General features: G+C 62.5%; 54 protein-coding genes and 1 tRNA gene (2 of these 55 only partly in view). 41 read left to right on the forward strand and 14 right to left on the reverse strand.

The window, feature by feature from the left end; genetic code table 11:
* The 4 genes from GGD90_RS12510 to grpE form a co-directional block, all read right to left on the reverse strand.
* Positions 1-656, reverse strand: the 5' portion of a protein-coding gene (locus GGD90_RS12510) for an ABC transporter substrate-binding protein (RefSeq protein WP_228273768.1). Its footprint begins 499 nt before the window's first position; only the first 656 of its 1,155 coding nucleotides appear in the window; its start codon is at positions 654-656; its stop codon lies beyond the left edge, outside the window.
* Between the two features lie 149 nt (positions 657-805).
* Entirely contained in the window at positions 806-1,936 is a 1,131-nt protein-coding gene (gene dnaJ / locus GGD90_RS12515; RefSeq protein ID WP_153117254.1) for a molecular chaperone DnaJ, read from the reverse strand.
* A gap of 62 nt (positions 1,937-1,998) precedes the next feature.
* On the reverse strand, positions 1,999-3,918 hold the full coding sequence (gene dnaK / locus GGD90_RS12520) for a molecular chaperone DnaK (protein ID WP_153117253.1): 1,920 nt from the start codon (positions 3,916-3,918) through the stop codon (positions 1,999-2,001).
* 76 nt (positions 3,919-3,994) lie between these two features.
* Positions 3,995-4,540 (reverse strand): nucleotide exchange factor GrpE, encoded by a 546-nt coding sequence (gene grpE / locus GGD90_RS12525; RefSeq protein WP_153117252.1) that lies wholly within the window; start codon positions 4,538-4,540, stop codon positions 3,995-3,997.
* 307 nt (positions 4,541-4,847) lie between these two features.
* On the opposite strand from grpE, the gene GGD90_RS12530 reads away from it, so the two are divergent.
* Entirely contained in the window at positions 4,848-6,197 is a 1,350-nt protein-coding gene (locus GGD90_RS12530; protein ID WP_153117251.1) for a protein kinase domain-containing protein, read from the forward strand.
* Positions 6,198-6,295: 98 nt separating this feature from the next.
* Here the strand turns inward: GGD90_RS12530 and GGD90_RS12535 are convergent, their stop codons facing one another.
* The 5 genes from GGD90_RS12535 to hrcA all read right to left on the reverse strand — a co-directional run bounded on the left by GGD90_RS12535 (position 6,296) and on the right by hrcA (position 11,787).
* Positions 6,296-7,906: a methyl-accepting chemotaxis protein gene (locus tag GGD90_RS12535; protein ID WP_153117250.1), complete on the reverse strand. Its 1,611-nt coding sequence runs from the start codon at positions 7,904-7,906 to the stop codon at positions 6,296-6,298.
* Between the two features lie 68 nt (positions 7,907-7,974).
* On the reverse strand, positions 7,975-9,078 hold the full coding sequence (locus GGD90_RS12540) for a VCBS repeat-containing protein (protein ID WP_153117249.1): 1,104 nt from the start codon (positions 9,076-9,078) through the stop codon (positions 7,975-7,977).
* Between the two features lie 76 nt (positions 9,079-9,154).
* Positions 9,155-9,592 carry a thioredoxin TrxC gene (gene trxC / locus GGD90_RS12545; protein ID WP_153117248.1) on the reverse strand — a complete coding sequence of 146 codons (438 nt, stop codon included), beginning with the start codon at positions 9,590-9,592 and terminating at the stop codon, positions 9,155-9,157.
* Positions 9,593-9,655: 63 nt separating this feature from the next.
* Positions 9,656-10,759: a ferrochelatase gene (hemH, locus tag GGD90_RS12550; RefSeq protein WP_153117247.1), complete on the reverse strand. Its 1,104-nt coding sequence runs from the start codon at positions 10,757-10,759 to the stop codon at positions 9,656-9,658.
* On the reverse strand, positions 10,759-11,787 hold the full coding sequence (gene hrcA / locus GGD90_RS12555; RefSeq protein ID WP_153117246.1) for a heat-inducible transcriptional repressor HrcA: 1,029 nt from the start codon (positions 11,785-11,787) through the stop codon (positions 10,759-10,761). Before hrcA ends, hemH begins: the two co-directional genes overlap by 1 nt.
* 70 nt (positions 11,788-11,857) lie before the next feature.
* On the opposite strand from hrcA, the gene GGD90_RS12560 reads away from it, so the two are divergent.
* The 3 genes from GGD90_RS12560 (at position 11,858) to GGD90_RS12570 (ending at position 15,143) form a co-directional block, all read left to right on the forward strand.
* A complete protein-coding gene (locus GGD90_RS12560; RefSeq protein ID WP_153117245.1) occupies positions 11,858-12,778 on the forward strand; it encodes an NAD kinase in 921 nt (306 codons plus the stop codon).
* Between the two features lie 16 nt (positions 12,779-12,794).
* The gene (gene recN / locus GGD90_RS12565) at positions 12,795-14,489 is read left to right on the forward strand and encodes a DNA repair protein RecN (RefSeq protein ID WP_153117244.1); all 1,695 of its coding nucleotides are present in this window, start codon (positions 12,795-12,797) and stop codon (positions 14,487-14,489) included.
* Positions 14,490-14,588: 99 nt separating this feature from the next.
* Positions 14,589-15,143 (forward strand): putative metalloprotease CJM1_0395 family protein, encoded by a 555-nt coding sequence (locus tag GGD90_RS12570; protein ID WP_153117243.1) that lies wholly within the window; start codon positions 14,589-14,591, stop codon positions 15,141-15,143.
* A gap of 111 nt (positions 15,144-15,254) precedes the next feature.
* Here GGD90_RS12570 and GGD90_RS12575 read toward each other — a convergent pair whose 3' ends face one another.
* Both GGD90_RS12575 and fur read right to left on the reverse strand, forming a co-directional pair.
* Positions 15,255-15,818 carry a TMEM165/GDT1 family protein gene (locus GGD90_RS12575; protein WP_153117242.1) on the reverse strand — a complete coding sequence of 188 codons (564 nt, stop codon included), beginning with the start codon at positions 15,816-15,818 and terminating at the stop codon, positions 15,255-15,257.
* 140 nt (positions 15,819-15,958) lie between these two features.
* Positions 15,959-16,435 carry a ferric iron uptake transcriptional regulator gene (gene fur / locus GGD90_RS12580; RefSeq protein WP_153117241.1) on the reverse strand — a complete coding sequence of 159 codons (477 nt, stop codon included), beginning with the start codon at positions 16,433-16,435 and terminating at the stop codon, positions 15,959-15,961.
* Between the two features lie 255 nt (positions 16,436-16,690).
* Here fur and GGD90_RS12585 point away from each other — a divergent pair, with 255 nt between their 5' ends.
* From GGD90_RS12585 to GGD90_RS12610, 6 genes are all read left to right on the forward strand, one after another.
* The gene (locus tag GGD90_RS12585) at positions 16,691-17,167 is read left to right on the forward strand and encodes an outer membrane protein assembly factor BamE (protein WP_153117240.1); all 477 of its coding nucleotides are present in this window, start codon (positions 16,691-16,693) and stop codon (positions 17,165-17,167) included.
* Position 17,168: 1 nt separating this feature from the next.
* Positions 17,169-17,975 carry a 4-hydroxy-tetrahydrodipicolinate reductase gene (gene dapB, locus GGD90_RS12590; RefSeq protein ID WP_153117239.1) on the forward strand — a complete coding sequence of 269 codons (807 nt, stop codon included), beginning with the start codon at positions 17,169-17,171 and terminating at the stop codon, positions 17,973-17,975.
* Positions 17,976-18,243: 268 nt separating this feature from the next.
* Positions 18,244-19,431, forward strand: a complete 1,188-nt coding sequence (gene carA / locus GGD90_RS12595) for a glutamine-hydrolyzing carbamoyl-phosphate synthase small subunit (RefSeq protein WP_228273766.1) — start codon at positions 18,244-18,246, stop codon at positions 19,429-19,431.
* Positions 19,424-22,630, forward strand: a complete 3,207-nt coding sequence (carB, locus tag GGD90_RS12600; RefSeq protein ID WP_153117238.1) for a carbamoyl-phosphate synthase large subunit — start codon at positions 19,424-19,426, stop codon at positions 22,628-22,630. The genes carA and carB overlap by 8 nt, the downstream gene beginning before the upstream one ends.
* 69 nt (positions 22,631-22,699) lie before the next feature.
* Positions 22,700-23,176 carry a transcription elongation factor GreA gene (greA, locus tag GGD90_RS12605; protein ID WP_153117237.1) on the forward strand — a complete coding sequence of 159 codons (477 nt, stop codon included), beginning with the start codon at positions 22,700-22,702 and terminating at the stop codon, positions 23,174-23,176.
* Positions 23,177-23,184: 8 nt separating this feature from the next.
* The gene (locus GGD90_RS12610) at positions 23,185-23,658 is read left to right on the forward strand and encodes a DUF4149 domain-containing protein (protein ID WP_153117236.1); all 474 of its coding nucleotides are present in this window, start codon (positions 23,185-23,187) and stop codon (positions 23,656-23,658) included.
* Positions 23,659-23,735: 77 nt separating this feature from the next.
* On the opposite strand, the gene GGD90_RS12615 is transcribed toward GGD90_RS12610, so the two are convergent.
* Positions 23,736-24,107, reverse strand: coding sequence for a YhbY family RNA-binding protein (locus GGD90_RS12615; RefSeq protein WP_221227762.1), 372 nt, complete (start codon positions 24,105-24,107; stop codon positions 23,736-23,738).
* A 49-nt stretch (positions 24,108-24,156) separates the two neighbouring features.
* On the opposite strand from GGD90_RS12615, the gene GGD90_RS12620 reads away from it, so the two are divergent.
* From GGD90_RS12620 to GGD90_RS12745, 26 genes are all read left to right on the forward strand, one after another.
* Positions 24,157-24,777, forward strand: a complete 621-nt coding sequence (locus GGD90_RS12620; RefSeq protein WP_153117235.1) for an RlmE family RNA methyltransferase — start codon at positions 24,157-24,159, stop codon at positions 24,775-24,777.
* Positions 24,778-24,909: 132 nt separating this feature from the next.
* Entirely contained in the window at positions 24,910-26,793 is a 1,884-nt protein-coding gene (ftsH, locus tag GGD90_RS12625; protein WP_153117234.1) for an ATP-dependent zinc metalloprotease FtsH, read from the forward strand.
* A gap of 89 nt (positions 26,794-26,882) precedes the next feature.
* Positions 26,883-27,704: a dihydropteroate synthase gene (gene folP, locus GGD90_RS12630; protein ID WP_153117233.1), complete on the forward strand. Its 822-nt coding sequence runs from the start codon at positions 26,883-26,885 to the stop codon at positions 27,702-27,704.
* Between the two features lie 233 nt (positions 27,705-27,937).
* Positions 27,938-29,317, forward strand: coding sequence for a phosphoglucosamine mutase (glmM, locus tag GGD90_RS12635; protein ID WP_153117232.1), 1,380 nt, complete (start codon positions 27,938-27,940; stop codon positions 29,315-29,317).
* Between the two features lie 61 nt (positions 29,318-29,378).
* Positions 29,379-30,377, forward strand: coding sequence for a PstS family phosphate ABC transporter substrate-binding protein (locus GGD90_RS12640; RefSeq protein WP_153117231.1), 999 nt, complete (start codon positions 29,379-29,381; stop codon positions 30,375-30,377).
* Between the two features lie 87 nt (positions 30,378-30,464).
* On the forward strand, positions 30,465-31,415 hold the full coding sequence (gene pstC, locus GGD90_RS12645; RefSeq protein WP_338111857.1) for a phosphate ABC transporter permease subunit PstC: 951 nt from the start codon (positions 30,465-30,467) through the stop codon (positions 31,413-31,415).
* Position 31,416: 1 nt separating this feature from the next.
* Complete coding sequence (gene pstA / locus GGD90_RS12650; RefSeq protein ID WP_153117230.1) at positions 31,417-32,340, forward strand: phosphate ABC transporter permease PstA; 924 nt, start codon at positions 31,417-31,419, stop codon at positions 32,338-32,340.
* 27 nt (positions 32,341-32,367) lie between these two features.
* Positions 32,368-33,159: a phosphate ABC transporter ATP-binding protein PstB gene (pstB, locus tag GGD90_RS12655; protein WP_153117229.1), complete on the forward strand. Its 792-nt coding sequence runs from the start codon at positions 32,368-32,370 to the stop codon at positions 33,157-33,159.
* Between the two features lie 107 nt (positions 33,160-33,266).
* Positions 33,267-34,022 carry a triose-phosphate isomerase gene (tpiA, locus tag GGD90_RS12660; protein WP_153117228.1) on the forward strand — a complete coding sequence of 252 codons (756 nt, stop codon included), beginning with the start codon at positions 33,267-33,269 and terminating at the stop codon, positions 34,020-34,022.
* Between the two features lie 9 nt (positions 34,023-34,031).
* Complete coding sequence (gene secG, locus GGD90_RS12665) at positions 34,032-34,421, forward strand: preprotein translocase subunit SecG (RefSeq protein ID WP_153117227.1); 390 nt, start codon at positions 34,032-34,034, stop codon at positions 34,419-34,421.
* A 67-nt stretch (positions 34,422-34,488) separates the two neighbouring features.
* Positions 34,489-34,573, forward strand: a tRNA-Leu gene (locus GGD90_RS12670).
* A 60-nt stretch (positions 34,574-34,633) separates the two neighbouring features.
* Positions 34,634-35,008 (forward strand): NADH-quinone oxidoreductase subunit A, encoded by a 375-nt coding sequence (locus GGD90_RS12675; protein WP_153117226.1) that lies wholly within the window; start codon positions 34,634-34,636, stop codon positions 35,006-35,008.
* 3 nt (positions 35,009-35,011) lie between these two features.
* Positions 35,012-35,488, forward strand: a complete 477-nt coding sequence (locus GGD90_RS12680) for a NuoB/complex I 20 kDa subunit family protein (RefSeq protein WP_153117225.1) — start codon at positions 35,012-35,014, stop codon at positions 35,486-35,488.
* 18 nt (positions 35,489-35,506) lie between these two features.
* Positions 35,507-36,112 (forward strand): NADH-quinone oxidoreductase subunit C, encoded by a 606-nt coding sequence (locus tag GGD90_RS12685; protein ID WP_153117224.1) that lies wholly within the window; start codon positions 35,507-35,509, stop codon positions 36,110-36,112.
* On the forward strand, positions 36,105-37,358 hold the full coding sequence (locus tag GGD90_RS12690) for an NADH-quinone oxidoreductase subunit D (protein WP_153117223.1): 1,254 nt from the start codon (positions 36,105-36,107) through the stop codon (positions 37,356-37,358). The genes GGD90_RS12685 and GGD90_RS12690 overlap by 8 nt, the downstream gene beginning before the upstream one ends.
* A 14-nt stretch (positions 37,359-37,372) precedes the next feature.
* On the forward strand, positions 37,373-37,846 hold the full coding sequence (gene nuoE / locus GGD90_RS12695; protein ID WP_153117222.1) for an NADH-quinone oxidoreductase subunit NuoE: 474 nt from the start codon (positions 37,373-37,375) through the stop codon (positions 37,844-37,846).
* Positions 37,846-39,174 (forward strand): NADH-quinone oxidoreductase subunit NuoF, encoded by a 1,329-nt coding sequence (nuoF, locus tag GGD90_RS12700; protein WP_184415164.1) that lies wholly within the window; start codon positions 37,846-37,848, stop codon positions 39,172-39,174. Before nuoE ends, nuoF begins: the two co-directional genes overlap by 1 nt.
* Positions 39,175-39,186: 12 nt before the next feature.
* The gene (gene nuoG, locus GGD90_RS12705; protein ID WP_153117221.1) at positions 39,187-41,562 is read left to right on the forward strand and encodes an NADH-quinone oxidoreductase subunit NuoG; all 2,376 of its coding nucleotides are present in this window, start codon (positions 39,187-39,189) and stop codon (positions 41,560-41,562) included.
* The gene (gene nuoH, locus GGD90_RS12710; RefSeq protein ID WP_153117220.1) at positions 41,562-42,611 is read left to right on the forward strand and encodes an NADH-quinone oxidoreductase subunit NuoH; all 1,050 of its coding nucleotides are present in this window, start codon (positions 41,562-41,564) and stop codon (positions 42,609-42,611) included. The genes nuoG and nuoH overlap by 1 nt, the downstream gene beginning before the upstream one ends.
* A gap of 10 nt (positions 42,612-42,621) precedes the next feature.
* Entirely contained in the window at positions 42,622-43,110 is a 489-nt protein-coding gene (gene nuoI, locus GGD90_RS12715; protein ID WP_153117219.1) for an NADH-quinone oxidoreductase subunit NuoI, read from the forward strand.
* Between the two features lie 12 nt (positions 43,111-43,122).
* Positions 43,123-43,722: an NADH-quinone oxidoreductase subunit J gene (locus GGD90_RS12720; protein WP_153117218.1), complete on the forward strand. Its 600-nt coding sequence runs from the start codon at positions 43,123-43,125 to the stop codon at positions 43,720-43,722.
* Between the two features lie 109 nt (positions 43,723-43,831).
* Positions 43,832-44,137 (forward strand): NADH-quinone oxidoreductase subunit NuoK, encoded by a 306-nt coding sequence (gene nuoK / locus GGD90_RS12725; protein ID WP_153117217.1) that lies wholly within the window; start codon positions 43,832-43,834, stop codon positions 44,135-44,137.
* A gap of 6 nt (positions 44,138-44,143) precedes the next feature.
* Positions 44,144-46,180, forward strand: a complete 2,037-nt coding sequence (nuoL, locus tag GGD90_RS12730; protein ID WP_153117216.1) for an NADH-quinone oxidoreductase subunit L — start codon at positions 44,144-44,146, stop codon at positions 46,178-46,180.
* A gap of 21 nt (positions 46,181-46,201) precedes the next feature.
* Positions 46,202-47,686, forward strand: coding sequence for an NADH-quinone oxidoreductase subunit M (locus tag GGD90_RS12735; protein WP_153117215.1), 1,485 nt, complete (start codon positions 46,202-46,204; stop codon positions 47,684-47,686).
* Between the two features lie 30 nt (positions 47,687-47,716).
* A complete protein-coding gene (nuoN, locus tag GGD90_RS12740) occupies positions 47,717-49,201 on the forward strand; it encodes an NADH-quinone oxidoreductase subunit NuoN (RefSeq protein WP_153117351.1) in 1,485 nt (494 codons plus the stop codon).
* Between the two features lie 17 nt (positions 49,202-49,218).
* Positions 49,219-49,785: an NUDIX domain-containing protein gene (locus tag GGD90_RS12745; RefSeq protein WP_153117214.1), complete on the forward strand. Its 567-nt coding sequence runs from the start codon at positions 49,219-49,221 to the stop codon at positions 49,783-49,785.
* Positions 49,786-49,848: 63 nt separating this feature from the next.
* Here GGD90_RS12745 and GGD90_RS12750 read toward each other — a convergent pair whose 3' ends face one another.
* Together GGD90_RS12750 and GGD90_RS12755 are read right to left on the reverse strand one after the other, a co-directional pair.
* Entirely contained in the window at positions 49,849-53,034 is a 3,186-nt protein-coding gene (locus GGD90_RS12750) for a bifunctional diguanylate cyclase/phosphodiesterase (protein WP_153117213.1), read from the reverse strand.
* A 312-nt stretch (positions 53,035-53,346) separates the two neighbouring features.
* Positions 53,347-53,634: a high-potential iron-sulfur protein gene (locus tag GGD90_RS12755; protein WP_153117212.1), complete on the reverse strand. Its 288-nt coding sequence runs from the start codon at positions 53,632-53,634 to the stop codon at positions 53,347-53,349.
* 331 nt (positions 53,635-53,965) lie between these two features.
* Between GGD90_RS12755 and GGD90_RS12760 the strand changes: the two genes are divergently transcribed.
* From GGD90_RS12760 to GGD90_RS12780, 5 genes are all read left to right on the forward strand, one after another.
* Positions 53,966-55,030, forward strand: coding sequence for a hypothetical protein (locus tag GGD90_RS12760; RefSeq protein ID WP_153117211.1), 1,065 nt, complete (start codon positions 53,966-53,968; stop codon positions 55,028-55,030).
* Between the two features lie 156 nt (positions 55,031-55,186).
* Positions 55,187-55,879, forward strand: coding sequence for a hypothetical protein (locus tag GGD90_RS12765; protein ID WP_153117210.1), 693 nt, complete (start codon positions 55,187-55,189; stop codon positions 55,877-55,879).
* A 36-nt stretch (positions 55,880-55,915) separates the two neighbouring features.
* Complete coding sequence (locus GGD90_RS12770) at positions 55,916-56,200, forward strand: HPr-rel-A system PqqD family peptide chaperone (protein ID WP_184415166.1); 285 nt, start codon at positions 55,916-55,918, stop codon at positions 56,198-56,200.
* A complete protein-coding gene (locus tag GGD90_RS12775; RefSeq protein ID WP_153117208.1) occupies positions 56,197-57,117 on the forward strand; it encodes an HprK-related kinase A in 921 nt (306 codons plus the stop codon). The genes GGD90_RS12770 and GGD90_RS12775 overlap by 4 nt, the downstream gene beginning before the upstream one ends.
* Positions 57,011-57,263: the 5' portion of a nucleotidyltransferase domain-containing protein gene (locus GGD90_RS12780; protein ID WP_221227765.1), read on the forward strand. Its footprint extends 956 nt past the window's final position; only the first 253 of its 1,209 coding nucleotides appear in the window; its start codon is at positions 57,011-57,013; the stop codon falls past the right edge of the window. Before GGD90_RS12775 ends, GGD90_RS12780 begins: the two co-directional genes overlap by 107 nt.

Here is a 57,263-nt window from a genome sequence, read left to right on the forward strand (position 1 = left end):
ACATCGAGCGAGTTGCGTTCGACCGAGCCCTGCGCTGATGGCGTCAGATTGCGTCTCTTCAGCGCTGCTGTGACGCCGTCGAGCCCCGATTTGCCGAAACCGTCGTTCTGGTAGAACACCGCAATATTGTTCAGGCCGAGCGCGGTCAGATGCTTGACGATGGCTTCGCTTTCGTTGGCGTAGCTGGTGCGCACATTGAACATGTAACGGCTGTTGGTATTTTCCTTCGGCGACTGGCGCAGCGAGTCGGCGCCGGAAATGGTTCCGATCAGCGGCACAGCGGCAGGCCCGAACACTTCGTTCATCGCCGCCGTTGTCGGGCTGCTGCCGTACGAGGCGAGCAGCGCGAAGACCTTCGTCTCGTTGATCAACGTGCGCGTATTGGCGACCGCCCGATCGGTTTCGTAGCCGTCGTCGAGCGCGACCAGTTGCAGCTTGCGTCCGTGAATCCCGCCACTGCTGTTGATCTGCCGGAAGCTGGCCTCGATCACTTCGCGCATTTCCACGCCGTAGGAGCCGTTCGGGCCGGAAAGAGGGGCGGTCATGCCGATGCTGATGCTGTTGTCGCTGACGCCGACCTCAGGCGCGCCGGCAGCGATGGCGTTGCCCAAGCAAAGCATGAGGCTGCTCAGCAGCAGATGGCGGAGCTTCTTCAAGGGCTGTCCTTTACATGCGCGGTCGGGTGAATAAAAAACGGCGGCGCCGTTTTGGCGCCGCCGTGACAATGCCGCTTCAGTTGACGAAAAGCTCACCGAAAGCAGATCTGATTGACGGGTAGGGCCGTTGATACACCGCTCCGCCTTGCTCAACTGGCGGCGAAGAACTCGCGTACCCGGTCCATCCACGACTTGGCGCGCGGGTTGTGGTGGCCCGAATTGGCCCGGCTCGATTCCTCGAGTTCACGCAGCAGTTCCTTCTGGCGCTCGGTCAGATGTACCGGCGTTTCGACGACGACATGGCAGAGCAGATCGCCGTGCGTGTGACTGCGCACGCCCTTGATGCCCTTGCCGCGCAGGCGGAAGACCTTGCCCGACTGCGTCTCGGCCGGGATCTTCAGTTTGGCGACACCGTCGAGCGTCGGGATTTCTATTTCGCCGCCGAGCGCTGCCGTGGTGAAACTGATCGGCATTTCGCAATGCAGATCGTTCTGCTCGCGCTGAAAGACCGAATGCGCCTTCAGATGGATCTGTACGTAGAGGTCGCCGGCAGGGCCACCGTTGATGCCGTGCTCGCCCTCGCCGGAAAGCCGGATGCGATCGCCTTCGTCGACCCCCGCCGGAATCTTCACCGCCAGCGTCTTGTGCTGCTTGACACGGCCGGCGCCCTGGCAATGGCTGCACGGCTCGGGAATGATGCGGCCGGTACCGTGGCACTTGGGGCAGGTCTGCTGGATCGAGAAGAAACCCTGCTGCAGCCGCACCTGGCCGCTGCCCTGACAGGTCGGGCAGGTCTTGGCTTGCGTTCCCGGCTTGGCGCCCGTTCCCTTGCAGGGCTCACAGACTTCCATCGCCGGAATACGGATCTTCGTTTCGGTACCGAAAGCTGCCTGTTCGAGCGAGATTTCGAGGTTGTAGCGCAGATCGGCGCCGCGATAGATGTTCGAACGGCTGCCTCCGCGTCCGCCACCGCCGCCGCCGAATATCTCGTCAAAAATGCCGCCGAAAGCGTCGGAGAAACCGCCCATGCCGGCACCACCCATTCCCGCCTGCGGGTCGACGCCGGCGTGACCGTACTGGTCGTAGGCACCGCGCTTCTGCCCGTCGGAGAGGATTTCGTAGGCTTCCTTGGCCTCCTTGAACTGCTCCTCGGCCTTGGGATTGTCCGGATTGCGATCCGGGTGGTATTTCATGGCCAGCTTGCGGTAGGCCTTCTTGATCTCGTCTTCGCCGGCATCGCGGTTGATGCCGAGAATTTCGTAGTAGTCGCGTTTAGCCATTGGTATTCGGATGAGCGGAGGCGGAGGGCGGAATTATACGTCCCGACCTCCGCCGACCGGTCTTACTTCTTGTCTTTGACTTCGGTGAACTCGGCGTCGACGACATCGCTGTCGTCCTTCTTCGCTTCCCCGCCTGCGGCCTGGGCTTCGCCCGACTCCGCCTGCTGCTTGGCATAGACCTTCTCGCCGAGCTTCTGCGCCGCCGTGGCGAGCGCTTCGCTCTTCGCCTTGAGCGTGTCGAGGTCGCCATTGCGGATCGCGTCTTCGGCGTCCTTGATCGCGGCTTCGATCGCTACCTTTTCGTCTTCGGCGAGTTCGGCGCCGAATTCGCCCAGCGACTTCTTCACCATGTGAATGGTCGCGTCGCACTGGTTGCGCGCGTCGGCGAGTTCGCGCGCCTTGCGGTCGTCTTCGGCGTGCAGTTCGGCATCCTTGACCATGCGCTGGACTTCTTCTTCGGACAGGCCGCTCGATGCCTGGATCTTGATCTTGTTTTCCTTGCCGGTGGCCTTGTCCTTGGCCGAGACGTGCAGGATGCCGTTGGCGTCGATGTCGAACGTCACCTCGATCTGCGGCATGCCGCGCGGTGCCGGCGGGATGTCGGTCAGGTTGAACTGGCCGAGGCTCTTGTTGCCCGAGGCGATTTCACGCTCACCCTGCAGCACGTGGATCGTCACCGCGTTCTGGTTGTCGTCGGCGGTCGAGAAGACCTGGCTGGCCTTGGTCGGGATCGTCGTGTTCTTCTGGATCAGCTTGGTCATGACGCTGCCCAGTGTTTCGATGCCGAGCGACAGCGGCGTCACGTCGAGCAGCAGCACGTCCTTGACCTCGCCCTGCAGCACGCCGCCCTGGATCGCGGCGCCAACGGCGACGGCTTCATCCGGGTTCACGTCCTTGCGCGGATCCTGGCCGAAGAATTCCTTCACCTTGTCCTGCACCTTCGGCATGCGCGTCTGGCCGCCGACAAGGATCACGTCGTCGATGTCGGTGATCTTCAGGCCGGCATCCTTGAGCGCGGTACGGCACGGCGCGATGGTACGTTCGATCAGTTCATCGACCAGCGACTCGAACTTGGCGCGCGTGATCTTCAGCGCCAGATGCTTCGGGCCGGAGGCGTCGGCGGTGATGTAGGGCAGGTTGACTTCGGTCTGCTGACCCGAGGACAGCTCGATCTTTGCCTTTTCTGCGGCTTCCTTCAGGCGCTGCAGCGCGAGCACGTCGTTCTTCAGATTGACGCCGGATTCCTTCTTGAATTCGTCGATGATGTAGTCGATCAGGCGCTGGTCGAAGTCTTCGCCGCCGAGGAATGTGTCGCCGTTGGTGGAGAGCACTTCGAACTGGTGCTCGCCATCGACTTCGGCGATCTCGATGATCGAGACGTCGAAGGTGCCGCCGCCGAGGTCATAGACGGCGATTTTCTTGTCGCCCTGCTTCTTGTCCATGCCGAAGGCGAGCGCGGCCGCCGTCGGCTCGTTGATGATGCGCTTGACTTCGAGGCCGGCAATGCGGCCGGCGTCCTTGGTCGCCTGACGCTGGCTGTCGTTGAAGTAGGCGGGAACGGTGATGACCGCCTCGGTGACTTCCTCGCCGAGGTAGTCTTCGGCGGTCTTCTTCATCTTGCGCAGCACCTCGGCCGATACCTGTTGCGGTGCGGTACGCGTGCCGCGCACTTCGACCCAGGCGTCGTTGTTGTCGGCCTTGACGATCTTGTAGGGCATCAGCGAGATGTCCTTCTGCACTTCCTTTTCGTCGAAGCGGCGGCCGATCAGGCGCTTCACCGCGAACAGCGTGTTCTTCGGGTTGGTGACGGCCTGACGCTTGGCCGGTGCGCCGCAGAGGATTTCGCCGTCGTCGGCGTATGCGACGATCGACGGCGTGGTGCGCGCGCCTTCCGAGTTTTCGATGACCTTCGGCTTGCCGCCTTCCATGATGGCGACGCAGGAGTTGGTGGTGCCGAGGTCGATGCCGATGATCTTGCCCATGTTCAGAATCCTTTCCGTGTATTCGTTATCGGTAGCATTACCGCTGGTAGCGCAGATGAGGCTGCCGGCGTTTATTTCAAGACTTGGCGCGCGAAACGATGACCAGCGCCGGGCGCAGCACGCGCTCGCCGATCAGGTAGCCCTTTTGCAGCACGGTGATCACCGTGTTCGGCTCCTGCTCCGATTCGAGCATGCTGATCGCCTGATGGCGGTGCGGATCGAACTTCTCGCCGACCGGATCGATCGTGGTGAGTCCGGATTTCTCGAAAGCGGCGCTCAGCTGGCGCAAGGTCAGTTCGCTGCCTTCCTTGAGACTTTCGACGCTCGGCGTATCGATGGCGAGCGCGGCTTCGAGGCTGTCGCGAACGGCGAGCAGTTCGCCGGCAAATTTCTCGATCGCATAGCGCGAAGCCTTGGCGATGTCTTCCTGTGCGCGGCGGCGGACGTTCTCGGTCTCGGCCTTGGCGCGCAGCCAGGCATCGTGATGCTCTTCGGCCTTCAGTTCGGCCTGACGGATCGCCTCTTCGAGGTTGGGAGTCGTGTCCGTTGCGGCGGGGCCGGCGGGCGCTGCCGCGTTCTCTTCTGCGGGGGTGTTGGGGTCTTGCGTGTCGCTTGCGTGCATGGTCGGCGGTCTCCAGAAAAACCTTGCCCATATTGGGGTGTTGCGGCGGCTTTCAAGATGGCGGCGCGCAGCTTTTTTTCACGGCTGTTCATCGTTGCCGGAAAGCCTGGTTATTTGCCGCATTGACGCCGGCTCTGCTGATCTACCGGCGGCGCTTCAGTCAGGCGGCATGCGTGCGGCAGTTTGCGGTTAAAATTTCTGCGGACCTTGGCTGCCATAGCCTTTGGTGAGTGCCTGCGCAAAGTTGCGGATCGCTGGCACGCGATGAACGTCTGCGCAGCACGGGTGTCGGGAGTACGGTGTCGGCATGATCGAAAAAATCGGCAGGTACGAAATCATCCGGCCGCTCGGCAAGGGCGCGACGGCGATTGTCTATCTCGCCCGTGATCCCGAGGACGGGCGTGAAGTGGCGATCAAGCTGGTCCGCTTCGGCCAGGAGAATGCGGCGATGTCGCGCCGCCTGCTCAAGCTTTTCCAGACCGAGGATTCAGTCGGCAGGCGCCTCAATCATCCGAACATCGTCAGGATTTACGACGCGGTGATCGAGGCCGAGCAGGCTTATATCGTGATGGAGTTCGTCGACGGGCAAGCGCTCGACAAGTTCTGTTCGATCGACAAGCTGCTGCCGATGTACCGCGTCATCGGCATCATCTTCAAATGCTGCCTGGCGCTTGATCATGCCTTCCGTCAGGGCGTCGTGCATCGCGACATCAAGCCGGCGAACATCCTGATTGACGCCGACGACAATCCGAAGATCACCGATTTTGGTCTGGCACTGAATCTGCAGAAGGATATCGGCAAGGACTCGACCTTCATCATGGGCGTCGGCTCGCCGGCGTACATGTCGCCCGAGCAGATCAAGAACTATCCGCTCAACCAGAAGACCGACCTCTATTCGCTCGGCGTGCTGCTCTTCCAGCTGCTTACCGGGCGTCTACCGTTTCGCGCCAACAACCCGGCAACCTTGGTGTACAAGATCATCAACATGGACGCGCCCTCGGTCTGCGCGCTCAATCCCGGACTGCCGGCGGGACTCGATCCGATCGTGAAAAAGGCGCTGGAAAAGGATCTCTACAACCGCTATCGCAATGGCGCCGAGTTCGCCAAGGATCTGTCGACGGTTCGCTATCAGATGCTCGAGGAGGACGACAGCGAGCGCGATGCCGAGCACTTTGCGCGTCTGCGCGGACTGGCCTTCTTCACCGAATTCGAGGACATCGAGTTGTGGGAGATCCTGCGCATCAGTGTCTGGCGCGAGATTGCCGAGAAGGTGCTGTTGCTCGCCGAGGGCGAAAACGGGCGCCGCTTCGGCGTCATCGTCGACGGCTTTGTCGAGTTGTCGAGTGGCGGCCGCGCCATCGGTCGGCTCGGTGCGGGCGAGGTCGTTGGCGAGGAGAGTCTGCTGGCGCCGGGCGAACCGCTGCGCCACCTGAGCGTGGTGACGCTGGAGCCGACCTTGTTTCTCGACATCAACAGTGCGGCGCTCGAACTCGCTTCCGAAGAGTTGCAGGAGCGTTTCCACAAGGTGCTGCTGGCAAAGTCGCTGGCGCGGCTGCGCAATGCCGAACAGGCGCTGGCCAAACTTGGCCAGCCGGCAGTGCAGGGCCGTAACCCTGCCAGCGAGGCTGGCCTCAGCGCTGCGCTCGAACTGCTCTAGGTCTCTGCGCCGGCGAGCTGCTTGCTCCGCTTGGCAGGCGAGAAAAAGGCGCCGCAGACTCGCGGCGCCCGTTTCTCGGTGACCGGGATGCCTCGCGCCTAGACCTTGAAGCGACCGACGGTCGATTGCAGTCCTTCGGCCAGCGCTTCGAGCGACTGCGCTGCTGCTGCCGTTTTCTCGACCGAAAGGTTGTTTTGCCGCGCCATGTCGGCAATCGACTCGATACCCTCGGCGACCTGTCCGGAGACACGACGCTGCTCCTCGGTTGCCGCGGCGATGGCGTCAAGGCCGCGCCCGACCTCGGCGACCGAGCCGTTGGTGGCACTGATGATTTCGGCGACGCTGTCGACCGTCTTCTGGCTGGAGGCGATGTGCTCGAGGCCGTCGCCGATGGCTCGTCTGACGGCAACCGATTGCGACGACAGCGTTTCGGTGATGCGGTCGATTTCGTTGGCCGACTGTGCCGATTTTTCGGCCAGCTTGCGCACTTCGTCGGCGACAACGGCAAAGCCGCGACCCGCCTCGCCGGCGCGCGCGGCCTCGATCGCTGCATTCAGCGCGAGCAGGTTGGTCTGTTCGGCGATGCCCTTGACCTCCTGCGTCATCTTGTTGATGGCCTCGGTGCTCTGCACGAAATTGCCGACCGAGTCGGCCATCATCGTCACTGCATGCTTGACGTCGCCCATTTCGGCGAGCAGCTGTTTCAGGCTGCGGTCGCCTTCTTCGGCACGGTGCAGGCTTTCCTGCGACTGGTGATTGACGTGGTCGGCGTTTTCGGAAATCGAGGCGATGCTGCTCACCAGATTTTCGACAGCCGTGGCGGCCTGGATCGATTTCTCGCTCTGCTGATGCGAGCCGGATTCGACATCGCGCGAGGCATGCACCAGTTCCTGCGCGCGTGAGGACACCTGTGCCGCCGAATTGCTGACCTGGCGGACGAGTCCGTTGAAGTTCTCCATCATCTCGTTGAAGATCGTCGAGGTCTGCCCGATCTCGTCCTGCCCCTTGACCGGCAGGCGTCGCGTCAGGTCGCCTTCGCCGCGCGCGATATCCTGCAGCCCGTCCTTGAGCGCGTCGAGCGGTTTGGTGACGAAGCTGCGCGTCAGGAAGTAGATGACGAAGAGCAGCAGCAGGCAGACGCCGGCGGCGGCAATGGCGATCTTCAGACGGAAGGCTGCGACCTCCTTGTCGACCGACTCGAGCGAGATCTTCATGCTGACGATGCCAAGCTGCGTTCCTTCGGGAACGAGATGGCACATGATGCAGTTCTTGCCGAGGTAGTTCGACGATGCGCGCACCGGATTGACGATGCGCAGCACATCGCTGTCGCCATCGCGGATGACTTCGGAGTAGGCGATGCCGTCCTTGAGGATGCGCTTTTCGAGTTCGTCGGGTTCGCGGGTGGCTTTGGTGTCGGGACCGAAGCGGTCGATGACGGCCTGGCCGCGGCCGACGAAGATTTCCTTGATCACCGACAGCTGCTTGATCTGGTCGAGGAAGATGTCACGGTCGCCAATGGTGCCGGTGATCATCATGCCGGTCAGTCCGGCCAGCGTCATTTCGTGAATGCTCTTGGAAAAGTCCTCAGCCTGACGGATCGCCGTTTCGCGATTGACCTGGCTTTCCCAGGCAATCATGACGCTCCAGACGACGACGAGCACACACCAGATCGCAGCGGTCAGCCGGACCCATATCTTCCAGTTCTTCATTACCGACGACTCCCTGGGGGCGGTTTTGGAAAGTATGAGGAACGGCGCACGCCCCTCGCCGGGCCCTTTCAGACAGTCAGATCAATTTGCTGGATTGTGCCAGCCTTGCCGTCTTCCCGCAAAAAAACGCTGCTTGAGCGAATCTGGCCGAGCAGTTCGTTGTTGGCATCCTTGAGCGCAAACGGGGTGCTGATCTGGGCGAGGCTGATGGCGCCAACGCCGGCCTCGCGCAGGGTGGAGAGGCGGTCGCCATTGTCGTCACGGCTCCATACCCGCAATTGCTCGTAAGCCACGTCGTTTTCGTCGATCCAGCCGTTGTGGTCGCTGTCTAGCTTTGCCAGTTCGCCGAAACCATTGCCGGTGGTGCCGCCGAACAGTTCGCTGCCGTTGTTGATGCGCCCGTCAGCGTTCCTGTCGAGCGCCAGGAAGCCGCTGCCGGGAGCGACGAAGTTGATGCTTTCGCTCTCGCCGTCGGCGTTCAGATCGAAGGCAAAACGTTGGCTGGACAGTTGTGCCGCGTTGCCGTCGAAGTTGACCACCAGCGGATCCTGGGTGCGCCGCGTATCGCCCATGCGTAGGCTGGTCGTCGAGCTTTCCTGGTAGCTGCGTGACATCGAGAGCGACAGCGAGAACGCGATTTCCTTGCCGTCGGCGGTGCGGACGATGCCGCTGGCCGAGAGCTGGGTCTGCTCGATTTCCGAGTACGTCTCGGTACGATCATAGGCGACGCCCCCGCCGCCGTTTGCCGGCGCGTTGCCGGAGCCTGAACTGCTGCCGCTAGCGGCGGTTGTGGCCGTGGGGCTGCCATCACTGGCGGCATCGGGCGTTGATGTCGTCGTGCCGCGCGACAGATCGCGTGCATCAAACACCCGCGGCTCGCGTCCGGTGAGAAAAACCAGCAGCTGGCGGATCAGGCGCAGATTCGGATCATTCTCTGAGGCGTCCAGCGCGTCTTCGAGGGCGCTGCTGGATTGGGTACTGGCGGCCCTGCCTTGGGCCGATAGTTTTACCGGGTCGTTGGCCGGCGCAGCCGAGGCAGCCGATGCGGCACCTTCGTCGCTGCCCCGCGTTTGGCGCGGGCCCCGCCAGCTGCGCAAGGATTCAGTGATCTCGTGGCGCTGCTCGCTGAAGTGGGTGGACTTCAACTGCAGCGCGGCGCTGGCGATTTTCATGGCGACCTCCGGAAATATGGGCTTTCTTAACCATATTTAACGGCGGCCCCGTCGGCGACTTGAGCCTTCGCTTGCTTCAGTGCTGGTTGCGTGCCCAGCGAACGATGCTGGCGCTATCGAGGGCGCCTGATTGCCGCGCGATCTCCCGACCGTCGCGAAACAGTATCAGCGTCGGAATGCTGCGGATGGCGAAGCGGCCGGCGATCTCCGGCAGCGCCTCGGTGTCGAGTTTGGCCAGACGGAAGTCCGGCTCGAGCTCGGCTGCCGCCGTCGCGAACGCCGGTGCCATGCTGCGGCACGGCGCGCACCAGGGCGCCCAGAAATCGACGAGAACCGGCAATTCGCTACGGCCGATGTGCCGGTCGACGTTGCTGGCGTCCAGATCAAACGGCTTGCCGGCAAACAGCGGCCGATGACAGCCGCCGCAGCTTGGCGCGGCAGCGAGGCGTGCGCGGGGCAGGCGATTGACCGCTGCGCAGTGCGGACAGACGAGATGTAACGAATGTTGCGGCATGGGGCAGCTCCCGACGGTGAGCAGACGTATATCGGGGCGGAGATCAGCGCTGCAAGAGTCAGCCTAGCAAGGCGCGCCGAGTTTGCGCGCGCGCAGCAGGCACTCGACCAGCTCCTTGTTCGGCTCCTCGCCCGAGGTCGGCCAGCCGGCCATGTGCCGGGCAGCGAGTTCGCCGAGTGCGCGAATCCAGTCGTCGCGTTCGTTGAGGCAATGGATGAAGTGGAATTCGCTGCCGCCCGCGGTGAGGAAATCCTCGCGCCCTTCGATGGCGATCTCTTCAAGCGTTTCAAGACAGTCGGAGACGAAGCCCGGACAGATGATGTCCACGCGCTTCACCCCGGCCTGACCAAGGGCCTTCAGCGTGTCGGTCGTATAGGGCTCGAGCCACTTCGAACTGCCGAAGCGCGACTGGAAGCAGACCGCATATTTGTCTTCCGTCAGGCCAAGCGCTTCGGCGAGCAGTCGGCTGGTCTTGTGACACTCGCAGAAAGTCGTGTCGCCGACCTTCAGCGTCGACCGCGGCACACCGTGATAGCTCATCACCAGCCGGTAGTCGTCGTCGGGTTGGCCGTATTTCGCCCAGTGTTCACGCACGCTGGCGGCCAGCGCGGCGATATAGCCGGGATTGTCGGGGTAGCTTCTGACCGTGCGGAATTCGGGTTGGCTGCGGCAGGCCTGCGCCCACGCAAACGCCCGGTCGAAAGCAGTGGCGGTGGTGCTCGCCGAGTACTGCGGATATAGCGGCAGGAGCAGGATGTGGTCGCAGCCTTCGGCTTTCAGGCGTGACAATGCGTCGCCGATCGACGGCTGGCCGTAACGCATGGCGTGTTCGACACGCACGCGATAGCCCGCTTCGTGCAGGAAGCCGCGCAACAGCTTGGTCTGCCGTTCGGTATGCACGCGCAGCGGTGATCCCTCCTCAGTCCAGATCGCCTGATACTTCACCGCCGAGCGCGCTGGCCGGAAGTTGAGGACGAGACCGTTGAGGATCATCAGCCACAGCGGGCGCGAGGTTTCCACGACGCGCGGGTCGGAAAGGAATTCGCGCAGGTACATGCGAACCGCCTTCGTGGTTGGCGCTTCCGGCGTACCGAGATTGATCAGCAGTACGGCAGTCTGCGACGGCGCGTCATGGCGTGCGGGAGGTTCGGTCATGTAACGGGACATCAGGATTGGGCCTGTTGGGTAAGGGCGGATGAAAGCAGCCGGGCGGTGATGTCAACGATCGGAATGACGCGCTCGTAAGCCATGCGCGTCGGACCGATGACACCAACCGAGCCGACAATTCGACCATCCACCTCGTAGGGTGCGGTTACCACGCTGCATTCGTCGAGCGGCGCCAAGCCCGATTCGCCGCCGATGAAAATCTGCACACCGTCGGCGCGGCTGGACAGATCGAGAAGTTGCATCAATGCCGTGCGTTGCTCGAAGAGATCGAACAGTTCGCGCAGGCGCTTCATGTTCGACGTGAATTCCTCGACGTCGAGCAGGTTGCGTTCGCCCGAGAGCACGTACTCGCCGCCCGGTGCCGACAAGGCTTCGTCGCCGGCGGTGAGCGCGGCGGCCATCAGACCCTGCAGATCGCCACGCAGTTGCAGCACCTCGTCCTTGATGCGCTGACGGATGGCGTCGAATTCCTGGCCGGCAAAATACTGGTTGAGGTAGTTGCCGGCAGTGACCAGTTCGGCCTGCGAGTAAGGGCGCTCGGCGCAGATGATGCGGTTCTGCACGTCGCCGTCGGCAGTGACGAGAATGAGCAGGATGCGTGTTTCCGACAGTCCGACGAACTCGATCTGCCGGATGCGCGGCGACATGCGTCGCGGCGCCAGCACGATACCGGCAAAGTGCGTCAGTCCGGAGAGCAGCAGCGAGGCGCTGCTGATCAGCTGTTGCGGCGGCGACGGATGCAGCTTGAACTCGATGGCTTCGATCTTGTGCTGCTCGAGTGGCTGCACGGTGAGCAGGCTGTCGACGAAAAAACGGTAGCCGCGCGGCGTCGGAATGCGCCCGGCCGAGGTGTGCGGGCTGGCGATGAAACCGATGTCTTCAAGGTCGGCCATGACGTTGCGCACCGTCGCCGCCGACAGGTCGAGACCCGAGTACCTGGAAAGCGCACGCGAGCCGACCGGCTGGCCGTCCGCGATGTAGCGTTCGATCAGTGTCTTGAGCAGGGTCCGCGAGCGTTCGTCGAGCATAAGGGCCGAATTCTACAAAAAATGTGCCTGCCGCGGGGCGTGCTTGGGGGTTTGTGGTTTAATTCGCCCCATGAAAGAGAGCCCCGGTTCCGCGTTTTCCGATTCGCCGCCGCCGCGGAAGTTCGCCCTGATCGGGCGTTTTGGAACGCCCGAGATGGCAGGTTTGCTCGCAGCGCTCGCCCGACATCTTGAAGAGCGCGGCGGCAGCGTCCTCATCGAAGCGGCGACCGCCGAGTCGGCCAGCGGTGGGGAGCTTTCCTCCTGGCCGGTACGCGACTTCGCAGCGATCGGCAGCGAGGCCGAGCTTGCCATTGTCCTTGGCGGTGACGGTACCATGCTCAACGCCGCACGTCAGCTTGCGCCCTTTGGCACGCCGCTGGTCGGCGTCAATCAGGGGCGTCTCGGCTTCATGACCGATGTTGCGCGCAACGAGATGACGGCGCGCATCGACGATCTGCTGGCCGGGCGCTTTGTCCCGGAAAACCGCATGCTGCTTGAGGCACAGGTATGGCGTGACGGTGCCGTCATGGCTTCCGGTGTGGCGCTGAACGAGGTGGTCGTCGACAAGGGGGCGATCGGCCGCATGATCGAATTCGCCTTGTATATCAATGGCGAATTCATTTACAACCTGCGTGCTGACGGCCTGATCATCGCCACCCCGACGGGTTCCACCGCCTACTCGCTGTCGGCCAACGGCCCGATCCTGCATCCGCAGGTCGCTGGCATCGCACTGGTGCCGTTGTGTCCGCATGCGCTGACCAACCGGCCGGTGATCATCGGCGACAGCGCCGAACTCACCATCGGCATCACTCAGGCCGCTGCTTCGCGCGCTCACCTGGACGGGCAGCTGACCTTTGATCTGTTGCCCGACGACCGCGTTGTCGTGCGTCGTTCCAGCCACTCGATCCGCTTTCTGCATCCGCCCGGTTACAGCTATTTCGCCATGCTGCGCGAAAAGCTGCACTGGAGCGAACGTCCGCAAGATCATTGATTGAATTGACGAGATCATGCTGCATCGTCTGACGATACGAGACTTTGTTCTGGTCGACCGGCTTGACCTCGAGTTCGCCACCGGTTTTGGCGCACTCACCGGTGAAACCGGTGCCGGCAAGTCGATTCTGGTCGATGCGCTGGCCTTTGCGCTCGGCGAGCGCGCCGACGCCGGAATCCTGCGCAGCGGTGCCGAACGCGCCGAAGTGAGCGCCGAGTTCGACAGCTCGCCGGCCGTTGCGGAGTGGCTGCAGGCCAACGACTTCGCTACCGACGAGGCGCTGCTGTTGCGCCGCCTGATCGATGCCGGCGGGCGTTCGCGTGCCTACATCAACGGTTCGCCGGCGACGCTGCAGCAATTGCGCGAGGTGGCTGAATCGCTGGTCGATATCCATGGGCAGCACGCGCATCAGTCGCTGCTGCGTGCCGATGCTCAGCGATCGCTGCTCGACGCGCACGGCGGGCTCGACGCACTGTGTGGCGAAGTGGCGGCAGCGTTTCGCGCCTGGCGGGCGGCCGCCGCGGCACGCGCCGATGCCGCCGGCAACGCCGAAGCATTGCTCGCCGAGCGCGAGCAGCTTGCCTGGCAGCTACGCGAACTTGAGCGCCTCGGCTTCTCCGCTGATGAATGGGCGTCGCTGAATGGCGAGCATCGCCGCCTGGCGCACGCCAGCGGCCTGATCGACGGCGTCCAGGCCGCCTTGGCGCTGATCGCCGACGACGACATGGGCGCCGGGGCCGGCGGTGATGCGCCCGCGGCGCTGCATCAGCTCGACCTTGCCGGCGAGCGCATCGACGCGTTGCTTGACGTCGATCCGGCACTCGCCGAGGTGGCCGGGCTGCTGCGTTCGGCGCAGGCCGAATTGGCCGAGGCCGCTTCGCTGCTGCGCCGCTACGTCGACCGTATTGATGTCGACCCGCAACGTCTGCAGGAAATCGAACGACGGATCGAGGCAACGCTCGATTGCGCGCGCAAGTACCGTGTCGCGCCGGACGAGTTGCCGGCGCTGCTCGCCAGTAGCCGCGCGCGTCTCGCCGAACTCGGCGAGGTCGCCGACTTGGCAGCGCTCGACGCCCGCGTTGCCGCAGCGGCAGCGCACTACGAGGCCGTGGCGGCGCGCTTGGGCGCGGCACGCCGGGCGACGGCCGAAAAACTGTCGGCGGACGTCAGTCGCGTCATGCAGCAGCTGGCGCTCGCCGGTGGGCGTTTCGAAGTCGCCCTGCTGCCGCTGGCTGCCGGCAGCGTCCATGGCAGCGAGCAGGTCGAGTTCCGTATTGCCGGTCTGGCCGGTGGCGAGGCGCGCGCGCTGGCGAAAGTTGCGTCTGGCGGCGAGTTGTCACGCATCAGTCTGGCCATTCAGGTCGTTGCCAGTCAGGCGACGCGTGTGCCGACGCTGGTTTTTGACGAGGTTGACGTCGGCATCGGCGGCGGCGTCGCCGAAGTCGTTGGCCGCCTGCTACGCGAGCTCGGCAGCGAACGTCAGGTCTTGTGCGTCACGCACCTGCCGCAGGTGGCGGCGCGTGCGCTCTGGCAGTGGCGGGTACTCAAGGAGAGCGACGGTGCCGGCGTGCGCAGCCGGCTGCTCGCACTCGACGCGGCCGGCCGCGTCGAGGAAATCGCGCGCATGCTCGGCGGCGTCGAGATCACCGCGATTACCCGGCAGCACGCGCGCGAAATGCTGGCGCCGGGAAGCGCTGCCGACGGGCAATAGGTCGGCAGCGCTACGCCCGCTGGCCTATGATGAACTGGCTTCGGCGCAAAACCACCGGCTCGGTGACGCGTTGACCTGAGCCACCTTTCGGGAAGGACGATGATTTCGGGCCTGGTCGGTGCAGCTGCACAGGATTGGCTGTGGAGCTCCTCTTCTTCCGCGACTGCCGGCCGGGCGCCGGCAGCACAGTCGCGTGCCGATGCCGCCGGCACCGCCATGACGCCCGAGCAGCAGCGTCAGGTGCAGGCGCTGGCGAATACCGATCGTCAGGTCCGCCAGCATGAGCAGGCGCATCTCGCCGTTGGCCGTGATCTGGTGCGCGGCGGCGCCTCCTACGAATACCAGCAGGGGCCGGACGGCAAGCGCTACGCCGTCGCCGGCGAGGTGTCGATTGATGCTTCGCCAGCGTCGACGCCGGAAAAGACGATTCCGAAAGCGATCCACATCCGCAATACGGCGCTGGCGCCGGCGGACCCCTCAGCGCAGGATCAAAGCGTCGCCGCGAGCGCTGCGCGCATGGAGGCCGAAGCCCGGCAGGAGCTTGCCCGGCTGGCGCGAGAGGGCGGCACGGCCGGTCCGGCAGCCGCCTACAGCGCGGTAGCGCGTGCCGGCAGCGAGCCCGGGCAAGCGTCGCAGGTGAATACTTTTGCCTGATCCGGGGCGCCTGCTCCTTGCGCTGGCCGTGTCGCGGCTGCGCAGGTCTCTCTGAAGCGCCTGAAAACCGCCCGAGACAGCCGCCAGTGCCGAGCTCAGGGCGCGGACCGATCAGCCGGAAGTGAACAGCGTCAGCAGGCCAGTAACCGCGAAAACAGCGGCCGCAGCCCAGCGGATCGCGGTCAGCGGCAGCCGTCCGGCGAGGCGTTCGCCGAGCAGCACGGCCGGCACGTTGGCCAGCATCATGCCGAGTGTGGTGCCGACGACGACCCAGGCCAGTGCATCGAAGCGCGCCGCCAGCGCAATGGTGGCGAACTGCGTCTTGTCGCCCATTTCGGCGAGAAAGAACGCCACCAGCGTGGTCATGAAGGCGCTGGCGTGACCGGCCGGCGGCGCGTCGTCGTCATCGAGCGTATCGGGGCGCAGCGTCCAGGCGGCGAAGGCAAGAAAAAGTATGCCGGTTGTCCAGCGCAGGGTGTCGGGCGCGAACCACGAGGCGATCCACGCGCCGAGCGAAGCGGCAAGGCCGTGATTGGCCAGTGTTGCGACAAAAATACCGGCGATGATCGCTGCCGGCCGGCGCAGGCGCGCGGCGAGCACGAAAGACAGGAGCTGCGTCTTGTCGCCGATTTCGGCGAGCGCGACGAGCAGTGTCGAAGTGATGAAGGCTTCCATGAGCAGGTGAGGTCAGTACAAACGCGCAAACGCCCACCTGGGGCGAATTCCAGGAGGGCCGCTTGCAATTGGCAGAGAGCGGGTGGTGCCGGACGGTGGCGCGGCCGCTGCGGTCAAGCGTCGGCGCGGCAGGAGTGGCCTCAGTTGCCGTCGCTATTCCCGGCGTCGCCTGGTTTTTCGGCTGCCTTGCGCGCGGCGCGGTGCGGACAGTCGGGTTTCAGGCATCCGGCGTAGAGATAGAGCGCATGTTCCTGGATGGCGAAGCCGCGTTCCTTGGCGATCTTTGCTTGCCTGCGCTCGATTTCCGGGTCGTAGAACTCTTCGACGCGGCCGCAATCGACGCACACCAGATGGTCGTGGTGGCGTCCGGCATTCTTTTCGAAAACCGCCTTGCCCGACTCGAAATGATGGCGCTCAAGCAGGCCGGCCTGCTCGAACTGGGTCAATACGCGATAAACGGTGGCGAGTCCGATGTCCAACTGCTCGGCGATCAGCAGCCGGTGCACGTCTTCGGCGGCCAGGTGGCGAATGTCCGAACGTTCGAACAATTCGAGGATTTTCAGCCGCGGAATGGTGGCTTTCAGCCCCAAGCTCCGGAGATCTTGCGGATTGCTCATCGGTGTCCTCTGCTCGCAGTAAGTCCGCATACCGGGTCGCGACTGATGGTGAGCCCGGGGCGTCCGTTGGATTTTTTCGGTTATGATATACCGCCCGCAACGAGAAGAGAAAACCTGTCATGAGGTCCCGGCGGACTAGGGGTGCTGTCCGTGATCGTGTCTCTGCCAACGGGCGGGCGGCGCTGCTTCGTGGCAGCGCTCTTTTCTTGGGTGCTTCTGCTCCGTCCTTCGCATACCTACGGAATCCTTCTGCACATGAAGTCCAAGCGAATTCTTGCCGCTGCCCTGTTGCTGGTGGCGATTTCCGGTTGCTCGTCGGTACCCAAGCTCGTCACCGAGTACCGTATTGATGTTCAGCAGGGAAATGTCCTCACCCAGGAAATGGTCGCGCAGCTGAAGCCCGGACAAACCCGCGAGCAGGTTCGTTTCATCCTGGGTACGCCGATGCTGATCGACATGTTCCATGCGGATCGTTGGGACTACGTTTATCGCTTGCGCAAAGGCGCGACCGACACGGTTGAAACGCGACGGTTTACGGTGTTTTTCGATGCTGACGGCCGCCTTTTTCGCGTCGCCGGCGATGTCGCCGCCGCTAGCGCGGGGGATGCCGGTGCGGAACCCGAGGTGCGTTCGCGCCTGATCGATCTCGGCTCGGTCCCGGAAGGGACGGCGGCGCCCGCTACCGAGCAGCGCGGCTTTTTTGGCAGGATGCTGGAAACGGTGGGTTTTTGAGGTGAGCAGATTGAAGATTGCGATTGTTGGCGCCTGCGGGCGCATGGGTCAGAACCTGATCGAAGCAACGCTCAAGGATGGCGAGGCAGTTCTGGTTTCAGCGATTGATCAGGAAGGCGCCCCTGGCTTGGGGCGTGATGCCGGTGAACTGCTCGGTTTGCCCTGCGGCGTGCTGGTCACCAGCGACGTTGAGGCCGGCATCGCCGCGGCCGATTGCCTGATCGATTTCACGCGGCCGGCCGGCACCCTGCGTCATCTCGAGATTTGCCGCCACCACGGGGTTGCCGCTGTGATCGGTACGACCGGCTTCGACGACGCGGGCAAGCGCGCCATCGCCGAGGCGGCGAGCGCGATTCCGGTGGTTTTTGCGCCGAACATGAGCGTTGGCGTCAATGTCGTGTTCAAGCTGCTCGATCTGGCGACACGGGTGCTGACGCAGGGCTACGACATCGAGATATTCGAGGCCCATCACAAGCGCAAGATCGATGCGCCGTCGGGAACGGCGCTGCGCATGGGTGAGGTGATCGCGCAGGCGCAAGGGCGCCAGCTCGCCGACTGCGCCGTTTACGCGCGCGAGGGCGTCACCGGCGAGCGTGAGCCGGGCAGCATCGGCTTCTCGGTGGTGCGTGGCGGCGACATCGTCGGCGACCACACGGTGATGTACTGCGGCGACGGCGAGCGGGTCGAAATCACGCACAAGGCCGCCAGCCGCATGCCTTATGCGCTCGGCAGTCTGCGCGCTGCGCGTTTTCTGGCCGGACGCGAGAAGGGCTTGTTCGACATGCAGGACGTGCTTGATCTGCGCTGAGCGATAGTGCTGGACTGGCCGTGCCGGGCGGTTTCTCCATCGCGCCTGCTGGCCACTTCTTCTGCGCTGTTGCAAGCTTTGACGGGCGCTTGCGGGGTGTCGGCGCAAGGACGCGACGGCGCCTCAATTGCCGTCAAGGGGGGGCTTCCGGTATAATCGGGTCATCCGGTTGGATGTGAGCGGGAGGGCTGCGAGCCCTTCCGCTTTTGCGTATCTAAGCCCGGCATTCTTCGGGCTGCGCACCCAGCCGCGTCAACAGGAGTGTTTCGTGCCGTCGTTCCCCGCCCTGTACCCAGATTTTCCACCCGCGATTCTTGCCCTCGCCGACGGTTCGCTTTTCCGCGGTCACGCCATTGGCGCTGCCGGTCGTGTCGGCGGCGAAGTGGTGTTCAATACGGCGATGACCGGTTATCAGGAAATCCTCACCGATCCGTCCTACTGCCGGCAAATCGTCACGCTGACCTATCCGCACATCGGCAACACCGGCTGTAACGACGAGGATTTCGAATCGGCCGCCAACCACGCTGCCGGTCTGGTCATTCGCGACCTGCCGGCGCGCGCCCAGAACTGGCGCAAGCGCGAGGACCTTTCGTCCTACCTGCGTCGCCACTGCGTCGTTGCCATCGCCGGCATCGATACGCGGCGGCTGACGCGTCTGCTGCGCGAAAAGGGCGCGCAGGCCGGTTGCATCCTCACCGGCGACGACGCGCAGGCGGCGATCGCCGAGGCGCGCGCCTTCCCCGGTCTCGCCGGCATGGACCTGGCCAAGGTCGTTTCGGTTGATGCACCCTACGAATGGAATTCCTGCGCCGCTGCCGGTCACGGCGCCAGCGCCGGCGAATGGACGCTGACCGGCTATCAGGCGGCCCCGGCCGCTGCTTTCCATGTCGTCGCCTACGATTACGGCGTCAAGCGCAACATCCTGCGCATGCTGGCGCAGCGTGGCTGCCGCGTCACCGTCGTGCCGGCGCAGACGCCGGCGGCCGAGGTGCTTGCCTTGTCGCCCGACGGCGTCTTCCTGTCCAACGGCCCGGGCGATCCGGAACCCTGTGATTATGCGATCGCGGCGATCCGCGAACTGCTGGCGCACCGTGTGCCGGTTTATGGCATCTGCCTCGGCCACCAGTTGCTGGCGCTGGCTTCCGGCGCGCGCACGCTGAAGATGAAGTTCGGCCATCACGGCGCCAATCACCCGGTCAAGGACCTCGATACCAAGCAGGTGCTGATCACCAGCCAGAACCACGGTTTTGCGGTCGATCCGGCAACGTTGCCGGCGAACTTGCGGCCGACGCACGTGTCGCTGTTCGACGGCTCGCTGCAAGGCGTGGCGCGCACCGACGTGCCGGCCTTCTCCTTCCAGGGTCACCCCGAGGCGAGTCCCGGTCCGCACGACATGGCTTACCTGTTCGACCGTTTCATCAAGCTGATGCAAGACAATAAGGCGACAAATGCCTAAGCGCGACGACATCAAGAGCATTCTCATCATTGGTGCAGGCCCGATCGTTATCGGTCAGGCCTGCGAATTCGACTATTCCGGCGCGCAGGCCTGCAAAGCGCTGCGCGAGGAGGGTTACCGCGTCATTCTGGTGAACTCCAATCCGGCGACGATCATGACCGACCCGGAAATGGCCGATGTGACCTACATCGAGCCGATTACCTGGAAAGTGGTCGAGAAAATCATCGAGCGCGAGCGCCCCGACGCCTTGCTGCCGACGATGGGCGGGCAGACGGCGCTGAACTGTGCGCTCGATCTGGCGCGCCATGGCGTGCTCGAGAAATTCGGCGTCGAGATGATCGGCGCCTCGCGTGAGGCGATCGACAAGGCCGAGGATCGCGAGAAGTTCAAGCGCGCGATGACCAAGATCGGCCTCGGTTCGGCCCGCTCGTCGGTGGCGCACTCGATGGAAGAGGCGCAGCAGGTGCAGGCGATGATCGGCTTCCCGGCGATCATCCGGCCGTCCTTCACCATGGGCGGCTCCGGCGGTGGCATCGCTTACAACCAGGAAGAATTCGTCGAGATCTGCAAGCGCGGTCTCGAAGCCAGCCCGACGCGCGAATTGCTGATCGAGGAATCGCTGCTCGGCTGGAAGGAATACGAGATGGAAGTCGTCCGCGACCGTGCGGACAACTGCATCATCATCTGCTCGATCGAAAACCTCGATCCGATGGGCGTGCACACCGGCGACTCGATCACCGTCGCGCCGGCGCAGACGCTCACCGACAAGGAATACCAGATCATGCGCAACGCGTCGATCGCGGTGCTGCGTGAGATCGGTGTCGACACCGGCGGTTCGAACGTGCAGTTCGCGATCAACCCGGACGATGGCCGCATGATCGTCATCGAGATGAATCCGCGTGTGTCGCGTTCGTCGGCGCTGGCGTCGAAAGCGACCGGCTTCCCGATCGCCAAGGTGGCGGCCAAGCTGGCCGTCGGCTACACGCTCGACGAACTCGCGAACGAGATTACCGGCGGCAAGACGCCGGCGTCGTTCGAGCCGTCGATCGACTACGTCGTCACCAAGGTGCCGCGTTTTGCCTTCGAGAAATTCCCGCAGGCCGACTCGACGCTGACGACGCAGATGAAGTCGGTCGGCGAGGTGATGGCGATCGGCCGCACCTTCCAGGAGTCCTTGCAGAAGGCTTTGCGCGGTCTCGAAGTCGGCGTCGACGGCTTCAACCTGAAGACGGTCGATCCGGCGACCATCGACGAACAGCTGGCGCATCCGACGCCGGATCGTCTGTGGTACGTCGCCGATGCCTTCGGCGTCGGCATGTCGGTCGACAAGGTTCATGAGCTGACCCGCATCGACCCGTGGTTCCTGGTGCAGATCAAGGAAATCGTCGATCTCGAACTGGCTGTCGAGCAGCGCGAACTGGCTTCGCTGACGGCTGAGGAGCTGCGTTTCCTCAAGCGCAAGGGTTTTGCCGACCGTCGTCTGGCGCACCTGACCAAGAGCAGCGAAGCTGCCGTGCGCGCGCATCGGCACGCGCTGAACGTGCGTCCGGTCTATAAGCGCGTCGATACCTGCGCCGCCGAATTTGCTACCGATACCGCCTACCTGTACTCGACCTACGAGGAAGAGTGCGAAGCCGCGCCGACCGACAAGAAGAAGATCATGGTGCTCGGCGGCGGTCCGAACCGCATCGGCCAGGGCATCGAATTCGACTATTGCTGCGTGCATGCAGCGATGGCGATGCGCGAGGACGGCTACGAAACGATCATGGTCAACTGCAATCCGGAGACCGTGTCGACCGACTACGACACCTCGGATCGCCTGTACTTCGAGCCGCTGACGCTCGAAGATGTGCTTGAGATCGTCGCCGTCGAGAAGCCGGTCGGCGTCATCGTCCAGTACGGCGGCCAGACGCCGCTGAAACTGGCGCTGGCGCTCGAAGCCAACGGCGTGCCGATCATCGGTACCAGCCCGGACATGATCGACGCTGCCGAGGACCGCGAGCGCTTCCAGCAACTGCTGCACGAGCTGGGCCTCAAGCAGCCGCCCAACCGTACCGCGCGCACCGAAGCCGACGCCCTGCGTCTGGCCGAGGAAATCGGTTATCCGCTGGTCGTGCGTCCGTCGTACGTGCTCGGTGGTCGCGCCATGGAAATCGTCCATGAGCAGAAGGATCTCGAACGCTACATGCGTGAAGCGGTCAAGGTTTCGCACGATTCGCCGGTGCTGCTCGACCGCTTCCTCAACGACGCCTGCGAAGTCGACGTCGATGCCTTGTCCGATGGCGAGGAAGTGATCATCGGCGGCGTCATGGAACACATCGAACAGGCCGGCGTGCACTCGGGCGACTCGGCGTGTTCGCTGCCGCCTTACTCGCTGGGCCAGGAAGTGCAGGGCGAGCTGCGTCGTCAGACCAAGGCGATGGCGCGTGCGCTCAAGGTCGTCGGCCTGATGAACGTGCAGTTCGCGATCCAGGGCGACCAGGTTTATGTGCTGGAAGTGAATCCGCGTGCTTCGCGCACCGTTCCGTTCGTGTCCAAGGCGACCGGCTTGCAGCTGGCGAAAATCGCCGCGCGCTGCATGGCGGGTCGTTCGCTGCGTGCGCAGGGCATTGCCGGCGAGGTCATCCCGCCTTACTACTCGGTCAAGGAAGCGGTTTTCCCTTTCGCCAAGTTCCCTGGCATCGATACCATTCTCGGTCCGGAAATGAAGTCGACGGGCGAGGTGATGGGGGTCGGTGTCAGTTTTGCCGAAGCATTCTTCAAGTCGCAGCTGGCTGCCGGTGTGCGTTTGCCGAGTTCGGGCAAGGCCTTCATCAGCGTCAAGGAATCCGACAAGGCGAAAGCCGTCGACGTCGCCCGCGACCTGCATGCCGGGGGCTTCGATATCGTCGCCACGCGCGGCACGGCCGCGGCGATCGCCGCCGCCGGTATCCCGGTGTCGGTGGTCAACAAGGTGACCGAAGGCCGCCCGCATGTCGTCGATATGATCAAGAACAACGAAATCGCGCTGCTGATCAATACCGTTGATGAAAAGCGGCAGGCGATCAACGATTCGCGCTCGATCCGCACTTCGGCGCTGGCAGCGCGCGTCACCAGCTACACGACGATCTGGGGCGCCGAGGCTGCTGCCGAAGGCATCAGGAATCGCGGCGAACTCGTTGTTTATCCCATTCAGGAGCTGCACGCGCAGCTCGTTTGATCCACACCCGAACCGCCGTCCACACCTGCAAGTGCCGGGTGGCGGCGGTTTTTTGCTGGCGACCAAACCATGAGCAAGGTTCCACTGACATTGACGGGCGCCGAGAAATTGCGCGCCGAACTGCATCGCCTGAAAACCATCGAGCGACCAAGCGTGATTGCGGCAATCGCCGAGGCGCGCTCGCACGGTGACCTGTCGGAAAACGCCGAGTACGACGCCGCCAAGGAGCGGCAGGGCTTCGTCGAGGGGCGTATCCAGGAAGTCGAGGGCAAGCTGTCCAACGCCCAGATCATCGATCCGAAACTGCTTGATGCCGGCGGCCGCTGTGTCTTCGGCGCAACGGTCGATCTTGAGGATCAGGACAGCGGCGACGCGGTGACCTACCAGATCGTCGGCGAGGACGAAGCCGACATCAAAGGCGGCAAGATTTCGGTCAATTCACCGATCGCGCGCGCGTTGATCGGCAAGTTCGCCGGCGACATGGCTCAGGTCATGGCGCCCGGCGGACTGCGCGAGTACGAAGTCCTCGACGTGCGTTACGAGTAAGCTTCAAGGTGCGACGCTTTGCCGATGCACTTTTCTGGCTGGCGCTGACGCTGTGGGTCGGCGGGTTGTGGAGCATCGGCTACATCGTCGCGCCGACGCTGTTTTCGGCGCTGGCCGACCGGCAACTGGCCGGGGCCGTGGCGGGTCGCCTGTTCGCGCTGATCAGCTGGATCGGCATCGGCTGCGCCAGCTATATGCTGCTTTACCTGCTGCTGCGGCAGGGCGCTTCGGCCTTGCGCAGCAGCCTGTTCTGGTTGCCGTTGCTGATGCTGCTGTTGACCCTGATCGGTCATTTCGGTGTGCAGCCGATCATTGCGCAGATCAAGGCCGAGGGACTGCCGCTTGACGCCGTCGAAAATGCTGTTGATGCCGTGCGCAAGAGCCGTTTTGCGACCTGGCACGGTATCGCCAGCGTGCTCTACCTGATTCAGAGCCTGATTGGTGCGCTGCTGGTGGTCGTCGCCGGGCGCAGTCCGCGATGAGTCAGGCGGCGTGGAAGGCTGTTGCAGGCGCCAGTTCGCTGCGCGCGGTCCGGCGCAGCGTTCGGCCAGGCACCGGGTCAGTCGTTCTGGAAACTACGCTTGCTGCGCCGCGGCGCTTGGCGACGCGTGCCACGATGACCGGCGTTTGCCGCCTCGGCGTCGATGCGCGCTTGCGTGTCCGGGTTAAAGACGACGAGCAGTTTGCCGATGTGCTGGACGGGCGCGACATTGAACTGGCTGCAGATGGCCGCAAGGAAAGCTTCGCGCTCTTCGCGGTCATCGTTGTAGACACGGATCTTGATCAGCGGGTGGCTGGCGAGCGAGACGCCAATCTCCTTGAGTACCGAGTCCGACAGGCCGTTCTGGCTGATCGAAACGACGGGCTTCAGGTCGTGGGCACGGGCGCGCAGCGCGCGACGCTGCTCGGGAGTGAGCGTAGGAATGGGCATTGGCTTGTCGGATCGTCCGAAAAGCACGGATTCTAACGGGTTCTGGGATATGGCGCGAACACGGACGAGCAAGGCATGGATGCGCGAGCATGTGAACGACAGCTTCGTGCAGCGCGCGAAGGCCGACGGCTATCGCTCGCGTGCCGCCTACAAGCTGATGGAAATCGACGATCGCGACCGGCTCATCCGCGCCGGCGAATCGGTTGTCGATCTTGGCGCGACGCCCGGCGGCTGGTCGCAGGTAGCGGCCAAGCGTCTCAAGGGGCATGGTCGCGTTTTTGCGCTCGACCTTCTGGAAATGACACCTCTGTCGGGGGTCACCTTCTTCCAAGGCGACTTCCGCGAGGCCGAGGTCTTGCAGCAACTCGAGGATGCGCTGGCCGGGGAGAAAGTCGCTCTTGTGCTTTCCGACATGGCCCCCAATATATCGGGCATTGCCATCTCCGATCAGGCGCGGGCGATGCATCTGGCGGAACTGGCGCTGGAGTTCGCGCAGTCCTGGCTGAAACCGGATGGCGCTTTTCTGGTCAAAGTTTTCCAGGGGCACGGCTACGAGGACTATGTCCGTGCCATGCGCAAGGTTTTTGCAACCGTCGCCACCCGCAAGCCGGAAGCGTCGCGCGACCGCAGTTCGGAAACCTATCTGCTCGGTCGCGGGCTCAAGACCTGAATTCCTTGTCCTGAGCGAGGCTGGAGTAATCGGTTTACAATGTTCAGAAGCTGCGAAGAATTTTCGTCGCTGGCCCAAGCGGGCAGGAGTCACTCCCGGACTTCCGCTGCGCATCCATGAAGAGGTACTGCTTTGAATAACATGTTCAAGAACTTGGCGATCTGGCTGGTTATCGGTCTCGTGCTGATGACCGTCTTCAACCAGTTCAACAATCGCCAGGTGACGCAGGCGCCGATGGAATACTCCCAGTTCATCGACGAGGTGAAGGAAGGGCGTATCGCCAAGGTGGTGATCGAAGGGCGTGTGCTCAAGGCGACGACCAACGAGGGCAAGAAGCTCAACTCCTATGCGCCGCCGGATCTGTGGATGGTCTCCGACCTGCTCAAGTACGGCGTCAAGATCGAGGCGAAGCCGGAAGAAGAACCGTCGATGTTGATGAACATCTTCGTTTCTTGGTTCCCGATGCTGATCCTGATCGGTGTCTGGGTGTTCTTCATGCGCCAGATGCAGGGCGGTGGCCGTGGTGGTGCGTTCTCTTTCGGCAAGAGCAAGGCGCGTCTGCTCGACGAGTCGACCAACACGATCACCTTCGCCGACGTGGCCGGCTGTGACGAGGCCAAGGAGGAGGTGTCGGAACTCGTCGATTTCCTGCGCGATCCGTCGAAATTCCAGAAGCTTGGTGGCCGCATCCCGAAGGGTGTGTTGCTCGTCGGCAATCCGGGTACCGGCAAGACGCTGCTCGCCAAGGCTATCGCCGGCGAGGCGAAAGTGCCTTTCTTCTCGATCTCAGGCTCAGACTTCGTTGAAATGTTCGTCGGCGTCGGCGCCGCGCGCGTTCGCGACATGTTCGAGAACGCCAAGAAACACGCGCCGTGCATCATTTTCATCGACGAACTCGACGCCGTCGGCCGTCAGCGTGGCGCCGGCCTCGGTGGTGGCAACGACGAACGTGAACAGACGCTGAACCAGATGCTGGTCGAGATGGACGGCTTCGAGGGACAGACCGGCATCATCGTCATCGCCGCGACCAACCGTCCGGACGTTCTTGACCCGGCGCTGATGCGTCCGGGCCGCTTCGACCGGCAGGTCGTCGTGCCGCTGCCGGACATTCGCGGCCGCGAACAGATCCTCATCGTGCACATGCGCAAGGTGCCGCTGTCGCCCGACGTCAAGGCCGACATCATCGCGCGTGGTACGCCGGGCTTCTCCGGTGCCGACCTGGCCAATCTGGTCAATGAAGCGGCGCTGTTTGCGGCGCGTACCAATAAGCGTCTGGTCGACATGGACGATTTCGAGAAGGCCAAAGACAAGATCATGATGGGCGCCGAGCGCCGCAGTATGGTCATGAACGACGAAGAGAAGCGCAACACCGCCTATCACGAGTCGGGTCATGCGGTGGTCGCCAAGCTGGTGCCGAAGTCCGACCCGGTGCACAAGGTCACCATCATCCCGCGCGGCCGCGCGCTGGGCGTGACCATGCAACTGCCCGAGGAAGACCGCTACGCCTACGACCGCGTCTATCTGATGAGTCGTGTTGCGGTACTGTTCGGTGGCCGTATCGCCGAAGAACTGTTCATGAATCAGATGACGACCGGCGCTTCGAACGACTTCGAGCGCGCGACGCAGATGGTGCGCGACATGGTCACGCGCTACGGCATGTCCGATGCACTCGGGCCGATGGTCTATGGCGAGAACGAGGGCGAGGTTTTCCTCGGCCGTTCGGTGACGACGCACAAGAACGTTTCGGAAGCGACGATGCAGAAGGTCGATGCCGAAATCCGGCGCATCATCGACGAGCAATACGGATTGGCGCGCGGTATTCTCGAAGCCAACCGCGACAAGGTCGAGGCAATGACCGCGGCGCTGCTCGAATGGGAAACGATTGACGCCGAGCAGATCGACGACATCATGGCCGGACGCAGCCCGCGCCCGCCGAAACCGGCGCAGTCGGCAGCGCCGAACAAGTCGGGCGGCAGTACGCCCGGCGCTGCGCCCAACGCGACGGCGCCGGCCTGAGTATCTTCCCGCTTAGTTGCCGGGAGTTTTCGCGGGGGAGCTTGCGCTCCCCCGTTTCCGTTGACCGTTCCAGATAACGCGACCAAACCATGTCCCGACTCGACTGCGGCAAGTTTTCCCTTGATCTCGACCGTCCGCTGATCATGGGTATCGTCAACCTGACGCCGGATTCGTTTTCCGGTGACGGTGTCGGCGCCGAACGGGCGCTGGCGCATGCGCATGCGCAGATCGCAGCAGGCGCCGATCTGCTCGATCTCGGCGCCGAATCGACGCGACCCGGCGCGCAGCCGACGCCGCTCGACGAAGAACTGCGCCGCTTGCTGCCGATTCTCGACGGGCTGCGCGACTGCGGTGTGCCGGTTTCGATCGACACCTACAAGCCCGAGGTGATGCGCGCCGCCATCGCCGCTGGCGCAGCGATGATCAATGACATCTGTGGTCTGGGCCAGCCCGGCGCACTTGCGGCCGTCGCCGACAGCGACTGCGCCGTCTGCCTGATGCACATGCAGGGCGAACCGCTCAACATGCAGTTGCAGCCGAATTACGGCGACGTCGTTGGCGAAGTGCGCGCCTTCCTTGAAGAACGTTTGCGCGCAGCGGAAGCGGCCGGCATCGCACGTAGCCGCGTCGTGCTCGATCCGGGCTTCGGCTTTGGCAAGACGCTCGCCGACAATCTGGCGCTGCTGCGCCGTCTGCCAGAAATGGCCATCGACGGCTTGCCGGTCCTGGCCGGTCTTTCGCGCAAGTCGATGCTCGGCGCGATTACCGGACAGCCGGTGGCTTCGCGTCAGCCGGCGAGTGTCGCTGCCGCCCTGCTGGCGGCCCAGCGCGGCGCACGCATCCTGCGCGTACACGATGTGGCGGCGACGCGTGACGCGTTGGCTGTCTGGCAAGCCGTCGCGGGCGACTGAACGTCTTTTGCCGAGCCGGGGTGTCGGGGCGAGCGGGCGAGAGACGCTGCCGGCGCGCAGGTGCGACATCGCCGCCGGCGTTGGTTTTGTGCGGTTGCCCGTGCCGGATTCGCGCAAGCGGCGTCGGTTGCGCCGGAAGAGCGGGGCGGCTAGGTCAAGCAGCGCCGGTTTCAGTATGATGACGACCTTTGCCGGCCGGCCTTTGTGGGCGGCGGCAGTTCAGGGAGAAGTGCGTGCGGAAATACTTCGGAACCGACGGTGTGCGTGGTCGTGTCGGTGAGGCGCCGATAACGCCGGATCTGGTGATGCGCCTCGGCTATTCGGCCGGCCGCGCGCTGGTGGCGCAGGAGGCCGCGCGCAGCCAGATCAAGGCCGGCGAACGGCCGGCGGTACTGATCGGCAAGGACACGCGGATCTCCGGCTACATGCTCGAGGCGGCACTCGAGGCGGGCTTCGCCGCGGCCGGCGTTGACGTCTGTCTGGTCGGCCCGCTGCCAACGCCGGCGGTGGCTTACCTGACGCGCGCGCTGCGGCTGCAGGCCGGCGTGGTCATTTCGGCGTCGCACAATCCCTATTACGATAACGGCATCAAGTTCTTTTCGGCGCATGGCACCAAGCTGCCCGACGCGGTCGAGGTCGAGATCGAAGCCGGGCTGGAAGCGCCGATGCAATGCGTTCCGTCGGGGCAGCTCGGTCGGGCGCGGCGCATCAACGATGCCCCCGGTCGCTACATCGAGTTCTGCAAGAGCTCTTTCCCCGGCGATCTCGATCTGCGCGGGCTGAAGATCGTTGTCGACTGCGCGCATGGCGCCGCCTATCACATCGCGCCGCACGTGCTGCACGAGCTTGGCGCCGAGGTCAGCAGCATCGGTACCGATCCCGACGGCCTCAACATCAACAATGCGGTGGGTGCGACCGCCCCCGCCGCATTGCGTAACGCCGTCCTGGCGCAGGGTGCCGACCTCGGGATCGCGCTCGACGGCGACGGCGACCGGGTGATGATGGTCGACGCGACCGGTACCATCTACGATGGCGACCAGTTGCTTTACGCCATCGTCAAGAGCCGACTGCTGCTTGGGCCGGTCGCCGGCGTGGCCGGTACGCTGATGAGCAATTTGGCGCTCGAACATGCCTTCGCCGCACTCGGGGTCCCCTTTGCGCGCGCTGCGGTCGGTGACCGTTACGTGATGGAAATGCTGCTTGAGCGCGGGTGGCTGTTTGGTGGCGAAAATTCTGGGCACATCCTCTGTCTCGACAAGCACAGCACCGGTGACGGCATCATTTCGGCGCTGCAGGTACTTTCGGCACTGCGTAGCTCCGGCGGCGACCTGCGCTTGCTGCTCGGCAGCTTCACGCTGTATCCGCAAAAGCTGATCAATGTGCCGCTGGTCAAGGGTTTCCCCTGGCGCGATCACCCGCGTATCGATGCCGTCCGCCGTGAGGTCGAAGCCTCGCTGGCCGGGCATGGGCGGCTTCTGCTGCGTGCTTCCGGAACCGAACCCTTGCTGCGCGTGATGGTCGAGGGGCGCGACGCCGCGCGCGTCGAGCTCGCCGTCGAGACGCTGGCGGCAGCGGTGCGCGAGGCCGTCGGGGGAGATGTCACAGAGGTGTAATAATCGGTATCTAAACTCCGTTCGTCTGCTGCTTTGCAGCGTTTTCCGAAGGAGTTCATGCATGAAATCCGCAAAAATCGCCGCTCTTGTGTCGCTGGCCCTGGCCGGCATTGCTGCTTCGTCGTCAAGCTTTGCCGACACGCTGGTCAAGGTTGACGGCTCGTCGACGGTCTATCCGATCACCGAGGCTGTTGCCGAGGAGTTCCAGAAGGCGAAGAAAAACGCGATCAAGGTAACCGTCGGTATCTCCGGTACGGGCGGCGGCTTCAAGAAGTTCTGCCGCGGCGAGACCGATATTTCCAACGCCTCGCGTCCGATCCTGAAGAAGGAAATTGACGACTGCAAGGCCGCCGGCATCGAATACCTCGAGTTGCCGGTCGCTTACGACGCGCTGACCGTCGTTATCAACCCGAAGAACGACTGGATCAAGGCGCTGACCGTCGCCGAGCTGAAGGCGATGTGGGAGCCGGGCGCGCAGGGCAAGGTCACCAGCTGGAAGCAGGTCAATGCCGCCTGGCCGGATCGTCCGCTCAAGCTGTTTGGTCCGGGGGCCGATTCGGGCACCTTCGATTACTTCACCGAAGCCGTCAATGGCAAGTCGAAGTCAAGTCGGGGCGACTTCACCGCTTCGGAAGATGACAATGTGCTCGTTCAGGGTGTCGCGCGCGATGTCGGTGGTCTGGGCTTCTTCGGTTTTGCCTACTACGAAGAAAACCGCGACAAGCTGAAGTCCGTGCCGATCATTGCTGCCGAAGGCAAGCCCGCGGTTTCTCCTTCGATCAAGACGGTGATCGACGGTACGTACCAGCCGCTGGCGCGCCCGATCTTCATCTACGTCAATGCCAAGTCGGCTGACAAGCCCGAGGTCAAGGAATTCGTCGAGTTCTACATGAAGAACGCCGAAGCGCTGACCAAGGAAGTCAAGTACGTGCCGCTGCCCTCGAAGGCTTACACCTACAATGTCGATCACTTCAACAAGCGCCTGAAGGGCACGAAGTTTGGTGGCGAGAACAAGGTCGGCACCACCATCGAAGAACTGATGAAGCTTGAAGCCAAGTAATTCTGGCGATTCAGCAGCAAGAGCCCCGGGAATAACTCCCGGGGCTTGTTTCGCCATTCGGCGACAGCTATTCTCAGGGCGCGCCACGTGAGTTCAATCCCCCTTACTGCAGACAACCTCGATTCGATGTCCAGCCCCAGCGACCGTCTCAAGGTTGATCATTTCCGCCACCTCAAGGAGCGCGTGATCGAATCGATCATGTTCCTGGCGGCTTTCGTTTCAGTCGTGACGACGCTCGGCATCGTCTACATTCTGGTCAGCGAGTCGACCGTATTCTTTCGCCAGGTTCCGCTCAGCGACTTTCTTTTCGACCGGCAATGGACGCCGCTGTTTGACGATGCCCATTACGGCATCATGGTGCTGCTCTCGGGCACCATCACCAGTTCGGTGGTCGCCTTGCTGGTGGCGATTCCGCTCGGGACGATCATCGCCATTTACCTTTCCGAGTTTGCGCCGTTTGTCGTGCGCGAAGTGGCCAAGCCTTTCCTCGAACTGCTCGGCGGCGTGCCGACGATCATCTACGGCTATTTCGCGCTGGTCTTCCTGACGCCGCTGCTGCAGAAGATCTACCCCGACCTGCCTGGCTTCAACCTGCTTTCCGCGGGGATCGTCATGGGCATCATGATCATCCCGTATGTCGCCTCGCTGTCCGAAGACGCGATGAAAGCGGTGCCGATGGCGCTACGCGAAGGCTCCTACGCGATGGGGGCGACGCGCCTGCAGACCTCGCTGCGCGTGGTCATGCCGGCGGCGACGTCCGGCATTGCCTCGGCGTACATCCTCGGTATTTCGCGTGCGGTCGGTGAAACGATGATTCTCGCCGTCGCCGCCGGTATGCAGCCGAACCTGACCTTCAATCCCACCGAACCCGGTGCGACGATCACCTCGTACATCGTCCAGGTTGCGCTCGGCGATCTGCCGCACGGCAGCATTGGCTACCAAACGATCTTCGCCGCCGGTCTGACGCTGATGCTGATGACGCTGGCGTTCAATCTGCTCGGTTACTACATGCGGAAGAAATTCCGCGAGGCTTACTGAAATGAATCAACAGGAACTGCAGGCGCTGCGCACGCTGATTGCTGCGCACAAGCGCAAGGACTTTCTGTTCGGCATCCTCGGCATCTTCGCACTGATGATCGGCGTGCTCACTTTTCTGAGCCTGTTTGCCAACATGGCGATCGAAGGTCTGGGGCGAATCGACGCTGATTTCCTGACCTCGTTCCCCTCGCGGCGGGCGGCGAACGCCGGCATTCTCTCGGCTTGGGTGGGATCAACGCTGGTGATGCTGGTCACCGCCTTCGCCGCCGTTCCGATCGGCGTCGCTTCAGGAATCTATCTCGAAGAGTACGCGCCGAAAAACTGGATGACCGACATCATCGAGATCAACATCTCCAATCTCGCCGGTGTGCCGTCGATCATCTACGGTCTGCTCGCCCTTGGTCTTTTCGTCTACACCTTCGGTCTCGGGCAGAGCATTCTCTCGGCGGGCCTGACGCTGGCGCTGCTGATCCTGCCGGTGGTCATCGTTGCCACGCGCGAAGCGATCCGCTCGATTCCGCAGATCATCCGTGAAGGTGCTTATGCCTGCGGCGCGACGACCTGGCAGGTGGTGCGCGATCACATCGTGCCGTATTCGAGTGCCGGCATTCTTACAGGCATCATCATCGGCATGGCGCGCGCCATCGGCGAAACGGCGCCGATCATCACCATCGGTGCGCTTACCTTCATCGCCTTCCTGCCGCCGGCGCCGTTCGCCGGTGACCCGCCGGCCGGCATGTTCGACTGGCTGTTCGCGCCCTTTACGGTGATGCCGATCCAGATGTTCAACTGGACCTCGCGTCCGGAAGCGGCCTTTGCCACCAATGCCGCCGCCGCCGGCTTCATCCTTGTGCTGATGACGCTGGCGATGAACGGGCTGGCAATCTGGTTGCGCTACCGCCTGCGCAAGAACATCAACTGGTAGACGTTTCAATTCCCTGGTGAATTTTCAATGAACGACGCAGCAAACCACGAATCCCTACCCGGACTGAAGGCGGAAGCCCGGAATCTCAACTTCTTCTACGACAAGTTCCACGCGCTCAAGAACATCAACATGCCGGTGTATGAGAAGAAGGTTACCGCGCTGATCGGTCCTTCCGGCTGCGGCAAGTCAACCTATCTGCGCTGCTTCAACCGCATGCACGACCTCTATCCTGGCAACCGCTACGAAGGCGCGATCGAGTTTCATCCCGACCGTACCAACCTGCTCTCGCCGAAGGTCGATCCGATCGAGGTGCGCATGCGTATCAGCATGGTTTTCCAGAAGCCGAACCCTTTCCCGAAGTCGATCTTCGAGAACGTCGCCTATGGCTTGCGTGTGCGTGGCGAACGCACTCGTTCCGTGATCGAAGACAAGGTAGAAATGGCGCTGCGTGGCGCTGCCTTGTGGGATGAGGTGAAGGACCGGCTGAAAGAGCAGGGCGCCAACCTCTCCGGCGGTCAGCAGCAGCGCCTCTGTATCGCGCGTGCGCTGGCGAGTGATCCGGAACTGATGCTGTTCGACGAGCCGACCTCGGCACTTGACCCGATTGCCACCGCCAGCATCGAGGAACTCGTTTCCGAACTGAAGGAAAAGGTGACGGTGCTGATCGTGACGCACAATATGCAGCAGGCTGCGCGCATCTCCGACTTCACGGCCTATATGTATCTCGGCGAGATGGTCGAGTTCGGCGTGACCGACCAGATCTTCATCAAGCCGCAAAAGAAGCAGACCGAAGACTACATCACCGGTCGCTTCGGCTGATCCAGCGAAGGCTCGCGGGCGCTGTCAAGGCGGCCGCGAGCCCGTTTCATATTGACCCGGAGATGCCGATTTCACTATAATGAACGGCTTTTAAACGGGGCTAAACAGTGCGTCGCAATCTTGTCGCCGGAAACTGGAAAATGCACGGCGGCCTGGTCGCGAACCAGCGCTTGCTGGCGGACGTTGTCCTTGGTGCCGCGACGCTTGGTCGCGTCGAATTGGCCGTCTTCGTGCCTTTTCCTTATCTTGCGCAGACGCAGTCCCTGCTTTCGCCGACGGCGATTGCCTGGGGGGCGCAAAACCTGAGCGAGCACGCCAAGGGTGCATTCACCGGCGAGGTGAGTGCCGCAATGCTGGGCGATTTTGCTTGCCGTTACGTGCTGGTCGGTCACTCCGAGCGTCGTTCGCTGTTCGGTGATACTGACGCAAAAGTCGTGGCAAAGGTCGAGGCGGCTCTGGCGCATGGCTTGCGGCCGGTGCTCTGCGTCGGTGAGACGCTGGCGGAGCGCGAAGCCGGATCGACCATGGAAGTGGTCGGTGCTCAGCTCGCGGCGGTGCTTGATCGCGTCGGAGTCGCAGCTTTCGCGCAGGTCGTGCTTGCTTACGAACCTGTCTGGGCGATCGGTACAGGGCGTACTGCCTCCGCCGAGCAGGCGCAGGAGGTTCATGCGGGTTTGCGGCAGCAGCTTGCGGTGCTTGATGCCGACGTGGCTGCCGGTGTGCGCATTGTCTATGGTGGCAGCGTCAAGCCGGACAATGCTGCCGAATTGTTCGCCAAGCCCGATATTGACGGTGGTTTGATAGGCGGTGCTGCGTTGGTGGCGGAAGATTTTTTGAAGATCTGCCGTGCGGCAGATGAGTGACGGAGCAACATGAATACTTTTTTTTCGCTGATTCTGGTCCTGCACATTCTGGTCGCCCTTGGCGTGATCGGCTTGGTGCTGGTTCAGCATGGCAAAGGCGCCGACATGGGGGCTGCTTTCGGTAGCGGTTCTTCCGGTAGTCTGTTCGGTGCCACCGGGTCGGCGAACTTCCTCAGCCGGACGACGGCTGTGCTGGCCGCGATTTTCTTCATCACCAGCCTGTCCCTGGCTTACATAGAGTCAAACAAGCCAAAAGTCACTGGCAGCGTGATGCAAGATGCGGTAGACTCTCAATCTGTTCCGGCGCCAGCCGCGGCCGGAAGCGACAAGGCTCCTGGTTTGACTGATTCTGGTGGCCCGATCGATTCCGGATCCAAGGCGAAGGAAATTCCCAAATAAGCTTTGGGAAATATCAGACGCGGGGAAGCAGTATTCCTCGATCATCCCGTGATCTGACTGTAGCAGTGCCGACGTGGTGAAATTGGTAGACACGCTATCTTGAGGGGGTAGTGACTTCGGTCGTGTGAGTTCGAGTCTCACCGTCGGCACCAAGTGGAGTCATCAGGGAAGGGATGGCTCTGGTTTGAAATGCAGCGATGGCGCGGCGGATCATGCTTGAAAATTACTTCCCGGTATTCGTCTTCATAGCGGTAGGCGCCGTCGTCGGCGGCCTGCCGATGCTGTTAGGCTGGTTTCTCTCTCCCAGTCGCCCCGACAGCGAAAAACTCTCCCCTTATGAGTGCGGATTCGAGGCCTTCGAAGACGCGCGCATGAAGTTTGATGTGCGGTTTTACCTGATCGCCATTCTCTTCATCATTTTCGATCTGGAAATCGCCTTTCTCTTTCCTTGGGCGACAATCTTCAAGGAAATCGTCGAAACGGAGTCGATCAAGTGGTTCGGCTTTGTCGAGATGATGGTCTTCATCGCCATTCTGGTCGTCGGCTTTGTTTATGCCTGGGCCAAGGGCGCACTGGAGTGGGAGTGAGCGATGGGTATCGAAGGCGTCATGCAGGAAGGCTTCGTTACGACGACCGCCGACAAGCTGATCAACTATGCGCGCACCGGATCGCTCTGGCCGATGACCTTTGGTCTGGCGTGTTGCGCAATCGAAATGATGCACGCAGCGACCAGTCGCTACGATATTGATCGCTTCGGGATTATTTTTCGCCCCAGTCCACGGCAGTCGGACCTGATGCTGGTCGCCGGCACGCTGACCAACAAGATGGCACCGGCCTTGCGCAAGGTCTATGACCAGATGGCCGAGCCGCGCTGGGTGCTGTCGATGGGCTCCTGTGCCAATGGCGGCGGTTATTACCATTATTCGTATTCGGTAGTGCGCGGTTGTGATCGAATCGTTCCGGTTGATGTCTACGTGCCGGGCTGTCCGCCGACGGCCGAGGCGCTCATCTATGGGCTGATCCAGTTGCAAAACAAGATTCGCCGCACCAGTACCATCGCCCGCTGACCGGAACGAGAGCGCGATATGACCGCGAAGTTGGATACGCTTGCCCAGCATCTGAACGACAGGCTAGCCGAGTTGATCGTGACGCAACGCACGGCGCTGGGGGAACTGACTGTCGAGGTGGCGGTCAGTGATTACCTCGACCTTTTGGCGGTGTTGCGTGACGATCCGGACTTCGCTTTCGACCAGTTGATCGATCTCTGCGGTGTCGATTATTCGACCTATCGCAACGGTGTCTGGTCCGGCAATCGCTTCGCGGTGGTCTGCCATCTGCAGTCGATCGAGCATAACTGGCGGCTACGTGTGCGCTGTTTTGCTGCCGACGACGCTTTCCCGGTGGTACCCTCGATCACGGGTCTATGGACGGTCGCGGACTGGTTTGAACGCGAGGCTTTCGACCTGTTTGGTATCATTTTCCCGGGGCACGAGGATTTGCGCCGCATTCTTACCGACTATGGATTCATCGGCCATCCGCTGCGCAAGGATTTCCCGGTCTCCGGTCATGTCGAAATGCGCTACGACCCGACGCAGCAGCGCGTCATCTATCAGCCGGTGAGTATCGAGCCACGCGAAATCACCCCGCGCATCGTGCGCGAGGAAAAGTACGGAACCCCCGGCCATGGCTGAGTTGCGCAACTTCACCATCAATTTCGGTCCGCAGCACCCGGCAGCGCACGGTGTGCTGCGGCTGGTGCTCGAACTCGATGGCGAAGTCGTCGAACGCGCCGATCCGCACATCGGCCTGCTGCACCGCGCCACCGAGAAGCTCGCCGAGCACCGTACCTGGCTGCAATCAGTGCCGTACATGGACCGGCTCGACTATGTCTCGATGATGTGCAACGAGCACGCCTACTGCATGGCGATCGAAAAGTTGCTCGGGATCGAGCCGCCGCTGCGTGCGCTGTATATCCGCACGATGTTCGACGAGATCACGCGCATCCTCAATCACCTGCTCAACATCGGCACGCACGCACTCGACGTCGGTGCGATGACGATGGTGCTCTACACTTTCCGCGAGCGCGAAGACCTGATCGACGCCTACGAAGCGGTTTCCGGCGCGCGCATGCACGCCGCCTACTACCGTCCGGGGGGCGTTTATCGCGACCTGCCCGAGCGCATGCCGCAATATCGCGAGTCGAAGTGGAAGGATGCGAGTACCGTCAAGGCGCTCAATGCTTCGCGCAGCGGTTCCCTGCTCGATTACCTCGACGATTTCGTCACGCGTTTTCCGAAGCTGATCGACGAATACGAGACGCTGCTCACGGAAAACCGCATCTGGAAGCAACGTCTGGTCGGAATCGGCGTGGTGACCGCCGAGCGTGCGCGCGCCCTCGGCTTCAGTGGGCCGATGCTGCGCGGCTCCGGCGTCGCCTGGGATCTGCGCAAGAAGCAGCCGTACGCGGCCTACGACCGTGTCGACTTCGACATTCCGGTCGGCGCCGAGGGCGATTCCTACGACCGCTATCTGGTGCGCATGGAAGAGATGCGCCAGTCGAACCGGATCATCCGCCAGTGCATCGACTGGTTGCGCGCCAATCCGGGTCCGGTGATGACCGACAACGCCAAGGTGGCGCCGCCTTCGCGCGAAGCGATGAAGTCGAACATGGAAGAGCTGATCCACCATTTCAAGCTGTTCACCGAGGGCATGCACGTTCCCGAGGGTGAGGCCTACGCCGCCGTCGAGCATCCCAAGGGCGAGTTCGGCATCTATCTCGTCTCGGATGGCGCCAACAAACCGTATCGCATGAAGATTCGCGCGCCCGGCTTCGTCCACCTCTCCGCCATTGACGAGATGACGCGCGGGCACATGATCGCCGACGTGGTCACGCTGATCGGTTCGCAGGACATCGTTTTTGGCGAGATCGACCGCTGATGCAGAATTCCCTGATGCTGACCCCCGAGCTCATTGCCCGTATTGATCGCGAGATCGCCAAGTATCCTGTCGAGCAGAAACAGTCGGCCGTGATGGCCGCCTTGGCCATTGCCCAGGAAGCAGCAGGCTGGTTGTCGCCGGAAGCGATCGAGGCGGTCGCCAGCTACCTTGAGATGTCGCCGGTGGCGGCGCTCGAAGTCGCCACCTTCTACAATATGTACGACCTCAAGCCGGTCGGTCGGCACAAGCTGACGGTGTGCACCAATCTGCCGTGCATGCTTTCCGGTGGCATGCATGCGCTTGAATATCTGCAGGAAAAGCTCGGCATCGGCCTCGACGAAACGACGCCGGACGGCAAGTTTACGCTCAAGCAGGGTGAGTGCATGGGCGCCTGTGGCGACGCGCCGGTGCTGCTGGTGAACAATCGACACATGTGCTGTTCGATGACCCCGGCCGAAATCGATCGCTTGCTGGCGGAGCTCGACTGATGGCGATCCTCGGTTCGATCAACCCGATTCTTACGGCGGGTCTCGACGGCGACCGCAGCTGGCGGCTTGCCGACTATGTCGCCCGTGGCGGCTATTCGGCGCTGCGCCGGATCATTGCCGAACGGACGACGCCGGAACAGATCATCGCCGAAGTGAAGAAGTCGGTACTGCGCGGTCGTGGCGGTGCCGGTTTCCCGACCGGTCTCAAGTGGTCGTTCATGCCGCGCACGCTGCCCGGCGACAAGTACCTGATCTGCAACTCCGACGAGGGCGAGCCCGGTACCTTCAAGGATCGCGACCTGCTGCGCTACAACCCGCACGCGGTGATCGAGGGCATGGTCATCGCCGGTTACGCGATCGGCGCCACGCGCGGTTTCAACTACATCCACGGCGAAATCTGGGAGCTCTACCAGCGCTTCGAGGACGCGCTCGCCGAAGCGCGCGCCGAAGGTCTGGTCGGCAAGCACATTCTCGGCGGCGATTTCACTTTCGAACTGTTCGCGCATCACGGCTACGGTGCCTATATCTGCGGCGAAGAAACCGCCTTGCTCGAGTCGATCGAGGGCAAGAAAGGGCAGCCGCGTTTCAAGCCGCCGTTCCCGGCGAGCTTCGGCCTCTACGGCAAGCCGACGACGATCAACAACACCGAAACGCTGGCGTCAGTGCCGTTCATCCTGAACATGGGTGGCGACGCCTTCCTCGCGGCCGGCAAGGCGAACAACGGTGGTCCGAAGCTGTTCTCGGTTTCCGGCCACGTCGAGCGTCCCGGCAACTACGAGGTGCCGATGGGTACGCCCTTCGCCACGCTGCTCGAGATGGCCGGCGGTGTGCGTGGCGGGCGCAAGCTCAAGGGCGTCATCCCCGGTGGCTCGTCGTCGCCGGTGCTGAGCGCCGAGCTGATGATGGACTGCACCATGGACTACGACTCGATCGCCAAGGCGGGGTCGATGCTCGGCTCGGGCGCAGTGATCGTGATGGACGAGACGACGTGCATGGTCAAGGCGCTCGAGCGTCTCTCCTACTTCTACTACGAGGAATCCTGCGGCCAGTGCACGCCCTGCCGTGAAGGTACCGGCTGGCTGTACAAGATCATCCAGCGCATCGAGAACGGCCTGGGCCGCCCCGAGGATCTTGACCTGCTGTCGAGCATCACCGGTAACATCATGGGCCGCACCATCTGTGCGCTGGGCGATGCGGCGTCGATGCCGGTGCAGAGCTTCCTCAAGCACTTCCGCGACGAGTTCGCCTATCACATCGAACACGGCCGTTGCCTTGTGCCGCGCGAGGTCCAGCGCGCCGGCAGCGGTTTCTTCACGGCGTCGGCCTGAAAGTGATGCGAGATGCCTGAAATCGAAATCGACGGAATCGTGACGCAAGCCCCCGACGGCGCCACCATCATGGAGGTGGCCGAGCAACTGGGCGTGTACATTCCGCATTTTTGCTATCACAAGAAGCTGTCGATCGCCGCCAACTGCCGCATGTGTCTGGTGCAGGTCGAAAAGGCGCCAAAGCCGGTTCCCGCCTGCGCAACGCCGGCGACCAACGGCATGAAGGTGTTCACGCACTCGCCGCTGGCGGCCAAGGCGCAGCAGGGCGTGATGGAGTTCCTGCTGATCAACCACCCGCTCGACTGTCCGATTTGCGACCAGGGTGGCGAGTGCCAGTTGCAGGACCTCGCCGTCGGCTACGGCATGGGCGCCTCGCGCTATCAGGAAGAAAAACGCGTCGTCTTCCACAAGGAAGCCGGGCCGCTCGTTTCCATGCAGGAAATGTCGCGCTGCATCCATTGCACGCGCTGTGTCCGTTTCGGTCAGGAAATCGCCGGCGTGATGGAGCTCGGCATGGTCAATCGCACCATGCATTCCGAGATCGTCACCTTCCTCGGTCGCAGCATCGACTCCGAACTGTCGGGCAACATGATCGACCTGTGCCCGGTTGGCGCGCTGACCTCGAAGCCTTTCCGCTTCGCCGCGCGCGCCTGGGAACTGTCGCGCCTGCCGTCGATCAGCCCACACGACAGCGTTGGCGCCAACCTCACCGTGCAGACACTTGCCAACCGTGTCATGCGCGTGTTGCCGCGCGAGAACGAGGCCGTCAACGAGTGCTGGATTTCCGACCGCGACCGTTTCTCCTACGAGGGCGTGAATAGCCCCGAGCGGCTGACCCGTCCGCAGATCCGCGTCGATGGCAAGCTGCGCGAGGTGGACTGGAGCGTCGCGCTCGATTACGTCGCACATGGCCTGCGCGACATCGTCAATACTCATGGCGCCGATGAGATCGCCGCGCTCGCCGCGCCCTGGTCGACGCTCGAAGAAATGCACCTGCTGCAGAAGCTGGTGCGTGGGCTCGGCTCGGGCAATGTCGATTTCCGGCCACGGCGCATGGACTTTGCGCCGAGCGGCGTTCCTGCCGGCGCGCGCTGGCTGGGAATGCGCATCGCCGAGCTCAACGAACTCGACACGGCGCTGGTCGTCGGCAGCTTCGTGCGCAAGGACATCCCGCTGTTCGCGCAGCGCCTGCGCCAGGCAGCCAAGCACAACGGCACGCGCGTGACGCTGATTTCGCTCGGTAACGACGATCCGCTGATGAGCATGCACGAACACGTCGTGGTCGCGCCGTCGGAGCTGCCGGCGGCACTGGCGCGCGTGGTCAAGGCGGCGGCGCTGCAGTGCCGCGTGCCTGTGCCAGCCGGTCTGGAAGCAATCGTTCCCGACATTCCTTCCGAAGCGATTGCCACCAGTCTGCGGGTGCGCGGCCGCAGCATGATCTTCCTCGGCCGCGTCGCGGTGCAGCATCCGCATGCGGTGCAGATTCATGTCCTGGCGCAGCACCTGTCCGATATCACCGGTGCGAAGATCGGTTTCTTCAGCGACGCTGGCAATATCGTCGGCGGCTATCTCTCGGGTGCGCTGCCAAGTGCGCGCAACGCGCATTCGATGTTCACCGACCCGCGCTGCGCCTACGTGCTGCTTGGCCTCGAGCCCGAGCTCGATTGCCATAATCCGCAACTGGCGCTCGCCGCGCTGCGTCAGGCCGACCTGCGCGTCGTGCTCTCGCCTTTTGTCAGCGAGACGATGCGCGAGTACGCCGACGTGCTGCTGCCGGTGACGCCCTTTACCGAAACCTCGGGCACCTTCGTCAATGCCGAGGGCCGGGTGCAGAGCTTCAAGGGTGTTGTCCGTCCGCTCGGTGATTCGCGGCCGGCGTGGAAGGTTCTGCGCGTTCTCGGCAACCTGCTCGAACTCGAGGGTTTCAATCAGGATTCGAGCGAAGAGGTACGCGACGCGGTCTTGCCTCCTGCGTCCCTAAAGGACGGGCAGTTTGCCTCCGGCCTCGACAATTGCATCAAGCTTCCGATCGATGCTGCCGCACTGGTTCCGGCCAAGGGAATCCTTGAGCGTGTTGCCGATGTGCCGATCTACTTCTCTGATCCGCTGGTGCGACGCGCACCGGCACTGCAGAAGACCAATGATGCGCAGGCGCCGACGGCACGCATGTCGTCCCGGACACTGGCGCAAGCAGGCGTCGTTGCCGGTTCGCTGGTGCGCTTGCGTCAGGAGAGCCTTGCCGGCAGCGCGAGTGGCGCTGGCGAAGCAATGCTGACGGCTGTCCTCGACGACGGCGTTCCCGACGGCTGTATTCGCGTTTCGGCGGGACATCCGAGCACTGCGGCGCTCGGTGCGATGTTCGGCGCGATCAGCGTGGAGGCCGTCTGATGGACGCCTTCCAGCAGTTCCTCGGCAGCGTCTTCGGCGATGGCGCCTCGCTGGTGTGGACGATCCTGAAGATCATGGCCATCGTCGCGCCCTTGATGGCGGCGGTTGCCTACCTGACCTATTTCGAGCGCAAGGTCATCGGTTACATGCAGGTGCGCATCGGTCCGAACCGCGTTGGCTACTGGGGGCTGTTGCAGCCGATTGCCGACGCGGTCAAGCTGATGTTCAAGGAAATCATCATTCCTGCGGGCGCCGACCGCAGCCTGTTCCTGATCGCGCCGATGCTGGCGATCGTGCCGGCGCTGGCGGCGTGGGCGGTACTGCCGTTTTCCGATACGCTGATCCTCGCCGACGTCGATGCCAGCCTGCTCTACGTGATGGCCATTGCCTCGCTCGGCGTGTACGGGATCATCCTTGCTGGCTGGGCGTCGAATTCGAAGTACGCCTTCCTCGGTGCGATGCGCTCGGCAGCGCAGCTCATCTCCTACGAAGTGGCGATGGGCATGGCGCTGATCACCGTGCTCATGGTCTCGAACAGCCTCAACCTGCACGACATCGTGCGAGCGCAGGGGCAGGGGGTCTTCGTGGATTACGGTGCCGGTTTCCTCTCGTGGAACTGGCTGCCGCTGCTGCCGATGTTCGTCGTTTACCTCGTTTCCGGTGTTGCCGAAACGAATCGTGCACCGTTCGACATGGCCGAAGGCGAGGCGGAAATCGTCGCCGGCTTCCACGTCGAGTATTCGGGGATGGCTTTCGCGATCTTCTTCCTCGCCGAATACGCCAACATGATCCTCATCTCGGCGCTGACCTCGCTGCTGTTCCTCGGCGGCTGGTTGTCGCCGGTCGGTTTCCTGCCCGACAGCATCTTCTGGCTGCTGGCGAAAATTTCCGCCGTGCTTTTCTTCTTCCTGTGGATTCGCGCCACTTTCCCGCGCTATCGCTACGACCAGGTCATGCGTCTTGGCTGGAAAGTGTTCATTCCGCTTTGCATCGTCTGGATCGTCGTCGTCGGCTGCTGGATGATGTCGCCCCTGAACATCTGGAAATGAGAGGCCGGCCATGGGATCAATGAAGAATATCTTCAGCAGCCTGCTGCTCAAGGAGCTGTTCGAAGGGCTCTCCGTTACCGGCCGCTATTTCTTCGCGCGCAAGGTGACGGTGCATTACCCCGAGGAAAAGACGCCGCAAAGCCCGCGTTTCCGGGGGCTGCACGCGCTGCGCCGCTATCCGAACGGTGAGGAACGCTGCATCGCCTGCAAGCTGTGCGAGGCCGTCTGCCCGGCACTGGCGATCACCATCGAATCGGATGAGCGCGAAGACGGTTCGCGTCGCACCAAACGCTACGATATCGATCTGACCAAGTGCATCTTCTGCGGCTTCTGCGAAGAGGCGTGTCCGGTCGATGCCATCGTCGAGACGCGCATTCTTGAGTACCACGGCGAGAAGCGCGGCGATCTTTACTACACCAAGCAGATGCTCCTGGCTAACGGCGACCGCTATGAAGCGCAGATCGCCGAAGACCGCGAGAGTGATGCGAAATTTCGCTGACGGGCCGCCGTGATGGATTTCAAGAGCTTCGTCTTCTACTTCTTCTCGACGATCCTCGTCCTGGCCTCCTTGCGCGTGATCACCGCACGCAATCCGGTCCATGCCGTGCTGTTCCTGGTGCTTGCCTTCGTTTCTGGCGGCGGCATCTGGCTGCTGCTCGACGCGGAATTCCTCGCCATGACGCTGATCCTCGTCTATGTCGGCGCAGTGATGGTGCTCTTCCTCTTTGTCGTGATGATGCTCGACATCAATCTCGACCGGCTGCGTGAAGGCTTCTGGAGTTATCTGCCGCTCGGCGCGACGGTCGGTGCGCTGATGGCGCTGGAGATGGGTGTCATCCTCGGCGGCAGTTACCTCAACCTGTTCGAAAGCAGCGTTCCTTCGGCCGCCAGCGAGAGCAACGTCAAGGCCATCGGCCGCCTGATCTATACCGACTACGTTTATCCTTTCGAGCTCGCTTCGGTGATCCTGCTGGTTGGCATCGTCGCCGCGATTGCGCTCACCGGGCGCAAGCGCAAGCCGACCAAGGCGATCGATCCGGCGCGGCAGGTGCTGGTCAAGGCGAGCGACCGGCTACGCATCATCAGCATGCCGGCCGAAAAGAAGGAGTGATGTCGCGGATGAGGACAGGAATCCGGTCGGAAACGAGCAGCGCAGCGATGCACCGTGCGGGCAGTGAAGCTGCCGCGCAGGTGCGTCGACAAGAACAACAGGAGACGCCTTGCTGACACTGTCGCACTATCTGATCCTTGCCGCGCTGGTCTTCGCCATCGGCATCGTCGGGATTTTCCTCAACCGGAAGAACCTGATCGTGCTACTGATGTCGATCGAGCTGATGCTGCTCGCCGTCAATACCAACTTCGTTGCCTTCTCTCGTTTCATGAACGACGTCGATGGGCAGGTCTTCGTCTTCTTCATCCTCGTCGTTGCTGCCGCCGAAGCGGCGATCGGTCTGGCGATTCTTGTCGTCCTCTTCCGCAACCTGAAGACCATCCATGTCGATGATCTCGACCAACTCAAGGGCTGAGCGCGCATGGACCTGAAAAGCCTCTCGCTGCTCGCTGTCCTGGCGCCGCTCGCCGGTGCGCTGGTCGCCGGTCTGTTCTGTCGCGTCATTTCGCGCACGCTGGCGCACAGCGCGGCGATCGGTGGCGTTGCCACCGCGCTCGTTGCTTCGCTGCTGATCTTCCGTCAGGTCGCCGACGGCGCGCGCCTCAACGGGCCGGTTTACCAGTGGCTCACTAGCGGCGACTACGCTTTCGAAGTCGGTTTCCTGATCGACCCTCTGACCGCGTCGATGATGCTCGTCGTCACCTTCGTCTCGCTGATGGTGCACATCTACACCATCGGCTACATGCGCGACGACCCCGGCTACAACCGCTTTTTCAGCTACATCTCGCTGTTCACCTTCTCGATGCTGATGTTGGTGATGAGCAACAACTTCATGCAGCTCTTCTTCGGCTGGGAAGCGGTCGGGCTGGTTTCCTACCTGCTGATCGGCTTCTGGTACACGCGGCCGAGCGCGATCTTCGCCAACCTCAAGGCCTTCCTCGTCAATCGCGTCGGCGATTTCGGCTTCATCCTCGGCATTGGCCTGGTGCTTTCGGCCTGCGGCACGCTCGACTACGCGGGCGTCTTCGCGCGTGCGCCGGCGCTGGTCGGCGAAACGATCGCGCTGTTCGGCACCGATGGCGAGGGTGTCTCGCTGCTTACCGCCATCTGCGTGCTGCTGTTCATCGGCGCCATGGGCAAGTCGGCGCAGGTTCCCTTGCACGTCTGGCTGCCCGATTCGATGGAAGGGCCGACGCCGATCTCGGCGCTGATCCACGCGGCGACGATGGTCACCGCCGGCATCTTCATGGTGGCGCGCATGTCGCCGCTGTTCGAGCTGTCCGACGCCGCGCTGTCCTTCGTCATCGTCATCGGCGCGGTCACCGCGCTGTTCATGGGCTTCCTCGGCATCATCCAGAACGACATCAAGCGCGTCGTCGCCTATTCGACCTTGTCGCAGCTGGGCTACATGACCGTTGCGCTCGGTGCGTCGGCGTATTCGGCAGCGATTTTCCATCTGACTACGCACGCCTTCTTCAAGGCCTTGCTCTTCCTCGCCGCCGGCTCGGTGATCATGGCCATGCACCACGAGCAGGACATCCGCAAGATGGGCGGCCTGCGCCGCTACCTGCCGATCACCTGGATCACCTCGCTGATCGGCTCGCTCGCCTTGATCGGCACGCCGCTGTTCTCCGGCTTCTATTCGAAGGATTCGATCATCGAGGCGGTGGCCGCTTCAACGCTGCCGGGCGCCGGCTTCGCCTACGCGGCGATCATCGCCGGCGTATTCGTCACCGCTTTCTACTCCTTCCGCATGTTCTTCCTCGTCTTCCACGGCAAGGAACGCTTCGGCCATGACGAGAAGGCGCACGATGCACACGCTGCGCATGACGAGCAGGCAACGCACGACGAGCACCATGGCCTGGCGCACGGCGAAAAGCCGCACGAGAGTCCGCTGGTGGTGACGGTGCCCTTGCTGCTGTTGGCGATTCCCTCGCTCGGACTCGGCCTGTTCGTGATCGAGCCGATGCTCTTCGGCGACTGGTTTGCCGATGCGATCTTCGTCGACGCAGAAGCGCATCCGGCGATGCGCGAACTCGCCGAACACTTCCACGGCGCCGGCGCGATGGCGCTGCACGGTCTCGCCAGTGCTCCGTTCTGGCTGGCAGCATCAGGCGTCGCACTCGCCTGGTTCCTTTACCTGAAGCGGCCGGAACTGCCGGCCTTGCTGAAGACGCGTCTGCAACCGCTCTACGTGCTGCTGGAAAACAAGTATTACTTCGACCGTTTCTACGAGACCGTCTTTGCCGGTGGTGCCCGCCTGCTCGGCCGAGGGCTGTGGCAAGGCGGTGACGTGCGCGTCATCGACGGCGTCGTCAATGGCTCTGCGCGGCTGGTCGGCTGGTGCGCGTCGCTGCTGCGCTTCTTCCAGTCGGGGCGGATTTACCACTACGCCTTCACGATGATCTTCGGACTACTCGTCCTGATGACGCTGACCCTGTGGGTCGGGCGAGTCTGAGTCGGAATAACCGGGAATACCATGTCAGAGGCTCCACTGCTTTCTCTCGCCATCTGGATACCGATCCTGGCCGGTCTTGCCGTGCTGGCGACCGGTGGCGACCGTAACGCGCCGCTGGCGCGGGTGCTGGCGCTGGCCGGCGCGCTCGTCGGCTTTGCCGTGACGCTGCCGCTGTACACCGGTTTCGATACCAGCACGCCGGCGATGCAGTTCGTCGAGCAGCATCGCTGGATCTCGCGTTTCAATATCGAATACCTGCTCGGTGTCGACGGCATCTCGATGCTGTTCCTCATCCTCAACAGCTTCATCACCGTCATCGTCATCCTCGCTGGCTGGCAGGTGATCGACAGCAAGGTCGCCCAGTACAACGCGGCTTTCCTGATCATGTCGGGATTGCTCAACGGCATCTTCTCGGCGCTCGACGGCGTGCTGTTCTACGTTTTCTTCGAGGCATCGCTGATTCCGCTCTACCTGATCATCGGCATCTGGGGCGGCGCCAACCGCGTCTATGCGGCGTTCAAGTTCTTCCTGTACACGCTGCTCGGCTCGCTGTTGCTGCTGATCGCGCTGCTCTACCTGTTCTTCGCTTCAGGTGGCAGCTTCTCGATTCTCGACTGGCACCAGACGTCGCTGAGCCTGCGCGAGCAGGTGTGGATCTTCCTCGCCTTCCTCGTCGCTTTCGCCGTCAAGATTCCAATGTGGCCGGTGCATACCTGGTTGCCCGACGCACACGTCGAGGCACCGACCGGCGGCTCGATCGTTCTCGCGGCGATCGCCCTGAAGCTCGGCGCCTACGGTTTCGTCCGGTTTTCGCTGCCGATCACGCCTGATGCTTCGCATGAATTGTCCGGCCTGATCGTTGCACTGTCGCTGATCGCCATCGTCTATATCGGCTTCGTTGCGCTGGTGCAGGAAGACATGAAGAAGCTGGTCGCTTATTCGTCGATTGCGCACATGGGTTTTGTCACCCTCGGCTTCTTCATCTTCTCGGCGATCGGCATCGAGGGCGCGCTGATCCAGATGATCTCGCACGGCTTCATTTCGGGCGCCATGTTCTTCTGCATCGGCGTCATGTACGACCGCATGCATTCGCGGCGCATCGCCGATTACGGCGGCGTCGTGAACACCATGCCGAAATTCGCCGCTTTCTTCATGCTCTTCGCCATGGCCAACGCCGGCCTGCCGGCCACCTCGGGCTTTGTCGGCGAATTCATGGTCATCCTTGGCGCGGTGCAATCGAATTTCTGGGTCGCCTTTGCCGCCGCGACGACGCTGATTCTCGGCGCGGCCTATACGCTGTGGATGGTCAAACGCGTGGTCTTCGGCAAGGTCGCCAATGACAAGGTCGCCGCGCTGAACGACATCAATGCGCGTGAGTTCACCATCCTCGCGCTGCTCGCGGCAACGGTCATCGGCATGGGCCTCTATCCGCAGCCCTTCAGTGAAGTGATGCACAGTTCGGTCAATGAACTGCTGCGCCACATCGCCGTCAGCAAGATCCAGTAAGGACGCCGCCGCACCATGACTCTCGCCGAAATGCAATTCGTCCTGCCCGACCTGCGTCCCGCAGCCGCGGAACTGTTCGTCCTGGCGATGAGCTGCCTGATCCTGATCGTCGATCTGTTCGTCAAGGACCCGCGCCGCACGGCCGTTTTCGCACTGACGATTCTGACGCTGCTCGGTGCCGCATTCGTCACCTGGGCGGGTGCTTCGGGTGAAGTGGTCTATACCTTCAGCAACATGTACGTCCATGATTTCATGGCGGATGTGCTGAAGTTGCTGCTCTACCTGACGGTGATCGTCGTCCTCTTCTACGCACGTGCCTACCTGCTCGCCCGGCCCTTGCTCGGACGCAGCGAGTTCTACACGCTGACGCTGTTCGCGACACTCGGCATGATGGTGATGATCTCGGCCGGGCATTTCCTGACGATCTATCTGGGTATCGAGCTGCTGTCGCTGTCGCTTTACGCGATGGTGGCGCTTGACCGCGATTCGCCGACGGCGGCGGAAGCGGCGATGAAGTATCTGGTCCTCGGTGCGCTGGCCTCGGGGCTGCTGCTGTATGGGATGTCGATGGTCTATGGCGCGGTCGGTTCGCTCGAGATCGCCGAAGTCGCCGAGCGCCTGCAGGCCGGGCAGGCCAATCACACCATCCTCGTCTTTGGTCTGGTCTTCCTCGTCGCCGGCATCGCCTTCAAGCTCGGCGTCGTTCCCTTCCACATGTGGATTCCGGACGTCTATCACGGTGCGCCGACGGCGGTGACCCTGTTCCTCGGCACGGCGCCGAAGCTCGCCGCATTCGCCATCGTCATCCGCATGCTGGCCAACGGCCTGATCGTCCTCTCGCACGACTGGCAGATGATGCTGATCCTGCTGGCGGTGCTGTCGATCGGTATCGGCAACATCGCCGCCATCGCCCAGCACAACATGAAGCGCATGCTCGCCTACTCGGCGATCGCGCACATGGGCTTCCTGTTGCTCGCGCTGGCGTCGGGCGTCGTCGGTGGCGATGCGCGCTACGCGCTGAATGCCTACAGCTCGGCGATGTTCTACATCGTCGTCTATGTGCTTTCCAGCGCCGGCACCTTCGGCATGATCCTGTTACTGTCGCGCGCCGGCTTCGAGGCCGACAACATTGACGACTACAAGGGCCTCAACCGTCGCAATCCATGGTTCGCGGCGATGCTGATGATGCTCATGTTCTCGATGGCCGGCATCCCGTTCTTCGTCGGCTTCTTTGCCAAGTTCGCGGTGCTGCAGGCGGTCGTCGCTGCCGGCTATCTGTGGCTGGCGATCGTCGCCGTGCTGCTGTCGGTGGTCGGTGCCTTCTACTACCTGCGCATCGTCAAGCTGATGTACTTTGACGCGCCCGCCGACGCATCGCCGATTCATGCGCCGCTCGAAGTGAAGCTGCTGATTTCGCTGAATGGCCTTGCCGTTGCCGTGCTCGGGCTGTTTCCGGACATCCTGATGTGGTTCTGCCTGCTGGCGGTCCGCCTGTCACTGACGATTCTCGGCTGATCAAGGCAGCGCCGCCGATGCCCAAGCCTGCAGCTGATCCTCTCGCCGAGGAAATGATCGACAGCGAACAGGTGTTTCGCGGCCGCCTGCTCGAAGTGCGTCGCGACCGTGTGCGCCTGCCCGACGGCAAGACCGGCATGCGCGAATACGTCGTGCACCCCGGCGCGGTCGTCATCCTTGCCGAGCTGGATAACGGCGAACTGCTTTTCGAACGCCAGTTCCGCTACCCGCTGCGTCGCGTCTTCCTGGAGCTGCCGGCCGGCAAGATCGATCCCGGCGAAGACATTCTCGCCACGGCGCAGCGCGAGCTGCTTGAGGAAACCGGTCACGTCGCCGATGACTGGCAGCACCTGGGCGTGATGCACCCGTGCATCGGTTACTCGAACGAGCGTATCGAGATATTTCTCGCGCGCGGCCTGCGCCGCGTTTCAGCACCGCAACTTGACGCCGGCGAGTTTCTCGATGTGCTCAGCATGTCTTTCGATGCGGCGGTCGCCGCCGTTGAAAGCGGCGGGATTACCGACGCCAAGACGATTGCGGCGCTGTTCCGTGCCGAGCGGCGGCGGAGCGGACCTTCCCGCTAGCGCTAGCCAGCTTGGCCCCGCCGATGCGTCGCGGGCAGAACCGGCGCAGCTTACCTGCCGCGCTCAGTCCTTGGTGCCGTAGTTGGCGATCCACGCTGCCATCTCTGCCGCAGGCAATGGCCGACTGAAGTAGTAGCCCTGGATTTCGTCGCAGCCGGCTGCCGTCAGTACGCGCAGTTCCTCGTCCTGCTCGACGCCCTCGGCGACAACGCGCAAACCGAGCGTCTGGCCAATGCCGATGATCGCCTTGGTAATGGCCAGGTGCTGCGCGTCATCAAGCATGCCGCGAATGAACGATTGGTCGATCTTCAGCGCATCGATCGGGAAGCGGCGCAAGTAGTTGAGGCTTGAGTAGCCGGTACCGAAGTCATCGATCGACAATTTCAGGCCGCGTTCGCGAATCGCGGCGAGCAACTCGATGGTCTTGCTGACGTCCTCCATCAGCAGCGACTCGGTCAGTTCCAGTTCAAGCATCGACGCTTCCATGCCGGTATCGCGCAGCGTGCTGTCGATCATTGCCAGCAAGCCCGGATCACGCAACTGCAGTGCCGAAAGATTGACCGAGACGGGAATGCTGCCGATGCCGCGCCCACGCCATTCGATGTGCTGACGGCAGGCTTCGCGCAGGATCCAGTTGCCGAGGGGAATGATCAGCCCCGATTCCTCGGCCACCGGGATGAAGCGGATCGGCGAGAGCAGGCCCTTTTCCGGATGCTGCCAGCGCACCAGCGCTTCAATGCCGACCAGTTTCTGGCTGCGGGTCGCGATGCGCGGCTGGTAGTACAGGCACAGTTCCTCGCGTTCGATGGCGTGACGCAATTCGTTCTCGATGGACAGTCGCTCGCTCGCCTGAATGCTCAGTTCCGGCGTGAAGAACTGGGCGTTGTTGCGCCCCGATGTCTTGGCCAGATACATCGCCGCGTCGGCGTTGCGCATCAGCAGGTCGATTTCTTCGGCATCGTCGGGGTAGACGGCGATGCCTACGCTGCACGAGACGAACAGTTCGGCGCCGTCGATGTCGTGCGGCTGACGGATGCGCGGAATCAGGCGCTGGTAGACGATCTCCATGACCTCATCGGTATGCTCGAAGCCGTTGAGGATGATGACGAACTCGTCGCCACCGAGGCGGCTGACGGTGTCGGCGGCACGCACGCCGTCGATCAGGCGCCTGGCGACCGAGCGCAGCAAGGCGTCGCCAATATGGTGGCCGAGCGAGTCGTTGATGTTCTTGAAACGATCAAGGTCGATGAAGAGTACGGCGATCTTTTGTCCGCTGCGCTGTGCCTGCTGCATCGCCAGCCGCAGGCGCTCGATGCAAAGCGCGCGGTTGGGCAGGTCGGTCAGCGGGTCGTGGTGCGCCAGATGCTGGATGCGTTCCTCGTTCGACTTGCGCTCGCTGATGTCGCGCGCGGCGGCGATGAAGTGGGTGATCTGGCCGTCGCCATCTCGTACGGCATTGACCAGCAGCCAGACCGGAAAGCTCTCGCCGCTCTTGCGGCCGAGCCAGGCTTCGCCCTGCCAGGATCCCTGAATCGCCGCCAGCCGCCAGATTTCGCTGAAGAAGGCCGCATCGCTGCGCTTGCTGGCGAGCACCGAGGATGCCGGCAGATCAGCGAGTTCCGAGGGGTCAAAGGCGCTGGTGCGGCTGAAGGCGCGGTTGACGTCGATGATGAAGCCTTCGGCGTTGGTGACGAGGATGCTTTCCGACGAGGCCTCGAAGACGCGCGCCCACATCGCCAGCCGGCGTTCCATCTGCTTGATGCGGTTGATCGGCGTGAACGTGGCAAGCACCGCGTCGCGACCCTGATAGACCAGCCGGCGCGCGGCGAGCAGTGCCCAAGACGGCGCCTCGCCGGGTCGCTGCCAGCGCGCTTCGAATTCGCGGACTTCGCCGATATCGGCAAGGCGCTGGAAGAAACCGGTACGTGCGTGCGGCTCGAGCATCATCTGCCACGGGTTCTTGTCGCAGTTGCCGAGCCAGACCTGAGCCGGGCCGTTGGCGTGCAGTACCTCGTGGTAGGGAATGGCGGTGACAACCAGCGGAATCGGAATCGCCTCGACCATTTCGCGCTGCGTCGCCGCGGCGCGCGCGCTGGCGGCCAGTTCCTGCTCGACCAGGCGCAGTTGATCGAGCTGCTCAAGCATGCCGTTGAATGCCTTGAGCAGACGACCGATTTCGTCGCTGCTCGCCGTGTCCTCGTCCCTGCGCTCGGCGCGCAAGCTGTAGTCGCCCGTTTCGCGCACGCGCGTGGCGACGTCGGACAGCTTGCGCAGCGGCAGAGCGATCTGCCGTGCGACGAAGAATACGACTGACAGGATCAGCATCAGCAAGACCAGCGCGGCGCCAAGGTGCGTCCACATGCGTTCGTAAAGGTGGCTGACGCGTGCCGCCAGTAGTCCGTCCATTGCCGTTTGTGCAGCGCCCCAGGCGGCTGCAGCGGCCTGCAATGCAGCTGCGTGCGTGACCATCAGCGACTGTGCTTGCTCCGGCCCGGTCTCGATGATTGCCCGCGACGACTGGCGGAATGCCTCCAGAGCCTCGCGCAGCGAAGTCCGCGTCGGTGTCAGTCGGGTTGTGAGCGCTTTGTCGCCGGCGGCGAGCGCTTCGGCGTAGTCGCTTTCGCTGCCATTGACGATGGCGTCGAGGCGGCCTTCGAGTATCAGGTATTGGGTCAAGGCCTCGCCGCGCGTCGCTGCCGGCAGCGACGCCGTGGCCTTGGCCTGCCGCGCTGTCAGGTCAAGCAGTTCGACCAGTTCCGGGAAGCGCAGCACGATCAGCGACATGGTGTAGTAACTGTCGAGATCGGGGTCGAGGATCAGGTTCGACTGGTTGCCGACGCGGGTAATCAGCGCGCGGCCACGCGCCAGCGCGCTGCCGCTCGTCTTTGTGCTGAGGTTTTCGTCAGCCAGCGCTACAAGTGCGCCAGCGAAGGCGCTGGCGACGTCGCTGCTGCCGAGTTCCGCGCCCAGGTTTTGTTCGGTGCGTTCGATCGCTGTCGCGAGCGTTTTGCTCTCGCTGGCGCTGGGTACGCTTGCCAGCGTACCGCCCGCTGCCACGAAAGCATCGCGCACCGATGCGATGTAGGCATTGCCGACGATTTCCTTGCGCGCGAAATCGATGGCGATGAATTTCTCATTGACCAGAATGCCGGAGACGAAAATCACCGCCGACAGGTCGAGAAGATAGATCAGCATCAGCTTGCGACCGACGCTCAGGCGGCTGATCAGTCGCAGCAGGGGGGCAAACATGCGGTTAATCACCAGGACTCTGTTATGTCCGTCACCGGTCTCGGCCGGTTTCGGTTCAATGTGACAAGTAAACTACAGGACGGTAATTTCCGCTTTCAATAGGGGTCAATCGCTACAGGTCGCCAGGCTCTGGCGGTAACACTGTCGCTGCGTATCATACGGCCGACACGGCAGTGAGCGCCATGCAAGGCAAACGGCTGTTTGATCAGGATCAGTTTTTTGCCTTTCTCGACGCATTCGACCCGCCAAAAACAAACGCCGGGCAATGCCCGGCGTGAAGACTGACGGCAGCGTGCGCTGCCAGGGAGCAGGCTACTTCTTGACGATGAAGGCGTCGCAGTAGCCACCGGGAGCGATTTCGTTATCGCCCGGGATGACCTTGCAGCCGCCAGCGGCGGTTGGCGACGCTCCCGGGACGAACTGCGCACAGCCGGAGCATTTCTTGCCGTCCTTGGCGGTGTCCTGGTAGTTGAAAGCCTTGCGCATGGCAGCATTGGTTCCTGCGAAGGCATTGCCGGCAACGGAAAGCACCGGGATGGCGGCGAGCGCGGTACAGCCAATCTTGAGCAGCCTGCGACGGGAAGTGCTGTGGTCGTTCATGGTGTCATCCTCTTGTTGGAAAAATGGCGAAACCTTGCTTGGGTTCCGTCCGTAATGATCGCTCAGTGCTCAGACACTTACAACAGTTCGTGTCGACTCTTTGTCGCATTTGAGTCATCTTTGTGTGAAGTGTGACAAGGCCGTGTCCAAGTCCTCTTCGTCATCCTGAAAAATCCGGAAAGGGCATGTAGCATGCTCACGTGCTGCGCTGCTGTTGGCTTTGCCGGAGCGCGGCGAGAACTTTTAACCTGCCAGCTGGCGATTGCGCTTGCCAACGACCTTGTTTCGCTGAGGAGTCGAAATGTCGTGCCGAGTCATCAATAGAATCTCAGTGGCTGCTGTCCTCGCTCTTTGTTGCTCTTCCGTGCCGGCTTTTCAGCTGTCGCCAAGCGGAACGCTGATCGAACGTCAGCGCGCTGATCTCAATCTGCCGTGGTACCAGCGTTTCCAGTTGGGGGTCGCCGGGCGCGGCGTGCACCAGTTTACGCACCCGGTGCATGAGCAGATCACGCATCGGATTTACGGTTGCATGGTCGAGTCCGCGTGTCAGAACCCCGATTCAGAGTATGCGCCGCCGACTGTCATCGCCGGTGTGCGCTGGAACGACGATCCTCCCTTCCGTCTGAATGGAAGCAGTATCGGTCAGTGCCGGGTGCAGGAAACGGTGCGCGTGATCACCCAGCCGGTGTGCTGGTACCGACTGTTCAAGGATGCCGAGCAGAAATCGAAGACGACCTTCTTTGACGCTGATAACGCAGGCGGCAACCTGATGTACCGCTCGCATTTCGGCGATCTGCAGTTCCTGCATGCGATGGCGGCACAGGATGGCGAGACGGCGAGTGTCACGCGCGAACGCATCCTCATGTGGGGCGAGTTCGCCTGGGCGGTCGCGTCAGGCGACTATACCGGCGCGCAGCGCCTGGCTGAGGTACCGCTTACCGGCTTCTCGGCATTCTTCGGCAAGGTCGGCTGGACGGTGCAGGATCTGTTTTCGCTCGGGAATCCGGCGCTGCGCAAGAACCTTCCCGACATCGCTTTTGGCAGCTTGCTGCACCTCGTTGAGGACAGCTTTGCGCAGGGGCACGTCGAGCGGCGCGATCCGCTTGCCGGAGAGCGCTGTCCCGTGGGCAAACAGGCCAAGCCCGGACGTGTCGTATCCTTCCACTCCTACGTTCATCAGGACCATCAGAAGCACGGCGACTACGACTCGCCAGACGCGTTGCTGCGGGGCTTGCTGGACCCCGGCGTGAACGTGGTTATCGTCGGCCAGACGCTGAAAGCGATGTACGAGGACAAAAAGGACTGGCCGCTCGTCAGGGACTACCTAGAATGCATCTTCGATCTTGACGATCCCTCAGCCAAGGCTGATGCTGGTGCGGGTTTTTCCCTGCAGTGAGCGTCATCGGCGGCTATTCCGGGATGCGGGCGGCCTTGGATGCAAGGCAGGAGGGGGTTCATACGAAATGCTGAAAGTGTGAAATCGCTCACACAGTAACGCGGCGCTCTTTGCTACCCTTGCTTCGTAAGTGCGTGGGCGCCTGAAAGGCTTGTCATGGAAGAAAAAGAGTCACTTGTTGAACGTAACCCTGCCTCGGAGGAGGCGCAGGTTCAGTCTTCCGAAGAAGGTGTCGCCCACTCTCGTCGGCGCCTGTTCCGTCAGGGGGCTGCGGTTGTCGCGGTAACGCTGGTGAGTCGGCCTGTTCTGGCGTGGCACTGCAAATCACCCTCGGCTTGGGGCTCCGAGCAGCTCAATCCGAACACCAGTCTGAAGACCAACGCCGGGCATGCGTCCTATGCTGACGAGACGTGGACCATTGATAACTGGGTCAACAACACATCGCGCAACAGCTTCGGACAACCTTGGGGAAAACTCAAGAGTAGTTACAGCAAGGTCTACGACAAGACAAACAAGACTGGCGGTCAGTTCGACTTTAGGAAGGTCACCGTTGGCAAGCTGTTCTCAACTGTTGGGGCGCTGACCAGGCCGAGCGGTATGAGCGACACTGACATTGTTGTTAATGTTCTGAATACTAAGGACTTCAGAAGTTACGTGATTGTTGCGCAGCTGAATTACCTGTTGCTGGCCCCTCTAGCGACACCTAACGACCTTGATCGTTGCGTAACACTGGTTGAACTAAAGGAAATGGCGACCGGTACCTATACGCCACCGAACATGCGGCACGTTGTCTGGGGCCAGGGCCAGATCATTGAGTACCTCAATAACAACTGGATTGTCGTCCCCTGATCGGATGGGGCGCGGGTTGTCAGGGCGTCATTGATCTTGATTCGATACGGGCTGTATAGCTCCTCTTTGGTGTTTCGCCATTTCGATGGCGGTGATTTGTCGGTGGTTTTTGATCCGCGTAGCGGCGACACACATTTGCTTGACGCTGTCTCTTTCGAGACTTGTCAGGTCCTTGTCAGCGGACCAGCGACAGTCGATCAAATCAAGCGCTCCATGCTTGTCGAATTCACCGCTGAAGACCCCGCGATGATATGTCAAGCAGTTGATGCGGCGATTGAGCGGCTGAGATATTCCGGTTTGCTTGGCAGCGTCAGCAATTGAACGTTTCCGGTCTTACACGAAGTGCCGTTGCTGATGCCTTGTCTGGGGGGGGGCTGTATATCGGCATCCTCCCGTTCACGGTTCGACTAGCCTCGAATGTCTCCGCGCTGGGCGACGATGTCCTTCGCCTGTACGGCGATTTTCCCCTTGTCGATTCAAACGGCTTTGCCGACTTCCATGTCGAGGTTTCGTACGAACGAGGATTCCGGCGCTGGTTCAAGCCACTCGTACGCTTTTATTTCGACGGGCGTCCCTCGTTCATTCCGCTACCGGTGCATCAGGCTTTTGCCATGCTCGAATGGGGAATCAACTGGTGTGTTGCGGCGCATGCCCACCAGTACCTGATCATCCATGCCGCAGTGATTGAACGTGACGGGCGTTCCATGATCCTGCCCGCGCCTCCCGGTTCAGGCAAGAGCACCCTGTGTGCGGCGCTGATCAACCGCGGCTGGCGCCTGCTGTCGGATGAACTGGCGCTCTATGATATGGACGCTGGCCTGGTCTATGGTATGGCGCGGCCGGTCAATCTGAAGAACCAGTCGATCGGCATCATCCGGGCGCACGCGCCTGAAGCGGTCATTACGGCTCCCGTGGCAGATACAACGAAGGGCACGGTCGCGTTGATGAAACCACCGCCGGAAAGCGTTCGCCGTGCGCGCGAGCCGGCGCGACCCGCCTGGATCGTTCTGCCGCGTTATCAGGCGGGCGCCGACGCATTGCTTGAACGCCACGAGAAAGCGCGGACCTTCATGTTGCTCGCTGAACAGTCGTTCAACTACAACGTTCACGGGCGGGCCGGATTCGATGGGATTGGCGATCTCGTCGAGCGTTGCGAATGCTATCAATTCACTTACAGCCGCCTTGACGATGCGGAACGTGTTCTGGGCGAGTTGGCCAAGGCGGGTTCCCTTGTCTGAAACCGAGCTCGTCGTCCGCGCCCTGCAGGAGTCTTGTCAGCCAGCTTCGCTGTCTTTGGCGGAATGGGATTTGCTGATCCGTCAGGGGCGTCGTGCCAATCTGCTGGGGCGCCTGGCCATCGGGCTTTCGCGTGCGAACACCTTGC

The organism is Rhodocyclus tenuis (assembly GCF_014197755.1).
In the GTDB taxonomy this organism is placed as follows: domain Bacteria; phylum Pseudomonadota; class Gammaproteobacteria; order Burkholderiales; family Rhodocyclaceae; genus Rhodocyclus; species Rhodocyclus tenuis.

Coding starts and splice junctions, on each gene's coding strand:
- GGD90_RS12735 (WP_153117215.1), top strand. CDS start 46,202: ATGTCAGAGGCTCCACTGCTTTCTCTCGCCATCTGGATACCGATCCTG.
- GGD90_RS12765 (WP_153117210.1), top strand. CDS start 55,187: ATGGAAGAAAAAGAGTCACTTGTTGAACGTAACCCTGCCTCGGAGGAG.
- GGD90_RS12720 (WP_153117218.1), top strand. CDS start 43,123: ATGGATTTCAAGAGCTTCGTCTTCTACTTCTTCTCGACGATCCTCGTC.
- greA (WP_153117237.1), top strand. CDS start 22,700: ATGAGCAAGGTTCCACTGACATTGACGGGCGCCGAGAAATTGCGCGCC.
- carB (WP_153117238.1), top strand. CDS start 19,424: ATGCCTAAGCGCGACGACATCAAGAGCATTCTCATCATTGGTGCAGGC.
- nuoE (WP_153117222.1), top strand. CDS start 37,373: ATGCTGACCCCCGAGCTCATTGCCCGTATTGATCGCGAGATCGCCAAG.
- hrcA (WP_153117246.1), bottom strand. CDS start 11,787: ATGCTCGACGAACGCTCGCGGACCCTGCTCAAGACACTGATCGAACGC.
- GGD90_RS12535 (WP_153117250.1), bottom strand. CDS start 7,906: ATGAAGAACTGGAAGATATGGGTCCGGCTGACCGCTGCGATCTGGTGT.
- nuoF (WP_184415164.1), top strand. CDS start 37,846: ATGGCGATCCTCGGTTCGATCAACCCGATTCTTACGGCGGGTCTCGAC.
- GGD90_RS12540 (WP_153117249.1), bottom strand. CDS start 9,078: ATGAAAATCGCCAGCGCCGCGCTGCAGTTGAAGTCCACCCACTTCAGC.
- GGD90_RS12575 (WP_153117242.1), bottom strand. CDS start 15,818: ATGGAAGCCTTCATCACTTCGACACTGCTCGTCGCGCTCGCCGAAATC.
- GGD90_RS12620 (WP_153117235.1), top strand. CDS start 24,157: ATGGCGCGAACACGGACGAGCAAGGCATGGATGCGCGAGCATGTGAAC.
- GGD90_RS12530 (WP_153117251.1), top strand. CDS start 4,848: ATGATCGAAAAAATCGGCAGGTACGAAATCATCCGGCCGCTCGGCAAG.
- GGD90_RS12560 (WP_153117245.1), top strand. CDS start 11,858: ATGAAAGAGAGCCCCGGTTCCGCGTTTTCCGATTCGCCGCCGCCGCGG.
- nuoI (WP_153117219.1), top strand. CDS start 42,622: ATGGGATCAATGAAGAATATCTTCAGCAGCCTGCTGCTCAAGGAGCTG.
- trxC (WP_153117248.1), bottom strand. CDS start 9,592: ATGCCGCAACATTCGTTACATCTCGTCTGTCCGCACTGCGCAGCGGTC.
- grpE (WP_153117252.1), bottom strand. CDS start 4,540: ATGCACGCAAGCGACACGCAAGACCCCAACACCCCCGCAGAAGAGAAC.
- folP (WP_153117233.1), top strand. CDS start 26,883: ATGTCCCGACTCGACTGCGGCAAGTTTTCCCTTGATCTCGACCGTCCG.
- GGD90_RS12680 (WP_153117225.1), top strand. CDS start 35,012: ATGGGTATCGAAGGCGTCATGCAGGAAGGCTTCGTTACGACGACCGCC.
- nuoN (WP_153117351.1), top strand. CDS start 47,717: ATGCAATTCGTCCTGCCCGACCTGCGTCCCGCAGCCGCGGAACTGTTC.
- dnaJ (WP_153117254.1), bottom strand. CDS start 1,936: ATGGCTAAACGCGACTACTACGAAATTCTCGGCATCAACCGCGATGCC.
- GGD90_RS12755 (WP_153117212.1), bottom strand. CDS start 53,634: ATGAACGACCACAGCACTTCCCGTCGCAGGCTGCTCAAGATTGGCTGT.
- recN (WP_153117244.1), top strand. CDS start 12,795: ATGCTGCATCGTCTGACGATACGAGACTTTGTTCTGGTCGACCGGCTT.
- GGD90_RS12745 (WP_153117214.1), top strand. CDS start 49,219: ATGCCCAAGCCTGCAGCTGATCCTCTCGCCGAGGAAATGATCGACAGC.
- GGD90_RS12585 (WP_153117240.1), top strand. CDS start 16,691: ATGAAGTCCAAGCGAATTCTTGCCGCTGCCCTGTTGCTGGTGGCGATT.
- GGD90_RS12640 (WP_153117231.1), top strand. CDS start 29,379: ATGAAATCCGCAAAAATCGCCGCTCTTGTGTCGCTGGCCCTGGCCGGC.
- pstA (WP_153117230.1), top strand. CDS start 31,417: ATGAATCAACAGGAACTGCAGGCGCTGCGCACGCTGATTGCTGCGCAC.
- nuoH (WP_153117220.1), top strand. CDS start 41,562: ATGGACGCCTTCCAGCAGTTCCTCGGCAGCGTCTTCGGCGATGGCGCC.
- dnaK (WP_153117253.1), bottom strand. CDS start 3,918: ATGGGCAAGATCATCGGCATCGACCTCGGCACCACCAACTCCTGCGTC.
- GGD90_RS12615 (WP_221227762.1), bottom strand. CDS start 24,107: ATGCCCATTCCTACGCTCACTCCCGAGCAGCGTCGCGCGCTGCGCGCC.
- nuoL (WP_153117216.1), top strand. CDS start 44,144: ATGGACCTGAAAAGCCTCTCGCTGCTCGCTGTCCTGGCGCCGCTCGCC.
- GGD90_RS12690 (WP_153117223.1), top strand. CDS start 36,105: ATGGCTGAGTTGCGCAACTTCACCATCAATTTCGGTCCGCAGCACCCG.
- hemH (WP_153117247.1), bottom strand. CDS start 10,759: ATGTCCCGTTACATGACCGAACCTCCCGCACGCCATGACGCGCCGTCG.
- GGD90_RS12750 (WP_153117213.1), bottom strand. CDS start 53,034: ATGTTTGCCCCCCTGCTGCGACTGATCAGCCGCCTGAGCGTCGGTCGC.
- GGD90_RS12685 (WP_153117224.1), top strand. CDS start 35,507: ATGACCGCGAAGTTGGATACGCTTGCCCAGCATCTGAACGACAGGCTA.
- secG (WP_153117227.1), top strand. CDS start 34,032: ATGAATACTTTTTTTTCGCTGATTCTGGTCCTGCACATTCTGGTCGCC.
- GGD90_RS12570 (WP_153117243.1), top strand. CDS start 14,589: ATGATTTCGGGCCTGGTCGGTGCAGCTGCACAGGATTGGCTGTGGAGC.
- nuoG (WP_153117221.1), top strand. CDS start 39,187: ATGCCTGAAATCGAAATCGACGGAATCGTGACGCAAGCCCCCGACGGC.
- GGD90_RS12675 (WP_153117226.1), top strand. CDS start 34,634: ATGCTTGAAAATTACTTCCCGGTATTCGTCTTCATAGCGGTAGGCGCC.
- pstB (WP_153117229.1), top strand. CDS start 32,368: ATGAACGACGCAGCAAACCACGAATCCCTACCCGGACTGAAGGCGGAA.
- fur (WP_153117241.1), bottom strand. CDS start 16,435: ATGAGCAATCCGCAAGATCTCCGGAGCTTGGGGCTGAAAGCCACCATT.